49 protein-coding genes, 1 other RNA gene and 1 pseudogene (2 of these 51 running past the window's edge) are annotated in these 56,637 nt (G+C 65.7%); 38 read left to right on the top strand and 13 right to left on the bottom strand.

Annotated elements, in window-relative coordinates; genetic code table 11:
- The 3 genes from ACNJYA_RS28915 to ACNJYA_RS28905 all read right to left on the bottom strand — a co-directional run.
- Positions 1–493: the 5' portion of a dienelactone hydrolase family protein gene (locus ACNJYA_RS28915; RefSeq protein WP_212254582.1), read on the bottom strand. Its footprint begins 236 nt before the window's first position; the window shows 493 of its 729 coding nt (coding positions 1–493); its start codon is at positions 491–493; the stop codon falls past the left edge of the window.
- Positions 494–556: 63 nt separating this feature from the next.
- Positions 557–991 (bottom strand): c-type cytochrome, encoded by a 435-nt coding sequence (locus tag ACNJYA_RS28910; RefSeq protein WP_212254583.1) that lies wholly within the window; start codon positions 989–991, stop codon positions 557–559.
- Between the two features lie 92 nt (positions 992–1,083).
- On the bottom strand, positions 1,084–1,809 hold the full coding sequence (locus ACNJYA_RS28905; RefSeq protein WP_212254584.1) for a L,D-transpeptidase: 726 nt from the start codon (positions 1,807–1,809) through the stop codon (positions 1,084–1,086).
- 273 nt (positions 1,810–2,082) lie between these two features.
- Between ACNJYA_RS28905 and ACNJYA_RS28900 the strand changes: the two genes are divergently transcribed.
- The 3 genes from ACNJYA_RS28900 to ACNJYA_RS28890 all read left to right on the top strand — a co-directional run bounded on the left by ACNJYA_RS28900 (position 2,083) and on the right by ACNJYA_RS28890 (position 4,638).
- Complete coding sequence (locus ACNJYA_RS28900; RefSeq protein WP_172787211.1) at positions 2,083–3,135, top strand: glycosyltransferase family 4 protein; 1,053 nt, start codon at positions 2,083–2,085, stop codon at positions 3,133–3,135.
- A 33-nt stretch (positions 3,136–3,168) separates the two neighbouring features.
- Positions 3,169–3,858, top strand: coding sequence for a methyltransferase domain-containing protein (locus ACNJYA_RS28895; protein ID WP_439364045.1), 690 nt, complete (start codon positions 3,169–3,171; stop codon positions 3,856–3,858).
- Between the two features lie 120 nt (positions 3,859–3,978).
- The gene (locus tag ACNJYA_RS28890) at positions 3,979–4,638 is read left to right on the top strand and encodes a hypothetical protein (RefSeq protein WP_172787213.1); all 660 of its coding nucleotides are present in this window, start codon (positions 3,979–3,981) and stop codon (positions 4,636–4,638) included.
- 308 nt (positions 4,639–4,946) lie between these two features.
- Here the strand turns inward: ACNJYA_RS28890 and ACNJYA_RS28885 are convergent, their stop codons facing one another.
- A complete protein-coding gene (locus tag ACNJYA_RS28885) occupies positions 4,947–6,611 on the bottom strand; it encodes an aminotransferase class III-fold pyridoxal phosphate-dependent enzyme (protein WP_439364044.1) in 1,665 nt (554 codons plus the stop codon).
- Positions 6,612–6,646: 35 nt separating this feature from the next.
- Here ACNJYA_RS28885 and asd point away from each other — a divergent pair, with 35 nt between their 5' ends.
- On the top strand, positions 6,647–7,510 hold the full coding sequence (gene asd, locus ACNJYA_RS28880) for an archaetidylserine decarboxylase (RefSeq protein ID WP_212254588.1): 864 nt from the start codon (positions 6,647–6,649) through the stop codon (positions 7,508–7,510).
- Positions 7,511–7,574: 64 nt separating this feature from the next.
- Positions 7,575–8,138, top strand: coding sequence for an NUDIX hydrolase (locus ACNJYA_RS28875; RefSeq protein WP_439364043.1), 564 nt, complete (start codon positions 7,575–7,577; stop codon positions 8,136–8,138).
- Between the two features lie 157 nt (positions 8,139–8,295).
- Here ACNJYA_RS28875 and ACNJYA_RS28870 read toward each other — a convergent pair whose 3' ends face one another.
- Positions 8,296–9,741, bottom strand: a complete 1,446-nt coding sequence (locus tag ACNJYA_RS28870) for a FecR domain-containing protein (protein ID WP_439367527.1) — start codon at positions 9,739–9,741, stop codon at positions 8,296–8,298.
- 310 nt (positions 9,742–10,051) lie between these two features.
- Positions 10,052–10,831, bottom strand: a complete 780-nt coding sequence (locus ACNJYA_RS28865; protein WP_439364042.1) for a DUF2147 domain-containing protein — start codon at positions 10,829–10,831, stop codon at positions 10,052–10,054.
- 194 nt (positions 10,832–11,025) lie between these two features.
- On the opposite strand from ACNJYA_RS28865, the gene ACNJYA_RS28860 reads away from it, so the two are divergent.
- Positions 11,026–11,925, top strand: coding sequence for a DUF2147 domain-containing protein (locus ACNJYA_RS28860; protein ID WP_212254591.1), 900 nt, complete (start codon positions 11,026–11,028; stop codon positions 11,923–11,925).
- Positions 11,926–11,981: 56 nt separating this feature from the next.
- On the opposite strand, the gene ACNJYA_RS28855 is transcribed toward ACNJYA_RS28860, so the two are convergent.
- Complete coding sequence (locus ACNJYA_RS28855; RefSeq protein ID WP_257187567.1) at positions 11,982–12,104, bottom strand: hypothetical protein; 123 nt, start codon at positions 12,102–12,104, stop codon at positions 11,982–11,984.
- Positions 12,105–12,236: 132 nt separating this feature from the next.
- Here ACNJYA_RS28855 and ACNJYA_RS28850 point away from each other — a divergent pair, with 132 nt between their 5' ends.
- From ACNJYA_RS28850 to ACNJYA_RS28820, 7 genes are all read left to right on the top strand, one after another.
- On the top strand, positions 12,237–13,439 hold the full coding sequence (locus tag ACNJYA_RS28850; protein WP_172787218.1) for an extensin family protein: 1,203 nt from the start codon (positions 12,237–12,239) through the stop codon (positions 13,437–13,439).
- Positions 13,440–13,604: 165 nt separating this feature from the next.
- Positions 13,605–14,201, top strand: a complete 597-nt coding sequence (locus ACNJYA_RS28845; RefSeq protein WP_439401112.1) for a histidine phosphatase family protein — start codon at positions 13,605–13,607, stop codon at positions 14,199–14,201.
- Between the two features lie 205 nt (positions 14,202–14,406).
- Positions 14,407–15,705 carry a M20 family metallopeptidase gene (locus ACNJYA_RS28840; RefSeq protein WP_439401111.1) on the top strand — a complete coding sequence of 433 codons (1,299 nt, stop codon included), beginning with the start codon at positions 14,407–14,409 and terminating at the stop codon, positions 15,703–15,705.
- Positions 15,702–16,541, top strand: a complete 840-nt coding sequence (locus ACNJYA_RS28835) for an ABC transporter permease (protein WP_172787221.1) — start codon at positions 15,702–15,704, stop codon at positions 16,539–16,541. The genes ACNJYA_RS28840 and ACNJYA_RS28835 overlap by 4 nt, the downstream gene beginning before the upstream one ends.
- 21 nt (positions 16,542–16,562) lie before the next feature.
- Positions 16,563–17,573, top strand: a complete 1,011-nt coding sequence (locus ACNJYA_RS28830) for a taurine ABC transporter substrate-binding protein (RefSeq protein ID WP_439401110.1) — start codon at positions 16,563–16,565, stop codon at positions 17,571–17,573.
- 60 nt (positions 17,574–17,633) lie between these two features.
- Entirely contained in the window at positions 17,634–18,989 is a 1,356-nt protein-coding gene (locus ACNJYA_RS28825) for an amidase family protein (RefSeq protein WP_439401109.1), read from the top strand.
- A gap of 72 nt (positions 18,990–19,061) precedes the next feature.
- Positions 19,062–19,790 (top strand): Crp/Fnr family transcriptional regulator, encoded by a 729-nt coding sequence (locus ACNJYA_RS28820; protein WP_172787224.1) that lies wholly within the window; start codon positions 19,062–19,064, stop codon positions 19,788–19,790.
- Positions 19,791–19,805: 15 nt separating this feature from the next.
- Here ACNJYA_RS28820 and ACNJYA_RS28815 read toward each other — a convergent pair whose 3' ends face one another.
- The gene (locus ACNJYA_RS28815; protein ID WP_212254904.1) at positions 19,806–20,141 is read right to left on the bottom strand and encodes a DUF6665 family protein; all 336 of its coding nucleotides are present in this window, start codon (positions 20,139–20,141) and stop codon (positions 19,806–19,808) included.
- A gap of 43 nt (positions 20,142–20,184) precedes the next feature.
- Positions 20,185–20,820 carry a TetR/AcrR family transcriptional regulator gene (locus ACNJYA_RS28810; RefSeq protein WP_172787226.1) on the bottom strand — a complete coding sequence of 212 codons (636 nt, stop codon included), beginning with the start codon at positions 20,818–20,820 and terminating at the stop codon, positions 20,185–20,187.
- A 194-nt stretch (positions 20,821–21,014) separates the two neighbouring features.
- Here ACNJYA_RS28810 and ACNJYA_RS28805 point away from each other — a divergent pair, with 194 nt between their 5' ends.
- The 5 genes from ACNJYA_RS28805 (at position 21,015) to ACNJYA_RS28785 (ending at position 27,732) form a co-directional block, all read left to right on the top strand.
- Positions 21,015–22,337, top strand: coding sequence for an HlyD family secretion protein (locus ACNJYA_RS28805; protein ID WP_172787227.1), 1,323 nt, complete (start codon positions 21,015–21,017; stop codon positions 22,335–22,337).
- A 206-nt stretch (positions 22,338–22,543) separates the two neighbouring features.
- The gene (locus tag ACNJYA_RS28800) at positions 22,544–24,130 is read left to right on the top strand and encodes a DHA2 family efflux MFS transporter permease subunit (RefSeq protein ID WP_172787228.1); all 1,587 of its coding nucleotides are present in this window, start codon (positions 22,544–22,546) and stop codon (positions 24,128–24,130) included.
- A 97-nt stretch (positions 24,131–24,227) separates the two neighbouring features.
- Positions 24,228–24,407, top strand: coding sequence for a hypothetical protein (locus ACNJYA_RS28795; protein WP_439401108.1), 180 nt, complete (start codon positions 24,228–24,230; stop codon positions 24,405–24,407).
- 72 nt (positions 24,408–24,479) lie between these two features.
- A complete protein-coding gene (locus ACNJYA_RS28790) occupies positions 24,480–26,279 on the top strand; it encodes an ABC transporter ATP-binding protein (RefSeq protein WP_439401106.1) in 1,800 nt (599 codons plus the stop codon).
- Between the two features lie 52 nt (positions 26,280–26,331).
- Positions 26,332–27,732 carry an MATE family efflux transporter gene (locus ACNJYA_RS28785; RefSeq protein ID WP_439401105.1) on the top strand — a complete coding sequence of 467 codons (1,401 nt, stop codon included), beginning with the start codon at positions 26,332–26,334 and terminating at the stop codon, positions 27,730–27,732.
- A gap of 50 nt (positions 27,733–27,782) precedes the next feature.
- On the opposite strand, the gene ACNJYA_RS28780 is transcribed toward ACNJYA_RS28785, so the two are convergent.
- On the bottom strand, positions 27,783–28,526 hold the full coding sequence (locus ACNJYA_RS28780) for a sulfite exporter TauE/SafE family protein (RefSeq protein ID WP_439364029.1): 744 nt from the start codon (positions 28,524–28,526) through the stop codon (positions 27,783–27,785).
- A 135-nt stretch (positions 28,527–28,661) separates the two neighbouring features.
- Complete coding sequence (locus tag ACNJYA_RS28775) at positions 28,662–30,032, bottom strand: PLP-dependent aminotransferase family protein (RefSeq protein ID WP_439401104.1); 1,371 nt, start codon at positions 30,030–30,032, stop codon at positions 28,662–28,664.
- A gap of 79 nt (positions 30,033–30,111) precedes the next feature.
- Between ACNJYA_RS28775 and ACNJYA_RS28770 the strand changes: the two genes are divergently transcribed.
- A complete protein-coding gene (locus ACNJYA_RS28770) occupies positions 30,112–30,549 on the top strand; it encodes a DUF983 domain-containing protein (protein ID WP_373569521.1) in 438 nt (145 codons plus the stop codon).
- Positions 30,550–30,615: 66 nt separating this feature from the next.
- Complete coding sequence (locus ACNJYA_RS28765; protein WP_439401103.1) at positions 30,616–31,329, top strand: alpha/beta fold hydrolase; 714 nt, start codon at positions 30,616–30,618, stop codon at positions 31,327–31,329.
- 225 nt (positions 31,330–31,554) lie between these two features.
- Here ACNJYA_RS28765 and rnpB read toward each other — a convergent pair.
- Positions 31,555–31,972: RNase P RNA component class A (rnpB, locus tag ACNJYA_RS28760), an RNA gene on the bottom strand.
- A 149-nt stretch (positions 31,973–32,121) separates the two neighbouring features.
- Between rnpB and ACNJYA_RS28755 the strand changes: the two genes are divergently transcribed.
- Positions 32,122–32,475, top strand: coding sequence for a YciI family protein (locus ACNJYA_RS28755; RefSeq protein WP_439364025.1), 354 nt, complete (start codon positions 32,122–32,124; stop codon positions 32,473–32,475).
- Between the two features lie 136 nt (positions 32,476–32,611).
- On the top strand, positions 32,612–33,841 hold the full coding sequence (locus ACNJYA_RS28750; protein ID WP_439401102.1) for an RNA polymerase sigma factor: 1,230 nt from the start codon (positions 32,612–32,614) through the stop codon (positions 33,839–33,841).
- A 118-nt stretch (positions 33,842–33,959) separates the two neighbouring features.
- On the opposite strand, the gene ACNJYA_RS28745 is transcribed toward ACNJYA_RS28750, so the two are convergent.
- Positions 33,960–34,823, bottom strand: coding sequence for an N-acetylmuramoyl-L-alanine amidase (locus ACNJYA_RS28745; RefSeq protein ID WP_172787237.1), 864 nt, complete (start codon positions 34,821–34,823; stop codon positions 33,960–33,962).
- A gap of 441 nt (positions 34,824–35,264) precedes the next feature.
- Here ACNJYA_RS28745 and rsmH point away from each other — a divergent pair, with 441 nt between their 5' ends.
- The 16 genes and pseudogenes from rsmH to lpxC all read left to right on the top strand — a co-directional run.
- Positions 35,265–36,254, top strand: a complete 990-nt coding sequence (gene rsmH / locus ACNJYA_RS28740) for a 16S rRNA (cytosine(1402)-N(4))-methyltransferase RsmH (protein ID WP_439364023.1) — start codon at positions 35,265–35,267, stop codon at positions 36,252–36,254.
- Between the two features lie 3 nt (positions 36,255–36,257).
- Entirely contained in the window at positions 36,258–36,650 is a 393-nt protein-coding gene (gene ftsL / locus ACNJYA_RS28735) for a cell division protein FtsL (RefSeq protein WP_439401101.1), read from the top strand.
- A complete protein-coding gene (locus ACNJYA_RS28730; protein ID WP_439401100.1) occupies positions 36,647–38,413 on the top strand; it encodes a peptidoglycan D,D-transpeptidase FtsI family protein in 1,767 nt (588 codons plus the stop codon). The genes ftsL and ACNJYA_RS28730 overlap by 4 nt, the downstream gene beginning before the upstream one ends.
- An 84-nt stretch (positions 38,414–38,497) precedes the next feature.
- Positions 38,498–39,964, top strand: a pseudogene (locus tag ACNJYA_RS28725) (UDP-N-acetylmuramoyl-L-alanyl-D-glutamate--2,6-diaminopimelate ligase); the annotation flags it as partial.
- 1,147 nt (positions 39,965–41,111) lie between these two features.
- Positions 41,112–42,494, top strand: a complete 1,383-nt coding sequence (locus tag ACNJYA_RS28720; RefSeq protein ID WP_439401099.1) for a UDP-N-acetylmuramoyl-tripeptide--D-alanyl-D-alanine ligase — start codon at positions 41,112–41,114, stop codon at positions 42,492–42,494.
- Positions 42,495–42,633: 139 nt separating this feature from the next.
- Positions 42,634–43,737 (top strand): phospho-N-acetylmuramoyl-pentapeptide-transferase, encoded by a 1,104-nt coding sequence (gene mraY / locus ACNJYA_RS28715; RefSeq protein WP_172787242.1) that lies wholly within the window; start codon positions 42,634–42,636, stop codon positions 43,735–43,737.
- 7 nt (positions 43,738–43,744) lie between these two features.
- On the top strand, positions 43,745–45,142 hold the full coding sequence (gene murD, locus ACNJYA_RS28710; RefSeq protein ID WP_439401098.1) for a UDP-N-acetylmuramoyl-L-alanine--D-glutamate ligase: 1,398 nt from the start codon (positions 43,745–43,747) through the stop codon (positions 45,140–45,142).
- A 239-nt stretch (positions 45,143–45,381) separates the two neighbouring features.
- The gene (gene ftsW / locus ACNJYA_RS28705; protein WP_172787244.1) at positions 45,382–46,533 is read left to right on the top strand and encodes a putative lipid II flippase FtsW; all 1,152 of its coding nucleotides are present in this window, start codon (positions 45,382–45,384) and stop codon (positions 46,531–46,533) included.
- A gap of 108 nt (positions 46,534–46,641) precedes the next feature.
- Entirely contained in the window at positions 46,642–47,742 is a 1,101-nt protein-coding gene (gene murG, locus ACNJYA_RS28700) for an undecaprenyldiphospho-muramoylpentapeptide beta-N-acetylglucosaminyltransferase (RefSeq protein WP_439401097.1), read from the top strand.
- A 149-nt stretch (positions 47,743–47,891) separates the two neighbouring features.
- Entirely contained in the window at positions 47,892–49,295 is a 1,404-nt protein-coding gene (gene murC, locus ACNJYA_RS28695) for a UDP-N-acetylmuramate--L-alanine ligase (RefSeq protein WP_439401096.1), read from the top strand.
- Positions 49,296–49,299: 4 nt separating this feature from the next.
- Entirely contained in the window at positions 49,300–50,217 is a 918-nt protein-coding gene (gene murB, locus ACNJYA_RS28690) for a UDP-N-acetylmuramate dehydrogenase (protein ID WP_439401095.1), read from the top strand.
- Positions 50,218–50,301: 84 nt separating this feature from the next.
- Positions 50,302–51,288 (top strand): D-alanine--D-alanine ligase family protein, encoded by a 987-nt coding sequence (locus ACNJYA_RS28685; protein ID WP_439403483.1) that lies wholly within the window; start codon positions 50,302–50,304, stop codon positions 51,286–51,288.
- Between the two features lie 352 nt (positions 51,289–51,640).
- Positions 51,641–52,669, top strand: a complete 1,029-nt coding sequence (locus ACNJYA_RS28680) for a cell division protein FtsQ/DivIB (RefSeq protein ID WP_212254612.1) — start codon at positions 51,641–51,643, stop codon at positions 52,667–52,669.
- Complete coding sequence (ftsA, locus tag ACNJYA_RS28675) at positions 52,666–53,988, top strand: cell division protein FtsA (RefSeq protein ID WP_212254613.1); 1,323 nt, start codon at positions 52,666–52,668, stop codon at positions 53,986–53,988. The genes ACNJYA_RS28680 and ftsA overlap by 4 nt, the downstream gene beginning before the upstream one ends.
- A gap of 87 nt (positions 53,989–54,075) precedes the next feature.
- Positions 54,076–55,863 carry a cell division protein FtsZ gene (gene ftsZ, locus ACNJYA_RS28670; RefSeq protein WP_172787250.1) on the top strand — a complete coding sequence of 596 codons (1,788 nt, stop codon included), beginning with the start codon at positions 54,076–54,078 and terminating at the stop codon, positions 55,861–55,863.
- 364 nt (positions 55,864–56,227) lie between these two features.
- Positions 56,228–56,637, top strand: the 5' portion of a protein-coding gene (lpxC, locus tag ACNJYA_RS28665) for a UDP-3-O-acyl-N-acetylglucosamine deacetylase (RefSeq protein ID WP_439401094.1). It continues 553 nt past the right edge of the window; the window shows 410 of its 963 coding nt (coding positions 1–410); its start codon is at positions 56,228–56,230; the stop codon falls past the right edge of the window.

Here is a 56,637-nt window from a genome sequence, read left to right as displayed (position 1 = left end):
CGTGGCAGACAAGAACCTTGGCCTTGATATGGGCAGCACGATCCGGCTTCAGGCTCGTGAGTCCGCCATGGAAGGAGACGACTGCGGCGAGCGTCGCGCCGGTTTGCGCCAGCTCGAGCGCGGTGGTGCCGCCGAAGCAATAGCCGATGGCGGCAAGCGTCATGACGTCGACCGCCTCGTGCCCTGACAGGGCGAGGTGCGCCGCCTGGGCCCGCCCGCGCCAGCGCTCTTCGTCGGCTCGCAGCTCGTTCATCAGCTTGATCGCTTCGGCGACGTCGGGCGCCGTCCTGCCGCCGCCATAGAGATCGGCCACCAGCACGGCGAAGCCGAGCCCGGCCAGTCGTTCCGCGCAGGCGATCGCATGCGTCCCGATTCCGCGGGCGTCGGGAAACAGCACGACGCCGGGGCGCCGGCCTGATGTTGCGTCGTCCGTGACCAGGATGCCCTGGAGCTCGGCGGTGTTATCGCGATAGGGAAAGGGTGTTTGTGTCATGCGCGTGCCATGGCTGCTGAAGCCAGGCTAGCGAGCAACCGCAAGCCTGCGCAAGTGCTGCCTCTAGCGCTGCCCTGCCGCCGATTGCAGATAGGCGATCACGCGGGTGGCCTCTTCCGCCGAGATACCGCCATAGGGCTGCATCTTGTGGCCGGACACGACCTCGTCCGGCTTGACCATGAAGCGGGTGAGCTTGTCCTGGTCCCAGGCGAAGCCGGCGTCCTTCATCGACGAGGAGTAATTGTAGTCCTGCAGCGAGCCGGCCTTGCGTCCGACGATCTTGTTCAGATTGGGACCGAGGCGATTGTCGCCCTCCTTCATGGAGTGGCAGGTGCGGCAGGAATTGTTGAAGGCCTGCTGGCCCGTGTCGTCAGGCGCGGGTTGCTGCGCGAGCGAGCAGGGCGCGGACACGAGCAGCGCCAGTGCTCCGGCGCCGGCGAGGGCGTGCAGCCATGGGCGTTGCGAGGGGTGCCTTCGTGGTCGCATTTGCGCCTCCATCGGGATCGCGCCGCAGCACGCGGGATGTCGAGGGCAAACGAAAACGGCCCCGGTGGGTTCCGGGGCCGTTCGCGTCATGATGTCCTGTCGTTTTAGCGGTTCGTGGCGCCGAGGTCTGCACGACGCTCGGTCATCGGCAGCACGATCACCTTGGTGCCGACGTTGACGCGGGAATAGAGGTCGGTGACGTCCCCGTTGGTCATGCGGATGCAGCCGGAGGAGACGCGCTTGCCGATGGTTTCGGGGGCGTTGGTGCCGTGGATGCGGTAGATGGTGCCGCCGAGATACATCGCGCGGGCCCCCAACGGGTTGCCGGGGCCGCCGGCCATGTGGCGCGGCAGATAGGGCTGGCGGGCGATCATCTCCGGCGGCGGAGTCCAGGCCGGCCACTCGGCCTTGCGGCTCACCGACTGGACGCCGGACCAGGTGAAGCCGTCGCGGCCGACGCCAATGCCATAGCGCAGCGCCTGGCCATTGCCGAGCACGTAATAGAGATAGGTGTTGGGCGTATCGATGATGATCGTGCCCGGGGCTTCGCGCGTTGCGTAAGAGACGGTCTGGCGGCGGAAGCGGGCCGGCATCTCGACCGCGTCCTGATCCTCGGACGGCTCGGTCTGGTAGGGCGCCTGATAGGGCTGCTGATACGGTTGATAGGGCTGCAGCGGCTGCGGCGCGGTCATCGGCGGCAGCGGCTGGAAGAACGGGAAGATCTGCACCGGCGCCGCCTTGGCTGCGCTCGCGAACGCGATGGCGGAGACCGCGACTGCACTGAGCGCAACGGCACGCGAAAACGTCTTGAACGTGTCCAGATTGAACATGTGATCGCCCCTGTTTGCTCGGTGTTTTGCTCACCGCGGCACCATTGCGGTGCTCCGTTGCCTAAAGTCCTAACGGCAAAACGTTTCGGGACATTTGCGCGCAAAACCGAAAACGGTTTCACGGCGGCAAGAATTGTTTCATGACAGTTTCGTGGCTCCGCGGGCCCGTTAACGAACAAAACAGCACGCCGACACTTCTGTGACGTCACACGCCTGAAATATCCTTCGTTGATGGTCGATGCCTGAGAATCATCAAACTCTCGGGATTTTCCCATGCGGGTATTAATCGCGACCGACGCCTGGCATCCGCAGGTCAATGGGGTGGTGCGCACCCTGACCTCGCTGGCGAATGCGGCCAAGGCCCTCGATGTCGAGATCGACTTCCTCACCCCCGACGGCTTTCCGTCCTGGCCGCTGCCGACCTATCCGGGCCTGCGCTTTGCGCTGCCGAGCGGAAAGGAGATCGCGCGGCGGATCGAGAGGTGCGCGCCGGAGGCGCTGCATATCGCCACCGAAGGCCCGATCGGCTGGGCCGCGCGCGCCTATTGCCGCCGCAACCGGCTCGCCTTCACCACCTCCTACACGACGCGCTTCCCGGAATACGTCTCGGTGCGGACCGGCATCCCGGCGGGGGTCGGCTATGCGGTGCTGCGCCATTTCCACGATGCCGCCGCGATGACGATGGTGGCGACGCCCTCGCTGCGGCAGGAGCTGTCCGAGCGCGGCTTCAAGCGGCTCGGCTTTTGGACGCGCGGCGTCGACACCGAGCTGTTTCATCCCGACGCTCCGGCTGAGCTCGACCTGCCGCGCCCGATCTTCATGACGATGGGGCGCGTGGCGGTGGAGAAGAATCTCGAAGCGTTCCTCTCGCTCGACCTGCCCGGCACCAAGGTCGTCGTCGGCGACGGCCCGCAGAAGGCGGCGCTGGAGAAGAAATATCCGGACACGGTATTCCTCGGCGAGAAGAAGGGTGCGGATCTCACCGCGCACCTCGCCTCCGCCGACGTGTTCGTGTTTCCGAGCCTGACCGATACGTTCGGCGTGGTGCAACTCGAGGCGCTCGCCTGCGGCACGCCGGTTGCGGCGTTTCCGGTCACGGGACCGAAGGACGTCATTGCCGATCACCCGATCGGCGCCATCGACCACGATCTGCGCACCGCGTGCCTGCGCGCGCTCACCATGTCGCGTCAGACCTGCCGCAATTTCGCGCTGGAGCGCTCCTGGGAGAACAGCGCGCGCCAGTTCGTCGGCAACCTCACCTCACTGCAGCCCAGCCGCGTCCTGCGCGCCTCGCCTCGCATGGCGCGGCGGCCGGTACGCGGTTGATCGTCCATTCGAACCACAGCGAGAACCTCATCGATGGCTAAGATCATGAACCTTGACGGCACCCAGCAGCTCGACCTCACGCGCGGCACGGTCGAGCAGGCCTATGACCGCTGGGCGCCGGTCTATGATCTCGTGTTCGGCGGCGTGTTCGCCAAGGGCCGGCAGGCCGCGATTACGGCCACCAACAAGATCGGCGGCCGCGTGCTCGAGGTCGGCGTCGGCACCGGCATCTCGCTGCCGCTCTACGCGCCGAACCTGCGCATCTTCGGCACCGACATCTCGGAAGCGATGCTGGACAAGGCGCGCCGCCGCGTCAGCGAAGGCAATCTGAAGAACGTCGAGGGCCTCGCGGTGATGGACGCCGAGAAGCTCGAATTCCCCGACAACTCGTTCGACGTCGTGATGGCGCAATACGTCGTCACCGCCGTGCCGAACCCGGAGAAGGCGCTCGACGAATTCGCCCGCGTGCTGCGTCCGGGCGGCGAATTGATCATCCTCACCCGCGTCAGCGCCGACACCGGCATGCGCCGCTTCATCGAGCAGAAGCTGCAGCCGGTGGTGCGTCCGCTCGGCTTCCGCACCGCCGAGTTCGCCTGGTCGCGCTACGCCAAATGGCTCGCCGGCGCGCACGGCATCGAACTCGCCGAGCGCCGCTTGATTCCGCCGCTGGGGCACTTCTCGCTGGTGCGCTTCCGCAAGGTCGACGTCGCCAAGGCAGCGTGAGCTCACGCGTCGCGTGCGTCATCGCGCCGCTGCACATCGTCACATGACAAAATGATGATGTCACACGGCCTACATCGAATCTCTGTAAATCCTGAACCCGAAAGCATTTTGGGGGAGAGCATGATCAAGAACTATCTCGAGCAGCTGCGGATCCAGCGCTGGGACGACCATCGCTACTATCACCACAGCCGCATCAATCAGAGCCTGCACTTCGTCAGCGCGCTGAGCTTCCTCTTCGCCTATGTCTGGCTGTTCATCGATCCCGTCGTCTCCGCCCTGGTCGGCTGGCTGGTCTCGATGACCTCGCGCCAGGCCGGCCACTTCTTCTTCGAGCCGCACACTTACGACCACATCAACCAGGCGACGCACGAGTACAAGGAAGAGATCAAGGTCGGCTACAATCTACAGCGCAAGGTGGTGCTGATGGCGATCTGGGCGCTGTCGCCGCTGGTCCTGGTCATCGATCCCACCCTGTTCGGCCTGTTCACGCCGTGGGCCAGCGCGACCGATTTCATGCGGCAGGTGGCGAAGATCTGGCTCGTGGTCGGCGGCGGCGGCCTGTTGTTCCGCACCGTGCATCTGTTCTTCATCCGTGACGTCGAGACCGGCCTCGTCTGGATGACCAAGATCCTGACCGACCCGTTCCACGATCTGATGCTCTATCGCGGCGCTCCGCTCGCCTTGATGCGCGGCGAACTGATGGACCCCGGCCTGCACCTCAACCCCGAGCACACACTGGGCTTCATCGACGAGCCGGTGCTCGAAGAGCAGCACGCCTGAGCGCGCTGGTCCCACCAAGCACTTCGATGTCCAATGGTTGCGTCATGCCCGGGCTTGTCCCGGGCATCCACGTGTGGGGGGCAGTCGCTGCGGCTTCTTCGCCTCGCCCCGCCTGCGGGGAGAGGCCGGAACGCGTCGTAGATGCGATCCGGGTGAGGGGGAGTCTCTGCGGGGGCGCTGCCAGACGGTCGTCCGCCAACTTTCACCGCGCGCGCGGAGAGTCCCCCTCACCCCAACCCTCTCCGCGCAAGCGGGGAGAGGGGGAGGATGGACCTCGCCCCGGAATGACGGTTGTAAGGGGAAGGGCCTCAGCGCCCGAAGCGCTTGGCCAGCATCTCTTTCAGGATCTGGCGCTTGATCTGCTTGTTGGTGAGCGCGCCGTCGTGCCACCAGAAGCCGTCGGCCTTCATCTTCTGTGCGGCGCGAACGAAGCGGTCGGCGACTTCGGTGAAGTCGGCGTCGGTGTAGTTGAGGCTGAAGATCAGCCGGCCGGTGCCGACCCAGCTCAAGGCCAGGCCCTCGGCGCGCAGGTAATATTGCAGCATCCAATTGTAGCGGGACGGCGTGGTGTATTTCACCGTCCAGATCGAGGAGAAGTTGGCGAAGCGCACCGGCAGGTCGGCGTCCGTCATCATCTGGTTGAGCTTCTTTACGCGCCCGTTCCAGGTCTCCTCCAGCCCGTCATAGACCGCGCGGAAATTCGGGCTGGCGAGGCGGCTCAGGAACTCGTCCATCGCCGTCATGACGTAGGGGTGCGAGTTGAAGGTGCCGCGGGCGAAGCAGATGTCGGCGGGGCGGTCGTCGCGGAAGCGGCGCATCAATTCGCGCGTGCCGCAGACCACGCCGACCGGCAGGCCGCCGGCGAGGCTCTTGCCGTAGGTCACCATGTCGGCCTTGACGCCGAAATATTCCTGGGCACCGCCGGCGGCGAGGCGGAAGCCGACGAAGACCTCGTCGAAGATCAGCACGATGCCGCGCTGGTCGCAAACCTCGCGCAGCTTCTTCAGCCACTCGGTGTACGCCGCGCGATCGAAATTGCCGCCGCGGGAGGAATCGACCAGCGAGGAATCGCCGGGTGCGTTGGCGTTGGGATGCAGCCCCTGCAGCGGGTTGACCAGCACGCAGGCGATGTCCTTGCGCGTGCGCAGGACGTGCAGAGTCTTCTCCGACATTTCGGCGAGGGTGTAGGTCTCGTGCGCAGGAATGGGATTGCCGACGCCCGGCTGCACGTCGCCCCACCAGCCGTGATAGGCGCCGGCGAAGCGAACCAGATGCGTGCGCTTGGTGTGGTAGCGCGCCAGCCGCACCGCCTGCATCACGGCTTCGGTGCCGGACATGTGGAACGAGACCTCGTCGAGGCCGGAGATCTGGCAGAGCCGCTGCACATTCTCGAGGATGACGGGATGGTAGGGGCCGAGCACGGGGCCGAGCGCATGCGCGCGCTTCTCGGCGCCCTCGATGCACTCCTTGTAGAAATCGTTGCCGAAGATGTTGACGCCGTAGGAGCCCGTGAGGTCGTAAGCAGTGTTACCGTCGACATCGGTGACGGTGACGCCGCGCGAGGATTCCATGAAGGTCGAGGTGCCCAGATGCTCGCGGACGAGACGCGAGAACTGGAACGGCACGCGGTAGCTTTCGGTGAAGTTCAGGTCGGAGATCGTCTCCGCCGCTTCCTTCGTCATCGCGCGGCCCTTGGGGTAGCGCTCGGCGTAAAGCCTGGCGAGACGGAAGAAGGCGTCCTTGCGCTGCGCTGCGATGTTCGCCGGCGCGCCGTCGCATGCGAAGTACTGATCACCCGCGAACTCGTAGAACGGCAGCAGCCGCGCCACCCTGCGCGACATCTTGGAGTGCCCGGCGAGCGAGCGGTGCTTGGCGCGGGAGAGCTCGACCCGCGCCTTGATCTTCGGGAGGACGGCGGCAGCGGACGCTGCGGCGGCCACGGACATCGAGAGAATCGGGAGTGTCGTTTCCATGACAACAAGCGCTAAACCTGTGAGCTGACAGATTCATGACAGTCAAAGCCCTCATCGCCTCTTTCACCCAGCAGGAAGACCTCAACTTCCTGCTGACCAATCGCATCCCGCGCGCGGCCCTGACGCGCTTCATGGGCTGGTTCTCCAAGATCGAGAATCCCCTGGTGCGGGACTTCTCGATCGCGCTGTGGAAGCTGTTCTCCGACCTCGATCTGTCGGAAGCGCGCAAGACGCATTTCAGGAGTCTGCACGACTGCTTCACCCGGGAGTTGAAGCCGGGGCTGCGGCCGTTCGATCCTGATGCTGCGGTGGTGGCGAGCCCCTCGGACGGCATCGTCGGCGCTCATGGGAAAATCGCGGACACCGAGCTGTTCCAGGTCAAGGGCGCGCCCTATTCGCTGCTCGATCTCGTCGGCGATTCCGCGCTGGTCGAGCAGCACCGCAACGGCTCCTTCGTCACGCTGCGGCTGACCTCGAGCATGTATCACCGCTTCCATGCGCCTTATGATGCGCATATCGAGCGGGTCACGCTGATCCATGGCGACGTCTGGAACGTCAACCCGATCGCGCTCAAGCGCGTCGAGCGGCTGTTCTGCAAGAACGAGCGCGCGGTGATCCGCACGCATCTGTCGACCGGCGAAGCCGTGACGCTGGTGCCCGTTGCGGCCATCCTGGTCGCGAGCATCCGCCTGCACTTCCTCGACATGGTGCTGAACGCGCAGACGCGCGGCCCGGTCAATTTTCCCTGCGACGTCAACGTGACCAAAGGCGAGGAGCTCGGCTGGTTCGAGCATGGCTCGACCATCATCATCCTCGCGCCCGGCGATTTCACCTTCTGCGACGGCATTGCCGAGGGCACGCGCATTCGCGCCGGTCAAGCGCTGCTCAGAAGAAAGTAGCCTTCAATCCGCCGTCCCTGCCGCCTATATCGTCTGGCGGGGGCGATTCGATACGGATGTGGTGATGGCGCGGGCGCCGGTCATGGCGGCGGGTGGTATTGTGCTGCGGCGCGGGCCGGTGCCGCTGGTTGCAGTCGTGCGCCAGCGCAAGCGCAACGAATGGGTCCTGCCCAAGGGCAAGCTCGATGACGGCGAGACGCCGAAGGAAGCCGCGCATCGCGAGGTGCTGGAAGAGACCGGCCACGACGTCGCCATCCACGAATTCTTGGGCACGCTCGTCTACCAGTCCGGCGGCCGCTCCAAGGTCGTGCATTTCTGGCGGATGGAGGCCGACGGGGGCCCCGTTCGCAAGCTGACGAACGACATCAAGGCGGTCGACTGGCTGACGCTGGACGAGGCGATCGCGCGTCTGTCGCGCGAATATGAGCGCGCGTTCCTGACCCAGATTGGCCCGATTGCGCTCGCGGCGGCGGGGCTGCCGCCATCGCCGCGGCAAGAGCCGACGCCGTCGAACGACGACGTGGATGCAGCTTTGCAGACACTGACACCCGCCGAAGCAGCTTCCGTCGACGAGCTGCGGCAAGGCCTGTTGCAGAAGGTGAAAGCCTGGCTGCGCGGCGAGGCGTGAAGTCTCGACCCGAGCGCTCGCAGCTGAGACGGAGAGGTTAGCGTCAACTTTCTCCACACCGTCATTGCGAGCGCAGCGAAGCAATCCAGAATCTTTCCACGGAAGGATTCTGGATTGCTTCGTCGCAAGGGCTCCTCGCAATGACGGAGAGAGCGGGTCACCGCCGCTCTTTCTCCTTCGGGGCGGGCGCGGGTCTGCGCGGCGCTGCGGGACGTTGCGCGGCGGGGAGGCGTGGCTGGAAGGTGCTGGGGCGCTGCATGCCCGGCTGCTGAGCCGCAGGCTGGGCCGGCTGCAGGCCGGTGCGCGGCAATGGCTGCTGCGGGCCGGCTGGCTGCGTCCCGCCCGGTTGCGGCGGCACGATTCCTCCGGGCTGAATCTGTCCACCACGCTGCGGCTGAATTTGCGGCGTGTTGCTGGGCGCCGTGCCCTGTCCGGCGCGCGGCGGGCCCGTCGGGCGACCAGCGCCCTGTTGCCGTTGCCCTTGCCCCTGCCCGGCACGCGGCGTGCCCGGCTGCACCGCGCCGCCGTGTTGTCCTTGTCCCTGCCGCTGCGGCGGCTGCGCGCCTTGCTGTGTTCCCTGCCGGCCCGGCGTGCCCGGCTGCTGCTGACCCGGACGGTTGTCCTGACGCGGCTGGCCGTTCGGCCGTTGCGGCAATTGGCCTGGGGCCGTCGTCGGCCGCAATTGTTGCTGCTGCGGCGGTTGTGCCGGCCGCGGAATGCGGCTGAGCGCCGTCGGGTTGGCGCGACGGAAGTCGCGCTGCTCGATGACGATCTGCCGGCCCGCGGTCTGCGCCAGATGCACCTGGCTGACAAAGCCGCGGTCGCGCGCGATCTGCGGCGCGGGGATCGTGATCGGCACGGCCGCAAAACGCATGACGCCGGCGGTGGCCGCGCCCGGGCGGATCGCAAAGCCGCTCGCGGCTTGCGTCAGCGCGCCGAGCCGCGCGCCGCTCGAGCGGTCGTCGACATCGATGTGGCCGACGCGGCCGTCGGCGTCGGGATAGAGCTTGATGTTGACGTTGCTCGCCCTGTTCGCCGCCGCGCCTTCGGGCACGTCGACGACCCCGGTGGTGCCGCGGATGCCGAGCGTTGCCGTTGGCGTCGTGATCTTCATGTCGCCCGTCTTCGCCACCGCGGCCGCCACGAAGGCAACCGTGCCCTTGCCGACGTCGAAGATCGCCGAATTCTGCTTGCCGCCGTCTTCATAGACGTAATTGTCGATGGTGATCTTCGCGCTCGCCGAGAGATTGAACGTGGTGGCGTCGTTGAAGGTGATGCCGAGCGCGGAGTTCGACGAGGTCTGCACGACGTCGTTGAGATAGATGTCGTCGCGCACGCGCAGCGGATAGGAATTCTTGTCGCGGATCACGGTCGCGATCCCCGTCACGGTTGCGACGTTGCCGATCGGCTCGACGGCAGCGGGCTGTGCGTCTGCGGACGGTGTCGGGGCGGCCGATGGCGTCGGCGAGGGTGCGGGCGTTGGCTGGGCTTGCGGCTGCGCCTGTGCGAATTCGATCGTCTCGGATGCACGAGCCGCGCTGCTGCCCGCCAGCGGCAATGCCGGCAGCACGAGCGCGAACACGAAGCGGCGCCAAGCCAGCATTGATGTCACGAGGAAGTCCCGATGAGAGCGTGAGGCGAGATCGGTTATATCAGCCGGACAGAGCTGAATGACGGATGAATGTGTGTGGCACAGGAGAGGCGAACGTTCAAAGGAGCGCGTTGCTCGCGAATGGGATTCAGTCTTCTCCGCAGCGTCATGGCCGGGCTTGTCCCGCCTGCGCGGCCGAAGCCGCTACGGCGCGGCGAAGGCCCGACCATCCACGCTTTGCGGCACTGAGAACGTGGATGCCCGGGACAGGCCCGGGCATGACGAAGAGTGTGCGTGTGTGGGAGCTGACCCGCTCCGCGCGTCAGCTCACGCGCTTCCAGGTCTGGCCGCCGCAGAACATGCCGCCGAAGGCGCAGCCCTGCACGCGCATCGCGTTCGGACCCTTCATCGAGATCGTCGAGTCGTAATTGCGGCCGGAGTTGGGATCGCGAATGCGGCCGCTCCACTTCGATCCCTCGGGCTTCATGTTGATCAGGATGCGTTCGTTGGTCTTCTCGGCATAGCCGCAGAGATTGGCGCCACACTGCTCGACGCGGACATTGCCCTTGTTCTCTTCGGTCGCCCAGACGCCGATCGGCGAGTTCGCTGCAGCCACGGGCGCGGCAGCCATCGGAGCCGGCGCAGGAGCCGCGGCGACGGGAGCGGGTGCGGCAACAGGCGCGGGCGCCGCGACCGGAGCCGGCTGCGAGTTGTCGAAGCCGATAGAAGGAGCGGCAGCAACAGTCGCGGTTGGGGCGGCGGGCGCGGCCGGCGCGGTCGCCTGCACCGGCGCCTGCGGCACGGGCTGCTGCTGCACCGGAGCCGGCGCGGGTTGCGCCGTCGTGGGCGCCGGAGCCGGCGTGGCGTCGACGTCATCGTCCTTGGAGCCACCGAGGCCCTTGAGGTTGATGTTGTTCAGCTTGATCGGCTTGTCCGACAGACCCGGCGCGACGATGGTCACGCAATCGAGCGAAGCGCAGTTGCGCGGCGTCTCGATGCGGATGTGCTGGCCCTCGATCTGGAACGAAATCGAATTGCCGGCATGCGCGGCGGCGGTCGAAGCGAGGAAGAGGGCGGTGGCGGCGATGGAGAGCTTGCTCATGACAACCTCCGAAAATGGCGTGGTCCCGAGATGGACCGAAGTCGCTGGTGGATGAAGCGTGGTTCGACCCTACGCTGGGGCGGCTTGGTGTTCTGTGATGGGCGTCACAACGACCTGATGCCGCCTGGGTGATGCAGCGCACATTCGGCCGTGCCTGCGCCGCGTAACGTCGTCGCGACACCGAGGAGACGCAGATGCCGCGACTTGCGACCTGGCTTGCCACCTGTCTTGGTACATCGATCGCCCTGCTGGCGATGGCGCCGACCGCGCAGGCCGGCTCCTACACGTTCTCGATCGGCGGCCACCGGTTTCATGTCGAGGCGCCGCGCAATTGCCGATCCTCGTCCTGTGTCACCGTGTCCTCCAATCGCGGCCTTCGGCCATCGGACGAGGTCTCCACAGCACCGGCCTTGCAGCCGGCGCCCGCGCCGGTAGTCCAGGCACCGCAGCCAGCTTGTCCGGCGGCAGCGGTCAAGCCGCCACAAGCGGCTGTGGTCGTGCCGCCACCGGCGCCTCCCGTCCTTGCCGCGGCGACGTCGCAGCCCGTTGCGCCACCGCCGGCGCCAAGCTTTGAGATTTCGAGAATGGAGACGCTGAGCCCCGGTCCGCCGCGGGTTGATCTGGAGCGGATCGATCGGCCGAAGACCGCCGCGCTAGAACCGCCGCGCATCGTGCCGCCGGTCATCGTCCCAAGCGCCGAGATCGATCAGACCACAATTGTGGCGCAGGTCAGCGGCGACGACAGCCATGCGCCGCTCGGCGAATGGGAGAGCGCCGGCGCCAAGGGCACCGTCCGCATCGAGCGTTGTGGATCCGCATTGTGCGGCTACGCGCTCAGTGAAGCCTCGGGCCGGGGCGAGAGCGTGCTCGTCAACATGAAGCCGAAGAAGCACGATGTCTGGACCGGGAGCATCTACAGCCGTTCCAGCGGCAACACCTATTACGCGACGATGAGGTTGAAGAGCCCCTCGAAGCTGCACGTCGAAGCCTGCGCGCTCGGCCGCTTCTGGTGCTCCGGCAACGACTGGACGCGGGTCGAGGTGCCGCGGGAGGAGATCACCGCCTCGTCGCAGCCCTCGCGCACGCGGTCGTAGTGTTTTTCCTGCCCTCCAGGGCGGTTGAGCGAACTGTCGTGTGTTGATCAGCGCTTCTAAATCATCCCGAGCACGATGGCGCCGACGAAGGCCATGGCGAGGTAGGCGGTGATCACGCTCAGTCTGCCGGCGAACGTCATGAGGTCGCTCCGCTGGTCGCGCTTTGCCGCGGCCGTCATGGTTAACAGAGAGTCTCTCACCGAAAAAGTCAGTCTTGCTGTCGCTCATCGGCGGTAGCGGCCGCAATGGTTAAGAAATGCTGAAATCGACGTGTTGAAGAGTCTTTAAGTAAATTCACCGAACGTGCGTGCATGACGCGCGGAGTTCGTTTGTATCTCGTCGGCTCCATCGTCCTTGTTTCGCTAGCGGGTTGCGGTCGCGGCTTCTTCCAGGCCGAACGTGAACCGTGGCGGGCCGAGGCGGAAGCCGCATGCCTGAAATCGGGCGCGGTCAAGGAAAGTGCGGACATCGTCCGCATCGACCCGATCTCCGGGCCTGGCAGCTGCGGCGCCGAGTTTCCGCTCAAGGTCGCCGCCATCGGCGAAGGCTCCAGCACCTATGGCTTTGCCGACGAGTCGCTGCGCCCGCCCGGCAGCATCGGCAACCAGCCGCGTTGGCCGGTGCAGCCGCAGTCGAACTATCCGCAGAGCCAAGGCTATCCCGCATCGTCCTATCCGCAGCGCTCGAACTATCCCGAGAGCGCGGTGCGCCAGCCGGCCGGCTATGGTGCATCGTCGGGGCCGATGTCGCTGAACGCACCCGGCGTGGCCGCGCAGGAGGACGAGATCGATCTGCCGCCCGAGGGTACCGACGCCGCGGGTGCGGCGCGCTACATGAACGCACCGAGCTATCCGGCTCGTCCGGCGCCTTACTCGCAGGCGCCGGCACAGCAGCCGCTGCCGCGTCTTGGTCCTGCGCAGGGCAATCCCGTCGCGAGCGTTGGTCCCGTTGCGATCAAGCCGACCGCGACGCTCGCCTGTCCGATCGTGTCCGAGCTCGACCGCTGGCTCGCCGACACGGTGCAGCCTTCGGCGATGCGCTGGTTCGGCGTGCGCGTCGCCGAGATCAAGCAGATCTCCGCCTATTCCTGCCGCGGCATGAACGGCAATCCGCACGCCCACATTTCAGAGCACGCCTACGGCAATGCGCTCGACATTTCGGCCTTCGTGCTCGCTGACGGACGCCGCGTCACCATCAAGGACGGCTGGCGCGGCATGCCGGAAGAGCAGGGATTCCTGCGCGATGTGCAGTCGGGTGCGTGCGCGCATTTCAGCACCGTGCTGGCGCCGGGCTCGAACGTCTACCACTACGATCACATCCACGTCGATCTGATGCGCCGCGCCAGCCGCCGCCTGATCTGCCAGCCCGCCGCCGTGTCGGGCGAGGAGGTCGCCTCGCGCGCCCAGTCGCGCAGACCCTATGCAAGTGCGCGCGAGCCGTCGGTGACCGGTTCACTCGGTGCGCGCAAGAGCACGATGCACAAGCGGGAAGAGGACGAGTACGCCGACGATTAGGCATTACCTTGCGAAAATCGACCTCCACCGTCATTGCGAGCGGAGCGAAGCAATCCAGACTGTCACCGTGGCGGCAGTCCGGATTGCTTCGTCGCATCAGCGCAAAATTGCTTCGCAATTTTGTCGCGAGTTCCTCGCAATGACGAGGAGAGACTGAGATTCATTATGACCGCCGACATCGTCCGCTATCTCACCCACCCGCAGGTGCAAATCGATCCCGATGTGCCGGTGCCGCAATGGGGCCTGAGCCCGCTCGGCCGCGCGCGCACCGAGGCCTTGGCGAATGCAGGCTGGCTCGCAAGCACCAAGCAGATCGTCTCCAGCGGCGAGCGGAAGGCGATCGAGACCGCCGAGATCATTGCCGCTCGGCTCGGACTCATGATCGAGATCCGCGAGGCCATGCACGAAAACGACCGTTCGGCGACCGGTTTCCTGAAGCCGGCCGAGTTCGAAGCTGTCGCCGACCAGTTCTTCGCCGCGCCTCATCTCAGCGTGCGCGGCTGGGAGCGCGCTGCGGATGCACAGGCGCGGATCGTGCGCGAGGCTGAGGCAGTGCTGACGCGAAACCGACCCGGCGACGTCCTGTTCGTCGGCCACGGCGCAGTCGGCACGCTGCTGTTCTGTCACTATTCCGGCCATTCCATCGATCGCGTCCACGATCAGCCGGCAGGCGGCGGCAACTACTTTGCGTTCGCGCCGGAAGGGCGTCGCATCCTGCATGAATGGCGCAGGATGGAAGACCTGGGGTCAGCGGCCGGCTGAGGCCCGGCTGTTCAGTGGACGCTGCGTCTTCGGCAAAGCCCAGTTGAGGCGCAAAAATTTGCGCCGTCCCGATTCGCCTCCAACTCATTGAATCAAAATCGCTAATCGGGCCAGGACGGGCTTTTCCCGCGATTGGCACGGTCGCTGCAATGATGGTGCTGAAACGAAGCAGCGCAGCCGGCGCTGTGAGCCAGCGGAACCCATCATGCAGATGCCCGTCGCCCCGCCCTACTCCGATCTCGAGCAGCGCGTGCTGTCGCGCATCACGGAGCAGCGATGGCTCGACCTTGCCTCCGAGCTGATCCGAACCGGTCAGCCGCGCTCCGGCAATCCGCTCGATCCCGATCTGCCGCCGGCCGAGGAGGAGGCGATCTCGATGCTGGTCGCGGGCAAGCTCGAGGCCCTCGGCATGGTGGTCACCAAGCACAGTGCGCAGCCGCACCGGCCGAACGTGCTCGGCGTGCTGAAAGGGCGGGAGGGCGCCCCGTCGCTGATCCTGAACGATCATCTCGACACCTATCCGGTGGTCGAGCCCGAGAAATGGCACATGACGGATTTCGATCCGTTCAAGGCGACGCGCCATGGCGATCTGCTCTACGCGCGCGGCACGTCGGACACGCGCGGCAACCTTGCCGCATCGCTGCTCGCGGTGCAGGCCTTGATCGAGGAGGGCGTGACGTTCGATGGCACCTTGATGTGCTGCTACACCGTCGACGAGGAGCGTAACGGCACCGAAGGCTCGATCTACATGCTCGAGAAGGTCGGTCTCACTGCCGACTACGAGATCACGGCCGAGCCGACTGCCTGGGGAGATGTCAGCAAAGACTGGGGCATCAACCTCTCGGTGGCCAATTCCGGCCACTGCCTGATCGAGGTCACGGTCGAGGGAATCAAGTCGCACATTTGGCGGCCCGATATCAGCGTCAACGCCATCATGGAGGCGGGCAAGCTGCTGCCCAAGCTGAAGGAGATGGCGTTCACCCACGTGCCGAGCAAGTTCATGGGGCATACGTCGCCCTGCTGCTCGGTGGTGCGCATCCGTGGCGGCCTGCCCGGCGAGATGCAGTTCTCGCCGGATGCCTGCACCATCACGCTCGCGGTGGTCGGCATCGTGCCGGGCATGACGCTCGCCAGCGTGATCTCCGACATCGAGCGGCTCGGGCTGGAAACATTTGCCGGAATCAACGACGTCAAGGTCGGAGTGCGCCAGGTGCCCGGCTCGCTGTTCGTCAACGCGACCGAGCCGGTGCCGGTCGAGGAGGAGCCCTGCCGTTCGCTTCGTGCGGTGTATCGGCGGCTGATGGGCCGTGAGCCCGGCGTCAATCGCAAGAATGCCTTCAACGACACCATCCGCTTCCGCGAAGCAGGCATCAATGCGGTCACCTTCGGTCCGGGCGAGGACGGCTGGGCCGTCGACAACGAGAACATCTCGATCACCAAGTCGGTGATGGCAACGCGGATCTATGCACTGACCATCATGCAGATCTTGGGAGTGCGCACATGAGCGTCGAGGCAAGTCCCATGGCCATTCCGATCTCGGCCGACCGTACACGGCGGGGCAGCTTGCGGCTGCCAACAGTGTCGCGGTCGGTGCTGCTCTCGACCCTCACCGTCGCCCTGCTGCTGGCCGCGTGGGTCATCGTTACGGAGATGGGCTGGGCCAACGAACTGTTCCTGCCGAAGCCGCAGGCGGTGTGGGCGGCATTCGTCAAGACCATGACGAAGGGCTACCAGGGCGCCACGCTGCTTCAGCATCTCGGCGCCAGCCTCTACCGCATCCTCGTGGCCTTCGCGTTGGCCTGTCTCGTCGGCATTCCGCTCGGCGTGCTCATGGGCGTCTCGAAAAATGCCCGTGCGCTGCTCAATCCGTTGATCGAGTTCTATCGTCCGCTACCGCCACTTGGGCTCTATACGTTGCTGGTGATGTGGCTCGGCATCGGCGAGAGCTCCAAACTGTCGTTGTTGTTCCTTGCAGGCCTGCCCGGCATCGTGATTTCGACGATCCAGGCCGTCACCAGCGTCGATCCCGTCTACGTGCGTGCCGCGCAATCCCTTGGCGCAACCCGGCGCCACCTGCTCTTTCACGTCTACCTGCCCGCAGCGGGACCACTGATCCTCGCCGGGATGCGCATCTCGCTCGGCTTCACCTACACCGTCCTCGTCGCCGCCGAGATCGTCGCGGCCTCCGCCGGCATCGGCTGGATGATCTGGGATGCCGCGAAATTCCTGCTGTCCGACGTCGTGATCATGGGCCTGATCGTGCTTGGCCTGACCGGCGTCGTGCTCGACCTGATGATGCGCGGAATTGCGAAATTACTGATGCCGTGGGCCCGAACCTGATCCTGATCGAGGAGAGATGAGATGATGAAGAGACTGGTTGCGACGCTTGCATTCGCTGCGCTGACGCTCTCGGCCCCCGCTCGTGCCGAGGACAAGCCGGCCAAGGTGACCGTCGGCTATCTGAATTTGGTGAACGCGCAGCTCGTCACCAAGCATCTCGGCCTGCTGGCCAAGGAGATGCCTGGTGTCGACATCAAATACGTCAAGATCGGTGGCGGCGGCGACATGCTGCGCGCGATCGCCGGAAACGACGTCGATTTCGGCGGCCTCGGCAATCCTCCGACCGCGATCGGCGCGACCCGGGCCCTGCCGATCAAGGGCATCCTGGTGATCAATCTGCTCGACTATGTCGAGTCGATGGTGGTGCGCACCGACAAGAACATCAATTCGCTTAAAGATCTTAAAGGCAAGACGGTCGCCGCGCCGTTCGGATCCACCACACATTACCTGCTGTTGCAGGCATTGAAGGACGACGGCGTCGATCCTGCCTCGCTGAAGATTATCGATCTCGCACCCTCGGACATCGCCTCCGCCTGGCTTCGCGGCGATATCGATGCCGCCTGGTTCTGGGAGCCGAACCTCGACAAGGCCGTCAAGAACGGCGGCAAGATCCTGATCACCTCGGGTGAGATGACCAAGCGCGGCTATCCGACCTGGGACATCGGCGTCGTGATGAATGCTTTTGCGGAAAAATATCCGTCCTACGTCGAGAAGTTCATCAAGGCCGAATGCGAGGGGATCGATTTCTGGCTGAAGAACCCGGAGAAGACGGCCGAGATCATCGCCGAGGAGCTTTCGCTGCCGCTGCCCGATGCGATGCGAATGATGAAGGGCACGGGCATGGTCCCTTGCAACCAGCAGCTCACCGAGGACTATCTCGGCACAACGATAAAGAAGGGCAAGTTCGTCGACACGCTGGTCTCCACGGCCGACTTCCTGGTCAAGCAGGAGCGTCTCCCGAAGCTGCTGCCGCGCGCCGGCTTCGAAGCCTTCATCCAGCCGGCCTATATCGAGAAGGTGATCGGCCGTTGACGCCTGCTGCCGGCGGGCTTGTCTCGCCGGCGCGCCCTGTTCCCATAAGCATGTGACGCCATGGATATCTCGCCTCGCCATCTTCGCGCTGCCTATCGCAACGGCACGCTGAAGCCGTCAGACGTCGCCGCGCACGTGCTGTCGCGCCTGACTGATGCCGACCAGAGCGGTGTCTGGATATCGACGGGAAGGCCCGAGAGCGTCATGGCCGCGGCGCGCGCGATCGATGCCCGCGTCGGCGAGATCGATGAGCTACCGCTCTATGGGCTCGTATTCTCGGTCAAGGACTGCATCGACGTCGCAGGTGAGCAGACGACGTCGGCCTGTCCGGAATTCGCCTATGTGGCGGAGGATACGAGCCCCGTGGTGGCTGACGCGATTGCAGCCGGTGCGATTTATGTCGGCAAGACCAATATGGACCAGTTCGCGACCGGGCTCGTCGGCGTCCGCTCGCCCTACGGCATCGCCCGGAATCCATACAACGCAGACTACATTCCCGGCGGCTCCAGCTCGGGCGCGGCGGTGTCGGTCGCCACCGGCACGTCGTCGTTCGCGTTCGGCACCGACACCGGCGGGTCGGGCAGGGTGCCTGCGTCCTATTGCGGCGTGACCGGCTTCAAGCCGGCGCCGGGCGCGTTCAGCCAGCGCGGGATGGTGTATGCGTGCCGGAGCTTCGACACGATCTCGCTCTACACCCGCGATCCCGCCGACGGCTATGATGTCTATCGCGTGCTGGCGCGGCGCGATCCCGCGGACGGCTTTTCGCCGCTGGAGTTCGCCGGCTGGACAGAGCAGGCGTCCCCGGCGCGGCCGCTGAAGATCGCAACGCCGCGCCTCTATCAGCTCAAGTTCTTCGGCAATCCAGAGACGGAGAGGCTGTTCGGCGACGCGCTGCACCGGCTGCGCCGACTCGACCTGCCGGTCGTGCCGGTGGATTTCTCGCCATTCACCTCGATCAACGATCTGATGTTCTTCGGGCCGTTTCTAGCGGAGCGTGATGTTTCTGTCGGCGCCTTTCTCGACGCCCATCCCGGTGCAGGGGTCAAGATCGTGCGCGATCTCGTTCTCGGCAGCCGGAAGTTCTCGGCCGCCGATGCCTACCGCGCGTTCTACGAAGTCAAGGACGTCCAGCGTCAGCTTCGCGGCTTCTGGGAAGCTCACGATGCGCTGGTGGTGCCGACGGTCGGCACCGTCCTCAGCATTGATGAAGTTGCGCGCGATCCGCTGACGGCCAATTTCAACAACGGTTATTACACCAACTACGCCAATCCGCTCGGGCTCGCCGCGATTGCGGTGCCGAATGCGATGACCGGGGCCGGCGTGCCCTATGGAGTCACGTTCCTGGCGCCGGCGGGGCGGGAGCGCCTGCTCGCTGACCTCGCTTGTGCGTTCACGGCTGCGGCGGCCGTGCGTTGAGCGGTCGCAACGCGTTGCAATCGGATGCGATACCTCCTAGCCTTCGAGCCGTCACTCGAAGGGAGACTGGTCGTGGGGCGGGGCCATGCACATGAAGTCGCCGATCCGGGTGAGCCCTGTGCGGAAGTGCAAGGCGCCGGAACGGGTCGCTATGTGCTGAAGGCGCTGGACAAGTCTGATCTGGACCTGGTGATGCGGACCGGCAGGTTGGCGACTTACCAGAACCGCGAACATCTGCTGCGCGAAGGCGAGCCGGCGAACGGCATCCACGTCATTTTGAGCGGGATCGTCGAAAGCACCCATGCCGGCACGCAAGGTCGCGAGCTGATGCTGGCGACATGGGAAGCCGGCGACTTCGTCGGCGCCCCCTACATTCTCGGCAATCACCGCCATAGCTGGTCGGCGCGCGCGCTCGGCCGGGTCGAAGCTTTGCATCTCGACCAGGATGCCATCCGCCGCCTGATCGCACAGTCGCCCTCGTTCGCAGTCGCGCTGATCGAATGTCTCGGCTTCAAGGGCGAGACCTATTCGATGCTGGCGCAGACGCTGGCTGGGCAGAAGGCTGCGGAACGATTGGTGCTGCTGCTGGTGAAGCTGTGCGAGAACGCGGCGCAGGACGAGAACGGTCCGATCTCGCTCGGCCGCCTCACGCAGGCCAATCTCGCGCGCATGATCGGCGCGACGCGGCAGTCGATCAGCCTCATTCTCAACCGTCTCCAGGACGAGGGCATCATCACGACCGGCCCGACCAAGATGGTCGTGAATGATCTCTCGGCGCTGAGGAAGCAGGTCACGGACTAAAGCGCGATGATGTCGTCATCGCGCTTTAGGCTTCGATGGTGCCAATCCCATGCAGCGCTGCACTTCACCCGGTACATTGTAGGTGCGCATGATGTGGCGGCTGTCGCGCAGGCCGGACGCTTCGCGCTGCACCACGAACATCCAAAGCGCCTGGCCGGCTTCCAGCACCAGCTTGCGCCTCGCCGGTTGCATCGCGTCCGGCACTTCGGTCGCGGCGTGAGCGACGTCGAACTCGCGCAAACGCGAAAGGCTCTGTTCGAGGGCGCGGCCCATCCGCCCAAGCGCCGAGGCCTGTTCCTGGACGATCTCGTAGTGGAGGATGTCGACTGGCGGGCGAAGATCACGAGACATGGCCGCAATATAGTGTCGCCCGGCCCGCAGGCGCAACGCGCGGCTACCTCGCCTTGTACGCCGCCAGGAACATCCGCGTTGCACTCTCGACCACCGCGCTCATGCGCTGTTCCGACGGCGCGGGCTCCGCCTGAAACACGAAGGGCAGGAACAGCGAGGCCTTGCACAGTTCCATGAACTGCGAGGCGGCAAGATCGCAATCATCGATCGAAAGATCGCCCGATGCGACACGTGCCTTGAGATAAGCGGAGAGGCGGTTGATGCTCTTGTCCAGCACGCGCGCATAGTAACGCCGGCCGACATCCGGCATGCGCTCGGCGATCGCCATCACGGTGCGGATCGCCGATCCGCCGCCGGGCCGGCAGACCAGGTGAAGATAGGCGAGGCCGAACTCCTTCAGCGTGCTCTCGGCCTCGCGGTCGGGATCGAAACTGAACACGACCTGGCCGTGCTGGAGCGCCTCCTGTTCGACGATGGCTTCGAACAGCGCGCATTTGTCGGCGAAGTAGACGTAGAGTGTGCCCTTGGAGACCTGCGCGGCGCGCGCGATCTCGCCCATGCTGGCCCCGTCGAAGCCCAGATCCATGAACACCTTGCGGGCGCCGTCCAGGATCTGGCGGCGCTTGGAATTGTCCTCGTCCTGGACGATACGCAATTGTTCGCTGGCAGCTACAACCATTGGTTTAGGGTCTCGGAAGGTTTTTGGGTCGGGATTAAGCCATGAAACGCCCATAAAGGATTCGCGGCTGTAAGCTCTGTCGGGAATAATGTGTATATTGACCGAACCGTTCGGTCAATGCTATTTGAGATCCACGCGAGGAAACCGCCGCAACCGCGGCCGCCCTCGGGTTGCGCTTTTTTGGGGAGGCCGTGATGGCCATATCGAGAGATCAGACGGCTCGCGTCCTTCGCCAGGAAACGGCGGAGGACCAGACGGGCGCTGATGCTGCCTCCGAGACACCCGCACCCCCTGCCGAGCAGCTGCGCGCTCACGTGGCCGAGGAAACCAAGCGTCCGACCCGCGAGGCGCCGGAGCAGCCCGTGATCGACAAGCCGGCCGCACCTGCGCCGGACGCGCCCGCCGCCGCTGCGTCCGGTGCGCCAAAGTCCGGCAAGCGCAAATTCGTCCTGATGGGCGTCGGCCTCGTCCTCGCGCTGGCTGTTGCGGGGTATGCCGGCTATTACACTTTGGTCGGTCGCTTCTACATCTCGACCGACGACGCCTATGTGCGCGCCAACAACACCATGCTCGGCGCGCGCGTTGCCGGCCACATCTCCTCGATCCTTGCCGGCGACAACACACAGGTCCAAGCCGGCGACATCGTCCTCCGCATCGACGACGGCGACTACAGGATCGCGGTCGAGGCCGCCGCGACCAAGATCGCGACCCAGCAAGCAACCATCGATCGCATCGGCCGCCAGGTCGCAGCTCTCGACAGCCAGGTCGCCCAGGCCAAGGCGCAGCTCGTCTCCGCCGAAGCGGGCCTCAAGCGCGCCGACCTCGATTATGAGCGCCAGCAGGCGCTGAGCAGCAAGGGCTTTGCCTCGCGCGCCACCTTCGAAAGCTCGGAAGCCGGACGCGACCAGGGCGCCGCCGCGGTCAAGGCCGCGCGAGCCGCCTACGAGGTTGCCGTCAGCAATGTCGACGTCGCCAAGGCGCAGCAGGCCGAAGCGCAGGCCCAGCTCGCCGAGCTCAAGACCACGCTCGCCAAAGCCGAGCGCGACCTCGGCTTCACGGCGGTGCGCGCGCCGGTGAACGGCACGTTCTCGAACCGCCTTGTCAACACCGGCGACTTCGTCGCGGTCGGACAGCGCCTCGGCAACATCGTGCCGCTGGACGACGTCTATATCGACGCGAACTTCAAGGAGACACAGCTCAAGCGCATCCGCCCGGGACAGCCGGTGACGATCAAGGTCGATGCCTACGGCATGCGCAAGTTCTCCGGCGTCGTCGACAGCATCGCGGCGGGCGCGGGGTCGGTGTTCACGCTGCTGCCGCCCGACAACGCCACCGGCAACTTCACCAAGATCGTGCAGCGCGTGCCGGTCCGCATCCGCGTTCCCAAATCGGTGGCGAAGCAGAACCTGCTCCGCGCCGGCATGTCGGTCTACGCCACCGTCGACACCAACAAGGGCGCCGCCGACGCCGACAGCGCGGTCGACCTCGACGATCCCACCGCGGTCCATCCGCAGTAGGGATGCTATGATGTTCGAGACGAGCGCCGCTTCGCCTTTCACCTCTCCCGGAGGGAGAGGTCGGATCGCATCGGAAGATGCGATCCGGGTGAGGGGTTACGCTCTCTCGTGGAAGCTGCGGCCCCTCACCCGATTTGCTGCGCAAATCGACCTCTCCCCGATGGGGAGAGGTGGAGCGTGCCCTCTCGCGCGAGCTGAGTGAGAAAATGGCCAACGCCACCACCGCTTCACCTGCCATGATGGCGGATCCCGCTTCGGAGCGCATTGCGCCGAAGCGGCTGTTTGCGTTCATCATCATGGTGTTCGGGATGTTCATGTCGATCCTGGACATCCAGATCGTCTCGGCCTCATTGAGCGAAATCCAGGCCGGGCTGTCGGCGAGCTCCAGCGAGGTCTCCTGGGTTCAGACCGCCTATCTGATCGCCGAGGTGATCGCGATCCCGCTGTCGGGATTCCTGTCGCGCGCCTTCGGCACGCGGCTGTTGTTCGCGATCTCGGCGGCCGGCTTCACCTTCGCGAGCCTGCTCTGCGGCTTCGCCACGACGATCGAGGAGATGATCCTCTGGCGCGCGCTGCAGGGCTTTCTCGGCGCCGGCATGATCCCGACCGTGTTCGCTTCGGCCTACACCGTCTTCCCGCGCACGAAATTCCACATCGTCGGTCCCATCATCGGCCTCGTCGCAACCTTGGCTCCGACCATCGGACCGACGGTCGGCGGCTACATCACCGACGCGATGTCGTGGAACTGGCTGTTCTTCATCAACGTCGTGCCCGGCATCGGCATCACAGTGGGCGTGCTGGCGCTGGTCGATTTCGACGAGCCGCATTTCGAGCTGCTCGATCGCTTCGACTGGTGGGGCTTGTTGTTCATGGCCAGCTTCCTCGGCACGCTGGAATATGTGCTGGAAGAGGGCCCGCAATATCAATGGATGCAGGACACGTCGGTCGCGATCTGCGCCTGGATCTGCGCGATCTCGGCCATCGCCTTCTTCTGGCGCGTGTTCACGGCGGCCGAGCCGATCGTCAATCTGCGCACCTTCTCCGACCGCAATTTCGCCGTCGGATGCACGCTGCAATTCTGCATCGGCATCGGTCTCTACGGCCTGACCTACATTTATCCGCGCTATCTCGCCGAAGTGCGCGGCTACAGCGCGCTGATGATCGGCGACACCATGTTCGTCTCCGGCATCACCATGTTCCTGGTCGCACCGCTGGTCGGCCGGCTCATGGCCAAGCTCGACATGCGCTACATGATCGCGTTCGGCCTCGTCGTGTTCGCGATCGGCTCCTACCAGATGACCTGGATCACCCGCGAATACGATTTCTACGAGCTGCTGGTGCCGCAGATCCTGCGCGGCATCGGCATGATGTTCGCGATGGTCCCGACCAACAACGTCGCGCTCGGCACGCTGCCACCTGACAAGGTGAAGAACGCGAGCGGCCTGTTCAACCTGATGCGCAATCTCGGCGGCGCGCTCGGCCTCGCCGTCATCAACACCGTGCTCAACGACCGCACCGACCTGCATATCACCCGTCTGCAGGAGCGCGTGACCTGGGGCAACACGACCGCGACCGAAACCCTGAGCATGTTCATGCAGAAATTTCAGGGACTTGGCGATTCCACGCTGATGGCCATGAAGCAGCTTTCCCAGCTGGTTCATCGCCAGGCCGTGGTGATGAGCTTTGGCGATGCCTTCTTCATCCTGTCGCTGTTCTATCTCGCCCTCAGTTTCCTGGTGGTGCTGCTGAAGAGACCGCCGTCGCCGTTCGGCGCCGGCGGCGACGGGCACTAATTTGCAACACTCGTGCGTGATCTCGCGCGAGCCCCGTTGCAATCGGCTGGCGACACATCTATAAAGCGCGCCTCATTCATTCGAACCGGGGAGAGATTTGCATGATTTCGTCGCAATCGCAGATCGTACGCCCGCGCTCGATGATCACCTCGATGACGTTCTGGTTCGGTATGTACGCGGCCTGTTAGAGGCCTCTTCCGCCAGCTTCGATTGGGCCAAGGTTTTGGCCGAGCGTCCCGATCGCTTCGTTTCCCAAGTCAAAATCAATCTTACGTGACGCCGTTGCGGCCTTCGGGCCGACTTGCGTCCATCGATGGAGCCGGCCCGCGCGAAGCGGCCGGATGATGCCATGACCGCTCTGTCCAAGAAGCCTGCGGCGATTCGCGTCGTGCTTCCCTTCGTGTTCAAACATTGGCTGAAGCAGCCGGGGCGCGGCCTCGTCGTGGCCGGCGGCCTGCTCGGCGCAACCGCCGCCGATTTGTTCATGCCGGTCTTCTCCGGACACCTGATCGATGCGCTGACCCGCGGTCCGTCCGACCCCGATGCGCGGCACGCGGCGCTGGTCGCGTTCGGCGCCATCGTGGCGCTGGGCGCGGCCTCGATGGTGCTGCGGCTCGCGGGATTGCAGGCGATCGTGCCGTTCACGCTGCAGATCATGTCCGAGGTCGCGCAGGAGGCGTTCACGCGCGTGCAGCGCTTCTCGACCGACTGGCACGCGAACTCCTTCGCCGGCTCCACGGTTCGGAAGATCACCCGCGGCATGTGGGCGCTCGACCTGCTCAACGACACGCTGCTGCTCGCGCTATTGCCCTCGTTCGTCGTTCTGATCGGCTCGATGATCCTGCTCGGCCTGCACTGGGCCTCGCTCGGCGCGGTGATCGCGCTCGGCGCGCTGGTCTATGTCACGATGACGGTGCTGTTCTCGACCCGCTACGTCGCGCCGGCCGCGCGCGTCTCCAATGCCTGGGACACCAAGGTGGGCGGCACGCTGGCGGATGCGCTGACCTGCAACGCCGTGGTGAAATCCTTCGGCGCGGAACTGCGCGAGGACGCGCGGCTCGCCCGCGTCGTCAACCGCTGGGGCGTGCGCGTGCGGCGGACCTGGTTTCGCTACAACTACACCGCCATGGCGCAGCTCACGCTGCTGCTGGGCTTGCGCGCCTCGGTGATCGGCGGCTCCGTTTTGCTGTGGGTCTCCGGCTACGCCTCGCCCGGCGATGTCACCTATGTGCTGACGAGCTACTACGTGATCCACGCCTATTTGCGCGACGTCGGCATGCACATCAACAACCTCCAGCGCTCGGTCAACGACATGGAGGAGCTGGTGGCGATCCACGACGAGCCGATCGGCATCGCCGATGCGGCCAATGCGCAGCCGATCGCGATCGAAGGCGGCGAGATCGTGTTCGATGACGTCACGTTCCATTATGGCGGCCATCGTGCGCCGCTCTATGACGGGCTGTCGCTGACGATCCGCGCCGGCGAGCGGGTCGGCCTCGTCGGCCGCTCCGGCTCCGGCAAGACCACCTTCGTCAAGCTGGTGCAGCGGCTCTATGACGTCACCGGCGGCCGCGTGCTGATCGACGGGCAGGACATCGCGCTGGCCACGCAGCAATCGCTGCGCAGCCAGATCGCGATCGTGCAGCAGGAGCCGATCCTGTTTCACCGTACGCTCGCCGAGAACATCGCCTATGGCCGGCCCGGCGCCAGCTTGGAGGCGATCGAGCAGGCGGCGCGGCTTGCCAATGCGCACGACTTCATCCTGCGCCTGCCGAAGGGTTACGGCACCCTGGTCGGTGAGCGGGGCGTGAAATTGTCGGGCGGCGAGCGGCAGCGCGTGGCGCTGGCGCGCGCCTTCCTGGCGGATGCTCCGGTGCTGATCCTGGACGAGGCGACCTCGAGTCTCGATTCGGAATCGGAGGCGCTGATCCAGGAGGCGATGGAGCGGCTGATGAAGGGACGCACCTCCATCGTGATCGCGCACCGGCTGTCGACGGTGAAGAGCCTCGATCGCATCCTGGTGTTCGACCGCGGCGAGATCGTCGAGCAGGGCACGCACGCTCTGCTCGCGGCCAAGCCCGGCGGCATCTATCGCAGCCTGTTCGAGCGCCAGGTGGTGGAGCTCGGAGAGATCGCAGCAGCGGAATGACGCGCGTGGCCGGTGGACGAATGCCGGCCACGTCGCGTGGGGATGGAACGACATGAAAGACCTGACACACGGCTCTATCGTGAGACACATCCTGGCCATGGCGCCGCCGATCATGGTCGGCATGATCTCGATCATGATCTGCCAGCTGGTCGATCTGTATTTCGTATCTAGCCTCGGCGATGCGGCGGTTGCCGGCGTCGCCGCGGCCGGCAATGCCGGCTTTCTCGTCAATGCCTTGATGCAGGTGCTCGGCGTCGGCGCGGTGGCGCTGATCGCGCATGCCGTGGGACGCAAGGACCGGGCGGATGCGAACCTGATCTTCAACCAGGCGGTCGTGCTGTCGGTGCTGGCCGGCCTCTTGACTCTCGTGATCGGCGCAGCACTGTCGCGCCCTTACATGCGTTCGGTCGCGGCCGACCAGGCCACGGTCGAGGCGGGGACCACCTACCTGTTGTGGTTCATGCCGGCGCTCGCGCTGGAATTCGCCATGCAGGTGCTGGCTTCGGCGCTGCGCGCGACCGGGATCGTGCGTCCCGCGATGGTCGTGCGCGCGCTCGCGGTCGCGATCAATATCGCATTGGCGCCGGTGCTGATCTCGGGCTGGGGCACGGGCTGCGCACTCGGTGTCGCCGGCGCGGGGCTGGCGAGCTCGATCGCAGTCGCCGTCGGCGTGCTGATGCTGCTGGCCTATTTCCGCAAGGTCGAGCGCTACGTCGCCTTCAACGCGGCGCAGTGGCGTCCGCAGCCGCGGCACCTGATGCGCATCCTGAATGTCGGCCTGCCGGCCGGCGGCGAGTTCGCGATGATGTTCATCTTCATGGCGGTGGTCTATTACGTGCTGCGCGACTTCGGCGCGGCGGCGCAGGCGGGCTTCGGCATCGGGCAGCGCGTGCTCGGCCTAATTCAGATGCCGGCGCTCGCGATTGCGCTGGCGGCCGCGCCCATCGCCGGCCAGAACGTCGGTGCCGGCAACGGCGCGCGGGTGCGGGAAACCTTTGTCAAGACGGCGCTGATCACCACCGTCGTGGCGGTCGGCTTCATGATCCTCGCGCAGCTGAAGCCGGAGCTGCTGCTGGCCGGGTTTTCCAACGACCGGGAGACGATGGCGATCGCCTTCCTGTTCCTGCGGATCATCTCGCTCAACATGGTGGCGCAGGGCCTCATCTTCACCTGCTCCAGCATGTTCCAGGGCCTCGGCAACACCAGGCCTGTGCTGGTGAGCTCGGTGACGCGCGTGTTCACCTATTCGCTGCCGGTGCTCTGGCTGTCGACGCGGCCGGGTTTCCGCATCGAGCATGTCTGGTATCTCTCGATCGCGGCGACGACGCTGCAGGCCGCAATGAGCCTGTGGCTCATGCGCCGCGAGTTCGGCAAGCGCTTCGCGTCGCAGGACGAGGCCGCGAAGGCAGTGGAAGCCGAGCCGGTCGCGCCTCTGGCCCGTGCTCCCGCGTAGCGAAAGTGACATCCCTCCCACGGCTCCCGCCAGCTTGCGGCGCCGTGGGGCTAATGCGCGCCAAGGCTGTTCCAGACGAGCGTGAGGCCCGACAGAAACAAGAGGCCGAGCACGACATCGCCGAAATGCTTGTCGTTCAGCGCGTGATAGACGCGCGCGCCCGCCCATGCGCCGATCAAGGTGCCCGGAAAGGCGACCAGCGCGAGCCAGACCACTTTGAGCTCGACGAGACCCGATGCGGTCTGCAGCAGCAGTGCGGTGGCGAGCACCGTGAAGTTAAAGAGCTGGAAGATGCCGCGCCGCTCGTGCTTGTTCCAGCCGCGGATATTGGCCCACAGGATCGGCAGCGGTCCCGAGAGCCCAGCGAGGCCACCAAGAATGCCGCCGGCAAAGCCGACCGCGCCGTCGGCAATCCGGCCGCCGGATTTGATCGCGAGCGACCTCTTGTTCAGATAGAGCGCCGTAGAGAAAATCAGGATCAGCACACCGACGCTCAGCTTGAACACTTTTGGATCGGCCGAGGCCACCATCATGGTGCCGAGCGGGACGCCGAGCAGGCCGCCGATCAGGAACGGCCAGACCAGCGAGAGGTTGAAGCTCTTCCACATCGAGGGCAGCGTCGAGGTCTGCGCGATCACCGAGCAGATCAGCACCAAGGGGACCGCGAGCGAGGGCGGCAGCACATAGAGCCAGATGCCGAGCGCCATCAGCGCCGTGCCGAAACCGGCCAGTCCCGAGACGAAGCCGCCGGCGAGCGCGCCGAGCAGCAGCAGGACGTAGGTGAGCGTTTCCAACAGACTGTCCTTGTCGCCAGGGGCGATCCCGAGCTGATCGCCACGGCTCGCATAACATGCCTGCCGGCATGCAGGTCAATCCGTGCCGCATGCAAGCGTGATCTGCGGCGCTCCATCGCCGTCATCGTCGATGATCTAGACGATCTGCCTGGTGTCGGCAGGCTTCTGCAGCGCGCCGACCAGGATGCGCAGCGCCTCCGTCAATTCCGATCTGTTTCGGGCCGCGCCCAGCGAGACGCGCGCCGCATGCGGCGGTGCCCCGTCGACGGTGAAGGCATCGCCGGCGACGACCGCAAGCCCGTTCCGCAGAAGATGTGCGGCGAGATCGGGTCGCTCTTCCGGCAGTCGCAGCCAGAGATGATGCGCCGCGGGCCTGGCCAGGAACTGAAAACCTTTCAGCGCGCGTTGCGCGAGCTGCTGGCGCCCGACTGCCTCGCTTCGGATGGCGCTGATGATGCGATCGGCAATGCCGCCTTCGATCCAATGCGTCACCAGCGCGACCATCAGGGGCGCCGGCATCTGCACGGTCGCCTGCAGGGAGGTGCGCATGTCCCGCTGCGCGCCACTGTCGGGCGTCACCAGATAGGCAACGCGCAGCGCCGGCGCGATGCTTTTTGACAGCGTGGTCGCAAGATATGTCCGCTCCGGAATGAGGTTCGCGATCGGCGAGGCCGCGCGGTCGAGCAGCCCGTAGGCGTCGTCCTCGATCAGGATGGTGCCGGCATCGTGGATGATCTTCGCGATCGCGCCGCGCCGCTCGGCGGAAAGCGTCGCCGTGGTCGGATTGTGCAGCGTCGGAATGAGATAGACGGCTTTCGGCTTGTGCACGCGGCACGCCTTTGCCAGCGCATCCGGCAGGATGCCGTCCTCATCCATGGGGACACCGACGAGCTTGACGCCGAGCCGGGCCGCGGCGGCCTTGATGCCGGGGAAGGTGAGGGCTTCGGTCAGCACGGTGTCGCCGGGCCGCGCAACATGGGCGAGCAGGTTGAAGAGGATCGTCTGTGCGCCGGGAAAGATCACCAGCCTATCGGCCTGCGCATGCGCGACGCGGGCGCGCATCCAGCGCGCCGCGACCTCGCGCTCATGCGCGCTGCCGCCGGGCGGCTGGTAGTTGAGATACGCCGTCAGGCCCGATTGCGCGCGGAGGGCTTCCAGCCCGGCGATGATGCGCTCGTCGAGCTGCGCCTCCAGCGGGTGCGGCGGCACATTCATCGACAGGTCGATCGCGACCGGGTGCGGCAGGTCGACCGCGCGCCGCGCGCTGGTCTCCGACACGAACGAGCCCTGTCCGACGCGAGCTTCCATGATGCCGCGGCGCCGCGCCTCGGTGTAGGCGCGCGTCACCGTGGTGAGGTCGATGCCGAGTGCTTTTGCCAGCGCACGCTGCGTCGGCAGCTGTTGACCGCGCACCAGCCTGCCGGCGGCAATGTCGGCCTCCATGGCCTCGACGATCCGCTGATAGCGCGGGCCCGAAAGCTCCGAGATTGTAGGGATCCATTCCATGCAATTTGGGCCCATAACCTTTGAATGTATGGATGCAAGATATTATTGTATGGATCGTCGAAAAGGAAGAGGTGTGGGCATGTCTGTCTCTCTGGCGACGGTCTCTCTGGCCAAGGCGATGTGGCGCGGTTTCAGCGGCAAATGTCCGCATTGCGGGGAAGGGCACATGTTCGGCCGCTTCCTGAAGGTGGCGGAGGCTTGCGACCATTGCGGCGAGGAGCTGTTCCACCAGCGCGCCGACGACTTTCCCGCCTATCTCGTGATGGTCGTGGTCGGTCATCTCGTGGTGCCGGCGATCCTCGCGGTCGAGACCGCCTACGCGCCGCCGGAATGGCTGCAGCTCGCGGTGTGGCTGCCGGTGACGCTGTTCGCATCGCTCGCGCTGCTGCAACCGACCAAGGGCGCCATCGTCGGCCTGCAATGGCAGCTCGGCATGCACGGTTTCGAGGCGGGCAAGCTGCGGCGCGAAGCCGGCGAGCTTGCGCCGGTGCTGGTGAAGGACACGCGCGCCGCGTAAGCGGCGTTTACATCGCGCGGCCGGCCGCTACACTCCATCGTAGAAACAAGAACGATGGAAACGCCGATGGCCGCACGCGAGAAGACCTTCCTGCTCTGTCATGGCGCATGGTCCGGCGGATGGGCCTGGAAGAAGATGCACCCGCTGATGGCGCAGGCCGGCCACCGCCTGGTGGCGCCGACCTACACCGGGCTCGGCGAGCGCGCGCATCTGGCGAATCCTTCGGTCGATCTCGACTCGCATCTCCAGGATATCCTCAACGTCATCGCTTTCGAGGATCTCAACGACATCGTGCTGCTCGGCCACAGCTACGGCGGCATGGTCGCGACCGGCGTCGCCGACCGCGCGCGCGAGCGCGTGACGCAGCTGATCTATCTCGATGCCTTCGTGCCGCGTGACGGCCAGTCGCTGTTCGACCTCAACGAGGGCGGACGCGAGCCGATGCGCAAGGCAGTCAGCTCGGGCGACGGCTATCGCATCCCGCCGAACCCGCCGCCGCCGGATACCGCGCAGGCCGATCTCGACTGGCTCAATGCGCGGCGCGTCCCGATGCCGATCAAGTGCTTCGAGACGCGCTTGAGGCTCGAGCACGGCGAGCCGGCGATGCCGCGCAGCTACATCTATTGCACGCGCCTTCCGCCCGGCGACGTGTTCGGGCAGTTCGCCCAGCGCACGAAGAGCGAGGAGGGCTGGCGCTATGTCGAGCTCGACGCCAGTCACGCGCCGAATGTGACGGCGCCGGAGGCGTTGATGAAGGTGTTGAACGAGATCGTCGCGTAGCTCACAGCCGTCATTCCGGCTCGCGAAGCGAGAGCCCGGAATCCATCAGGCAGCGGAGTCGGTGGATGAATGGATTCCGGGTTCGTGCTGCGCACGCCCCAGAATGACAGCAGCCCAAATTGGTGAGGGGTCCGATGCGCTAGCATCGAACCCCTCGTTGCTTCCTTAGCAAGACGCGTTTTCTTCACGCGAACCGGAAACCCACTTCGCTCGAAAACGCTTTAGAGCATCAGCCGGCCTGTAAGCCGGGTTCTGTAGGGCACCGTCCACTTGCGCGAACGATACGTGACGGCCATTCCTCTGGGACCATGTTTGCACACGGCCTCGAGCAACCTACCCGGACGGCGGGCCTGACATCGCCCCGCGGTGTTATCGCTTTCGCGAACAGCCCGCTTAAGCCGTCCCTATTCGGTTTTGCTCCCGGTGGGGTTTGCCCTGCCGGCTCCGTTGCCGGAACCGCGGTGCGCTCTTACCGCACCTTTTCACCCTTACTTCCTCCGAGGAGGGAGCGGTTCGTTCTCTGTGGCACTTTCCCTGGGGTCACCCCCGCCGGACGTTATCCGGCACCGCATGTCAAGGGAGCCCGGACTTTCCTCCCCGGCGGCCTTTCGGCACCTGCCGGAGCGGCCGTCCGGCCGACTGACGGCTTAGGCATGGGCATTTGTGACGGTTTCGTCAAGCCGATATCGCGAGGCACGCTCGGCCAGAAATAATTTATCGTGAAGATGTCGTTTGGCGCGCAACCCGTTCGACTGGATGCCGGCAACACAGCCGAACAACAGGAGTGAAGCGATGCAATACCTGCTGATGATCTACCAGAACGAGGTCGAGTACGCGAAGAACGACGCGGCGACCAGCCAGAAGATGCTGGCCGAATACCAGACCTTCACGCAAGCCATCATCCAGAGCGGCAATTTCAAGGCCGGCGACCGCCTGCAGCCGACCATGACCGCAACGACCGTGCGTGTGCGCGAGGGCAAGACGCTGACGACCGATGGTCCGTTCGCGGAAACCCGCGAGCAGCTCGGTGGCTATTACCTGATCGAAGCCAAGGATCTCAACGCCGCCATCGAGATCGCGGCGCGGATTCCCAGCGCACGCATCGGCTCGATCGAGGTGCGGCCGATCTGGGTGTACGAGAAGTGACGGCTCTCACCTTCGTCATTCCGGGATGCGCCGCAAGGCGCAGGCCCGGAATCCATATCCCCGAATCGTGGTTATGGATTCCGGGCTCGCGGCTTTGCCGCGCCCCGGAATGACGAGAGGGGAGTGATCGCGTGACATGACCCCTGGCGAGATCGACAAAATCTTCCGCGACGAGGCGGGGCGGACGCTGGCCACGCTGATCCGTCTCGTCGGGGATTTCGATCTCGCCGAGGACGCGCTTCAGGATGCGTTTGCGGTCGCGCTGGAACGCTGGGCGTGTGAGGTCCCTGACAATCGGCGCGCCTGGCTCGTCAACGTCGCCAAGCACAAGGCGATCGATCGCATCCGCCGTCAGGCTGTGTTCCGCGGCAAGCAGCAGGCGCTGGTGCATGAGCTCGAGCTCAACGCGCTCGGCCCCGATGAGCCGACCGCAACGCTCGACGACGACATGCTGCGGCTGATCTTCACCTGCTGCCATCCTGCGTTCGCGGCCGAGGTGCAGGTCGCGCTGACGCTGCGCACCGTATGCGGGCTGTCGACGGCGCAGGTGGCGCGCGCTTTTCTCGTCGGCGAGGAGGCGATGGCGCAGCGGCTCGTCCGCGCCAAGCAGAAGATCAGGCTTGCCGGCATCCCCTATGAGGTGCCGGAGCGCGAGATGCTTGCGCCGCGGCTCGATGGCGTGCTCGCCGTGATCTATCTCGTCTTCACCGAAGGCTATGTCGCGACCGAGGGCGCGGACCTGATGCGGCCTGATCTGGCGACCGAGGCCATCCGGCTTGGCCGCCTGCTGAACCGGCTGATGCCCGATCGCGCCGGCATCAAGGGCCTGCTGGCCCTGATGCTGCTGCACGACGCGCGCCGCGCCGGGCGACAGACGCCCGCCGGCGACATCGTCCTGCTCGAAGAGCAGGACCGCTCGCTGTGGGACCGCGCGCAGATCGAGGAGGGCCTACGTCTGGTGGAGGATGCGTTGCGCGTGCCGGGCCGCCCGCAGCCCTATGCGGTGCAAGCGGCGATCGCAGCGCTGCATGCGCGTGCGCCGAGCTTCGAAGCCACCGACTGGCCGCAGATCGCAGGTTTGTACGAGGTGCTGCTGCGCATCAATCCGTCACCGGTGATCGAACTCAACCACGCCGCGGCGCTGTCGATGGTCGATGGGCCGGCGCGTGCGCTCGATCTCGTCGTTGCGATCGCCGCGCGCGGCGGGCTTCGCGGCTATGAGCTGCTGCCCGCCGTGCGCGCGGATTTGTTGCGGCGGCTCGGCAGGACGAAGGAGGCACGCGAGGCCTATCGTGCGGCGACCGAAGCGACGCAGCTCGAGCCGTTGCGGAGGCTCTATGCGCGACGGATGAGGGAGATGGAATAGGGGCCTCACATGCCGTCATTGCGAGCGCAGCGAAGCAATCCAGGCTATCACCGCGGAGACAGTCTGGGTTGCTTCGTCGCAAGAGCTCCTCGCAATGACGGCGTGTGCGGCTACGCCGTCACTTCGATGCGACCGGCGTTGCTTCCGCCGGCAGGCTCGCCAGCAGCGCCTGCAAGGTCGACAGCGTCGAGTGATCGGCGACGCCGTCCAGCCGTGCTGGGCGGAAATGGCGTTGGAAGGCGGTGACGACTTCCATCGTGGCAGCGTCGTACTTGCCGTTCAGGGGCACGCCATAGCCGTACCTTGCGAGCGCCTGCTGCATGCTCAGCACCGCGTCGCTGATGGTGCCGAGCATCAGGCTGTCGCCGCGGACGATCGGGGCGGGCGTCACCCAATGGCCGACGCCGGAATTGGCCAGCGAATGCCACGGAAATTTCTCGCCGGGATCCTTCTTGCGGGCGGGCGCGACGTCGGAATGGCCGAGCACCCGGTGCGCCGGCACCTTGCGGCGGAGCATGATGCCGCGGCACAGCGCGATCACGGCGGCGATCTGGCGCAGCGGAAACTCCGGATAGCCCCAGTCATGGCCGCGATTGATGATCTCGATGCCGATCGAGCAGGAGTTGATGTCGTCCTCGCCGGCCCAGGAGGAGACGCCGGCGTGCCAGGCCCGCTTGGCCTCGGGCACGCATTGCACGATGCGGCCGTCCTCCAACACGACATAATGCGCCGACACTTCGGTGCCGGCCGTGCAGAGGCGTGCCAGCGCGCCCTCGACATCGGGCATGCCGGTGTAGTGCAGCAGGATCATGTCCGGCTGCCGTCCCTTGTTGCGCTCGCCATGGTTCGGCGAGGGGATGATGTCCGAGACGATCGAGGAATCGGGCTCGAACGTCCGCAGGCCCGCCACGGTCTTGGGAACCGGGAGAACGCGGTGACGCTTCGAATCAGATCCAGACGGCGTGGACGAACCGGAGGGCATGAGCAGCTCGGACGGACGGAGAGTGGGGCAAGCCCTTCTCTTTACTATTCCTTTACCCTCCATCGCGCGCAATCGCGCGGCGCGGTTAACGGATTCATTTTGGCGATGTGTGTGGATGAAGCATCACTGCCCTCGTTACCTTTTCCACTTGTCATGAACCGAGCAACGCTTTCTTAACGCTAAGGGCCGTTACTGAGGGATGAAGAGCCGACCCGCGTCCGGAGGCGGCCAAAGCGTATTTTGGCTCGAAATCCCATGGCTGCCCGACAAATTCCACTGGGAACACCGGGTTTGTGGCCCGGGACGGCCGGGCTCGGTAACCATGCTGGACAGGGGCTTTGTCGTGGAACCGCCGCGACGCGTAATGATTCGAGGCGTTATGGGCTTGTTCGGCCCCGATCTCGCTTGGGTATCGGGCCGGGCGGTCGGCAGGCGTTGCGCATGAGCTCGGCTCCGCACATCCCCGTTCTTGGCCGTGAGGCCATCGCCCATCTCGCCCCGCGCGAGGGCGGCGTCTATGTCGACGCCACTTTTGGTGCCGGCGGCTATAGCCGCGCGATCCTGGAAGTGCCGGGAACCCGACTCATTGCCATCGATCGCGACCGCACCGCGATTGCCGGGGGTGCCGAACTGGTCGAACGCTCCGCGGGCCGGCTGACGCTGGTCGAGGACCGCTTCTCCAACCTCGCCGAGGTCTGCGCCGCGCAAGGCGTCGACGGCGTTGACGGCGTCGTGATGGATGTCGGCGTGTCCTCGATGCAGCTCGACCAGGCCGGCCGCGGCTTCTCCTTCCGCCTCGACGGTCCGCTCGACATGCGGATGGGGCAGACAGGCCCGACCGCGGCCGACGTCGTCGCCCGCGCCTCCGAAGGCGATCTCGCCGACATCATCTATCTCTTCGGCGAGGAGCGGCATTCGCGCCGCATCGCCCGCGCCATCGTCGCCGACCGGCAGGACACTCCGTTCACGACCACGCGCGCGCTCGCCGATCTCGTCGGCAGGGTGGTGCGATCGAAGCCCGGCGACATTCATCCGGCGACGCGGACGTTCCAGGCGCTGCGCATCTTCGTCAACGAAGAACTCGAGGAACTCCAGACGGCGCTCGCTGCCGCCGAGCGCGTGCTGAGGCCCGGCGGCCGCCTCGTCGTCGTCTCGTTCCATTCGCTGGAAGACCGCATCGTCAAGAATTTCCTCTCCGGGCGTTCCAAGACCGGCGGCGGTTCGCGGCATCTGCCGGAAGTCGCGCAGATTGCGCCGAGCTTCCAGCTGCTGACGCGGCGGCCGGTCGTCGCCGGCGAGGACGAAGTTGCGCACAATCCGCGCGCGCGCTCGGCAAAGCTGCGCGCCGCCGAGCGCACCTCTGCGCCGGCGCATGAGATCGATGAGGCATCGTCCTGGCCCAAGCTCGCCGACGTGATGAGGGGCGGCTAGCGCATGCGCATCATCCACCTCCTCGTCATCGGTGCGCTGATCTTCGCAGCCGCCCATGTCTACTGCATCAAGATGGACTCCACGGCGCGCACCGAGAAGGTGCTGCGGCTGCGTGCGGAGATCCGCGAGCAGCGCGATGCGATCGCGGGGCTGCGGGCCGAGTGGGCCAAGCTCGATGCGCCTCACCGCCTGCAAGGGCTGTCCGACCGGCATCTGCACCTCAAGCCGGTCAACGGCACGCAATATGATTCGCTGAAGAACCTGCCGGAACGTCCGCCGCGGATGTTCAGGCCGGGCGAGCCCGATCCGATCGGGGCCATGCTCAAGACCATCGAAGCCGCGAGCGATCCCGACACGGTGACGGGCTCCGTGCCTCAGCGCGAGGACAAGCAATGAGCCCGGCAACGCCTGCAAGACCAACCAAAAAAACGGCCGAGCGGTCAGTTGAACCTTGGCGGCGACGGCTGATCCGAAGCCTGCTCTACGGGCGCAACGTCGATCGGGCCGCGAAGGCGCGCGCGCGCGTGGGGCTTGCGATGCTCGCCTTCGCTTCGGTCTATGCTCTGATCGGCGGGCGGCTCGTGATGTTCGCGATCGGCGCCGACGCCCACAGCGCGCGCCGCGCCGCGGCGCAGGAGGTGGTTGCGACCGCGCGGCCCGACATCGTCGATCGCAACGGCGCCATCCTTGCGACCGACGTCAAGGCGGCGAGCCTGTTCGGCGAGCCGCGCCGCATCATCGACAAGGACGAGGCGATCGAGCTCTTGACCGCGACCATTCCCGACCTCGACGAGGCCGAGGTGCGCGAGCGCCTGAAGACGCGCAAGGGCTTCGTCTGGCTCAAGCGCGAGGTCACGGCGGCGCAGCAGCAGGCCGTCCACAAGCTCGGCATTCCCGGCATCGGCTTCCTGCGCGAGAACAAGCGGGTCTATCCGACCGGCAACGAGGTCGCCCACCTCATCGGTCTCGTCAATATCGACAACCAGGGTATCGCCGGCCTCGAGAAGTGGCTCGACAATCAGGGCCTCGCCGATCTCCACCGCGCCGGCTTTGCCACCGACCGGTTGCAGAAGCCGATCGAGCTCGCGGTCGATCTGCGCGTCGAGCATGCGCTGCGCGACGAGCTCGTGAAGGCCAAGGACAAGTTCCACGCCAAGGCCGCCTCCGGCATCGTCTCCAACGTCAAGACCGGCGAGATCGTGGCGATGGTCTCGCTGCCGGACTTCGACCCCAACAATCCGAAGGAAGCGCACGACCCCGATCGGATCAACCGCCTGACCACCGGCGTCTACGAGATGGGCTCGACCTTCAAGGCGTTCACGCTGGCGATGGCGCTCGATTCCGGCAAGATCAATCTGAACTCGATGTGGGACGCGCGCGGAAACCTGCACTACGGCAAGTTCACGATCCACGACAGTCATCCGCTCGGGCGTTTCATCAACACCAAGGAAGTGTTCACCTACTCCTCCAACATCGGCGCGGCGCGGATCGCGCTCGGCCAGGGCGTGGAGGCGCACAAGGCCTTCCTCGCCAAGATGGGCCAGATGACGCGGCTGCGCACCGAATTGCCGGAGAGCGCGGCGCCGCTCCTGCCGCGGCGCTGGAGCGAGCTGAACACGGTCACCGCTGCGTTCGGCCAGGGCCTGTCCGTAGCGCCGCTGCAAGCGGTGATGGGAATCAACGCGCTCGTGAACGGCGGCTATCTGGTTCCGCCGACATTCATGAAACGCAGCGAGTCCGAAGCCATGGCGATGGCCAAGCGCGTCATCAAGCCGGAGACCAGCGACAAAATGCGGTTCCTGATGCGGCTCAATGCTGAGATCGGCACCGCCAAGACCGCCGACGTCAAAGGCTATTACGTCGGCGGCAAGACCGGCACGTCCGAGAAGGTCATCAATGGCCGCTACGCCAAGAAGCGCGTCCTCAACTCCTTCACGGCCATCCTGCCCTGCGACGATCCCAAATATCACGTCCTGATCATGCTGGACGAGCCTCAGGCGATACCTGAAACGAAGGGCTTCATCACGTCGGGCTGGAACGCGGTGCCCACTGGGGGCAAGGTGATCGAGCGGATCGCGCCGCTCCTGGGTGTCGAGCCGCGGTTCGACCTGCCGCCCGCGGAGCGCCTTATTCTTGCAGCATCCAGGACAACCCAGTAATCAACCGGGTGGGCCATCGCCGGTGCTGAGTCGGGATTGTCCTTTGGAATCGGCTTTCCGGCTGGGCATATCGACTGGAAGACCATGAAGCTGCGCGACCTCTTGGGTCAGGATGTTCCGGGCAATGATGCCGCGATCGAGCCCGCTGCCGCGGCGCTCGAGGTGAGCGGCGTTGCGCTCGACAGCCGCGCGGTGAAGCCGGGCGATCTCTTCTTCGCGCTGGCAGGCAGCAAGACCGACGGCGCCCGCTTCGTCGATGCTGCGGTCGCCGCCGGCGCGGTGGCCGTCGTCGGCGACCACGCACCGGCCGCCTGCAAGGTGCCGTTCATCTCGGTCGCCAATCCGCGCCGCGCGCTGGCACTGGCCGCGGCAAGATTTTTCCCGGCGCAGCCTGCGACGATTGCCGCGGTGACTGGAACCAGCGGCAAGACATCGGTCGCCGCGTTCACGCGCCAGATCTGGGAGCGGCTCGGGCACGCCTCCGCCAGCATCGGCACCATCGGTCTCGTCTCGCAAAAGCGCACCGTCTACGGTTCGCTGACCACGCCGGATCCGATCGCGCTGCACCGGCAGTTAGATCAGATCGCGCGCGAGGGCGTCACGCATCTCGCGTTCGAGGCGTCCTCGCACGGGCTCGATCAATATCGACTCGATGGCGTGCGCATCTCGGCCGGCGGCTTCACCAATCTCTCGCGCGACCACATGGATTACCATCCGACCGTTGCGCATTACCTCGCGGCCAAGCTCCGCTTGTTCCGCGAGCTGGTGCCGCCTGATGGCGCCGCGGTGATCTCGGCCGATCATGATTGCTCGGCGGAAGCGATCGAGGCGGCGACATCGCGCGGCCTGCGCGTCATGGCGGTCGGCCGCAACGGCGATGGCGCAGGCGAGGGCATCCGCCTCACGGAGGCCGTCGTCGACGGTTTCTCGCAAAAGCTCACGGTCGAGCATCGCGGCAGGGCTTACGCGATCCGGCTGCCGCTGGTCGGCGAATTCCAGATCGAGAATGCGCTGGTGTCGGCCGGGCTTGCCATCGGCACCGGCAGCGATGCTGAAAACGTGTTTGCGAGCCTCGAACATCTCGAAGGCGCCAAGGGCCGGCTCGAGCGCGTCGGCGCGCGCAACGGCGCGCCGATCTTCGTCGACTATGCACACAAGCCCGACGCGCTGGCGAAGGCGCTGCAGGCGCTGCGGCCGTATGCCAAGCGCAGGCTGGTCGTCGTGTTCGGCGCCGGCGGCGACCGCGATGCCGGCAAGCGTCCGATCATGGGCGAGATCGCGGCGGAGAATGCCGATGCCGTCATCATCACCGATGACAATCCGCGCAGCGAGAAGCCGGAAGCCATCCGCGCCGCCATCCTCGCCACCGCGGAGGGCGCCCGCGAGATCGGCGACCGGGCCGAGGCGATCCGCGTCGCGATCGAGGAGCTGGAAGAGGGCGATGCGCTGCTCATCGCCGGCAAGGGCCACGAGACCGGGCAGATCGTCGGCGGCGAGGTGCTGCCGTTCAGTGATCACGAGGCGGTCGCCGCCGCGTTAGCGTCGATGGTGCTAAGCTCGTCTGATGTGCCCCCCGAGGTGCCCCCTCAGGGGCCTGGTGTTCATTTCAGTCTGGCCGAAAATGGAATTATCGATTTTGCTCCTCCCGAGGACATAGATCGACAAGGGAATAATGTAGCTAGACTGCGTCAGTTGCACCCTCAACTCAGAATGCTCGTGAAGACGCTAGTTGAGGTTCTGCATGTTGGAAACGTCGCTCATTCGCACCTGCTTGAACGCGCGGTCGCATTTCGACGGCTGGCAGATCAGGACCTGGAAGCGATCCAGATCCCTCTGTTGTATGTAGAGCACCTGCGTTTGCAAAATGCTGCCGAGGCGGCCACTAGCCGGACTCTTGACGATCTTCCTCCGCTCTCGGAGAAGGCGAGGGAGGTGCTGGACAGTTCTTTGGTCGTAGGTGGCATATTTTTGCTCGCCACGGCCGAGGGGGCATCGCTAATCGACGCTGAGGAGCGATTCAATCTTAGTCCTATTGAGAAAGCTCGGGCGTTTGAGAACAGGTTAGCAGTCGCAGAGCTTCTTCAGCGTCGCCCTGATATTATGACGCCGCGGGCTGCGGAGCTTCTTCTTCAGTCTACGAAGGAAGCAGGCACAGGGCACAATCCCACGCGCAGTGAGGTTGTCGTATCGAGCCTCATGAGAAACAGTCTAACTGTCTTGGTTGCCGGTGCTTCTCTGGGATCATTGCCGATTCTTGGCAGTATAATTGCGGGTCTCGGAGGTACTATAGGCGGCGGCTTTGCAGCGTGGATAGGATTGGAAAGTCTCAAGAGAACGAAGGCTTTTGCCGCAACTACCCAATTACTTGGCAAGAATATCGACCAAATTACGGACGCTGATGTTCAAGCGATATTTGATCGCTCTCGCAATCTCCGGCATTTGACGCGCTTCGTGCTCGACAACGATACGTTGCTCCTGCGCATCGCAAGATCGTACCCTAATTTAGAATGGGTGGCTTCGTCCTTGGACTGGATCAGGGGAAAGCTGGAGAGAGAAGAGGGAGATGCGAAGTGATGCAGGCAGCCTCTTCAGGATTGCTCGCGCGACTTTCTTCGTGGACCGGGCAGATCGTCGGCGGCCAGACGCTGCCCTTCAGTGATCACGAGGCGGTCGCCGCCGCACTAGCGTCGAGGGTTGCATGAGCGGGCCAATATGGACGGTTGCCGAGGTCGCGCGTGCGCTGGGCGTGGCCGGATCGTTCCCGGAGACGGGAATCGATTTCGTCACCCAGGACAGCCGCCTGGTGAAGCCGGGCAGCCTGTTCGTCGCGCTGAGCGGCACGCCGAGTGGCGGCTTCGTCTCGGCTTTCGCCAGCGCGCGCGACGGCTGGGAATTCGCCGACAAGGCGGAAGCTTCAGGCGCGGTCGCGATCATCGTGCCGCACGAGATCGCGGGCATCCGCATTCCCCAGATCGTCGTCAAGGACACGCTGATCGACGGCCTCTGGGGCCTCGCCCGCGCCGCACGCGCGCGCTTCAATGGCCCGGTGATCGGGCTCACCGGCAGCGCCGGCAAGACCAGCACCAAGGAATTTCTCGCCGCCTATCCGAACGCCTATGCCAGCCCGTCGAGCTTCAACAATTTCTGGGGCGTGCCGCTGACGCTGTGCAATGCCAGGCGGGACGCCAGCCTCTGGGTCGTCGAGATGGGCATGAACCAGCAAGGCGAGATCGCCCGGCTCAGCGAGCTCACGCAGCCGACCGTCGCGCTCATCGTCAACGTCCAGCCGGTGCATCTGGAAAAGCTCGGCTCGCTCGAGGCCATCAGGCGCGAGAAGGTGTCGATCGCGCTCGGCCTGCCCGAGGACGGCGTGCTGGTGCTGCCCGCCGGACTCAAGGCTTCCGAGTGGAAGGGCAAGGTCGTGCGCTTCGGCGGCGAGCATGCCGAGGTGCACGAGGTCGCGCATGCGCCGCACGGCGAGAGCTGGCAGGTCGTGGCCGCGATCGGCAAGAAGGAGATCGCCTTCAGCCTCACCCCTGGCGCGCCGCACCGGGTGCACAATGCGCTGGCTGCGCTCGCCTCGGTTCATGCCGCGCATCTCGATGTCGCGACGCTCGCGGTCAAGCTCGATCGCGTCGGCATCATGACCGGCCGCGGCGTCGAGCAGGCAATCGGCGATATCACGGTGATCGACGACAGCTTCAACGGCAATCCGGCCAGCGTGGCGGCGGCGCTGCAAAGCCTGCAGGCGCGCAACATGAGCGGTGGCCGCCGCATCGCGATTCTCGGCGACATGCTCGAGCTCGGCGCGGACGCACCGAGCTATCACACCGGCCTCGCCAGGCATCTCGACGGCATCGACGGCGTCTTTTGCGTCGGGCCGCTGATGCGCCACCTGTTCGACGCATTGCCAGCGGGCAAGGGCCTCGGCTGGCATGACGATCCCGCCACGCTGAAACCGGCCGAGGTCGCAAATCTGCTGAAGGCAGGCGACGTCGTGGTTGTCAAGGGCAGCAAGAAGATGTTCTGGGTCAACAAGTTTGTGCCGGGGCTGGTGGCCGCCTTGCAGGCAAAGGCGTAAACTGCTTGGAAGGCGCCGTTCCCGAATCCCACCCTTTGCGGCGGAAGCCGTCCGTTTCCCGAAACGCGCGGCCCATGACGAAGACCAGCGAATGCGCATGAGGCACCTGGATATGCAAAGGCGCCATAGGACCGTCTGAATGTTTTACTGGCTGATCGAGCTTTCCAACACATTTCCGGGCTTCGGTGCCTTTCGCACCGTCCTGAACGTCTTCCGCTACATCACCTTCCGCACCGGCGGCGCCATCGTGACCGGCGCGCTGTTCGTGTTCCTGTTCGGGCCCTGGATCATCGATCATTTGCGCATCCGTCAGGGCAAGGGCCAGCCGATCCGCACCGACGGTCCGCAATCGCATCTCGCCAAGAAGGGCACGCCCACCATGGGCGGACTGATGATCCTGTCCGGGCTCACGGTCGGCACCGTGCTGTGGGCCAATCCGCTCAACCCCTATGTCTGGATCGTGCTGGCGGTGACGCTCGGCTTCGGCTTCGTCGGCTTCTATGACGATTACCTCAAGGTGACCAAGCAGACCACGACCGGGTTCGGCAGCAAGCTGCGCCTCTTGATCGAAGCCGTGATCGCACTAGTCGCCTGCTACGCGCTGGTGCGGCTGAACCGCGACCCCGCCTCGACCGCGCTGACGATTCCCTTCCTGAAGGATACCGTGCTGCATTTCGGCTGGTTCTTCGTCGTCTTCGGCGCCTTCGTCATCGTCGGCTCCGGCAATGCGGTGAACCTCACCGACGGTCTCGACGGCCTCGCCATCGTGCCCGTGATGATTGCCACGGCGAGCTTCGCGATGATCGCCTATCTCACCGGCAACTTGGTGTTCGCCGACTACCTCCAGATCAAATATGTCGCCGGCACCGGCGAGCTCGCGGTGCTCTGCGGCGCGTTGCTCGGCGCCGGTCTCGGCTTCCTCTGGTTCAACGCGCCGCCGGCCTCGATCTTCATGGGCGACACCGGCTCGCTTGCGCTCGGCGGCATGCTCGGCGCGATCGCGGTCGCGGTGAAGCACGAGATCGTGCTCGCCGTGATCGGCGGATTGTTCGTGCTCGAGGCGGTTTCGGTCATCGTGCAGGTGGTGTCCTTCAAGCTCACGGGCAAGCGCGTGTTCCGGATGGCGCCGATCCACCATCACTTCGAGCAGAAGGGCTGGACCGAGCCGCAGATCGTGATCCGCTTCTGGATCATCTCGGTGATGCTGGCGCTCGCCGGCCTTTCGACGCTGAAGCTGCGGTGACCGATCGATGATCCCCGTCACGTCCTTCGCCGGCAAGACGGTCGCGGTGTTCGGCCTCGGCGGCTCGGGGCTCGCGTCCTGCCATGCGTTGAAAGCCGGCAGTGCCGAGGTGGTCGCCGCCGACGACAACGCCGAGAACGTCGCCAAGGCCGCGCAGGCCGGCTTCATCACCGCGGACTTGCGCAACGTCTCCTGGGCCAAGTTCGCAAGCCTCGTGCTGGCGCCCGGCGTGCCGCTCACCCATCCGGTGCCGCACTGGAGCGTCTTGAAGGCGCGCGAGGCCGGCGTCGAGGTGATCGGCGACATCGAGCTGTTCTGCCGCGAGCGACGCCGCCACGCACCCGATGCGCCGTTCGTCGCCATCACCGGCACCAACGGCAAGTCGACCACGACGGCGCTGATTGCGCATCTGACCAAGGTCGCCGGCTACGACACCCAGATGGGCGGCAATATCGGCACCGCCATCCTGTCGCTGGAGCCGCCGCGCATGGGCCGCGTCCACGTCATCGAGATGTCGTCCTACCAGATCGACCTCACGCCCTCGCTCGATCCCTCCGTCGGCATCCTGCTTAATGTCAGCGAGGACCATATCGACCGGCACGGCACGATCGAGCATTACGCCGCGGTGAAGGAACGCCTCGTTGCCGGCGTGCAAGGCGGCGGCACCTCGATCGTCGGCGTCGATGACGGCTATTGCCGCGATATCGCCGACCGGCTCGATCGCGCGGGCAAGAACGTGGTGCGCATCTCCGTCAAGAACCCGCTCGCGTCAGGCATTTACGTGGAGCACGGCACCATCGTGCGCGCCTCGGGCGGCGCCCGCAGCGAAGTCGCCGCGCTCGGCGGCATCGGCTCGCTGCGCGGCCAGCACAACGCGCAGAACGCGGCCTGCGCGGCCGCCGCCGCGCTCGCCATGGGCATCGGCCAGGACGTGCTGCAGAACGGCCTGCGCAGCTTTCCGGGCCTCGCGCATCGCATGGAGCAGGTCGGCCGCCGCGGCAACGTGCTGTTCGTCAACGATTCCAAGGGCACCAATGCGGATGCCACGGCGCATGCGCTGTCGTCGTTTGCCGACATCTTCTGGATCGCCGGCGGCAAGCCAAAGGCGGGCGGCATTACTAGCCTGACCGGTTTCTTCCCGCGGATTCGAAAAGCCTATCTGATCGGCGAAGCCGCGCAGGAATTTTCCGGAACGCTCGGCTCGGTCGCGCACGAGATCAGCCAGACCCTCGATGTCGCCGTCGAGCACGCCGCGCGCGATGCGGAAGGCTCGGGCCTCGCCGATGCCGTCGTGCTGCTGTCACCGGCCTGCGCCTCGTTCGACCAGTACCGCAACTTCGAGATCCGCGGCACCAAGTTCCGCGAGCTGGTGCAGGCGCTGCCGGGTGTGAAGCCGGTGGTGTAGGGCGCGCACTCGTCCGGCCAACTGCGCTGTCGTCGCCCGGCTTGACCGGGCGACCCAGTATTCCAGAGACGGTTGCGATTGAACCGAGGAGCCGCGGCGTACTGGATGCCCCGGTCAAGCCGGGGCATGACAGTGCGTCTTGTGGCCAGAGATCATCGTCAAACATCCGCACTTCCTTAACCCCCCGGTAACCAACGTCGGCGACCAATGGACGGACCTCTGTCCGAAAGCGGCCGCCCATGCTCTCCCGTGAAGAACGCACCCCCTTTTCCGAGTGGTGGTGGACCGTCGACAAGCCGCTGATGGGCGCCATCCTGGGGCTGATGCTGACCGGGGTCATCCTGTCGCTGGCGGCGAGCCCGCCGGTTGCGACCCGCATCGGGCTCGATGCCTTCCACTTCTTCAGCCGCCATGTGCTGTTCCTCGTGCCCTCCTGCATCGTGCTGCTCGGGGTGTCGTTCCTGTCGCCGCGCGCGATCCGCCGCTCGGCCCTGATCATCTTCGCGGCGAGCATCATCCTGATCGTGCTCACGCTCGCCATCGGCCCCGAGGTGAAGGGTTCGCGCCGCTGGATCACGCTGCTCGGCGTCAACATCCAGGCCTCCGAGATCGCAAAACCATCTTTCGTCGTGATCGCGGCCTGGCTGTTCGCGGAATCGACCAGACGGCCGGAGATGCCGGCGACCTCGATGGCGCTGGTGCTGCTGTTGATGCTGGTCGCGCTATTGGTGATGGAGCCGGATTTCGGCCAGACCATGCTGATCCTGATGGTGTGGGGCTCGCTGTTCTTCATCGCGGGCATGCGCATGATCTGGGTGTTCGGGCTCGCAGGTCTCGGCGCGGCCGGCCTGTTCAGCGCCTATCTTTTCGTTCCGCACGTCGCGGGCCGCATCAAGCGCTTCATGAACCCGGCCTCCGGCGACACTTTCCAGGTCGATACCGCCATGGAGGCCTTCTATAACGGCGGCTGGTTCGGGCTCGGACCCGGCGAGGGCATCGCCAAACGCAGCCTGCCGGACAGCCACACCGACTTCGTCTTCGCGGTCGCGGCCGAAGAGTTCGGCATCATCCTGTGCCTTGCGATGCTGGCGCTGTTCGCCTTCGTCGTCATCCGCACGCTGTCGCGCGCCTATGCCAATGAGGACATGTTCTCGCGCTTTGCCGCTTCGGGCCTTGCGATCCTGTTCGGCGTGCAGGCGGCGATCAACATGTCTGTGAACCTGCAGCTCATCCCCGCCAAGGGCATGACGCTGCCGTTCATCTCCTATGGCGGCTCCTCGATCATCTCGCTCGCCTATGGCGTCGGCATGATGCTGGCGCTGACGCGGCTGCGCCCGCGCACCGAGGTCGAGGCGAGCGGCCACGCCGAGGCGATGCGCAGTTACGCGTAAGTCGTCATTGCGAGCGCAGCGAAGCAATCCAGACTGTCCCCGCGGAGGGATTCTGGATGGCTTCGCTTCGCTCGCAATGACGGGACAGACCTTGTAAAAAGGCCTACCATGGACATGTCCCCCCTGATTCTTCTCGCCGCGGGCGGCACCGGCGGCCATCTGTTCCCGGCCGAGGCGCTCGGCGTCGAATTGATCCGGCGCGGCTATCGCGTCCGCCTCGTCACCGACGAGCGCGCGCTGCGCTACAGCGGGCTGTTCAGCAAGGACATGATCGACGTCGTCAGAAGCGAGACCGCGCGCGGCCGCAATCCGCTTCAGCTCGCCTATGCCGGCCTCACGCTCGCCGCCGGCACGCTGTCGGCCTACGCCCTGATCAAGCGGTTGAAGCCCGTCGCCGTCGTCGGCTTCGGCGGCTATCCGACCTTGCCGCCGCTGGTCGCGGCGAAGTTCGCGGGCGTACCCGGCATCATCCACGACGCCAACGCCGTGCTCGGCCGCGCCAACCGGTTCCTGTCGAGCCGCGTGCGCGCCATCGCGACGTCCTTGCCCGGCGTGCTCGATCGCGATCCGGCGCTGGCAGGCAAGACGACGACCGTCGGCACGCCGATGCGTCCGGCGATCCTCGCGGCCGCCGCGGTGAAATATGCCGCGCCCGAGCCGAACGGGCCGCTGCGCCTGCTCGTCGTCGGCGGCAGCCAGGGCGCGCGCATCATGGCCGACATCGTGCCTGATACGATCGAGCGACTCGAGCCTGCGCTGTGGAGCCGTCTCATTCTCACCCAGCAGGTGCGCGAAGAGGACATGAGCCGCGTGCGCGCCGTCTACGACAAGCTCAAGATCAAGGCCGAGCTCGCGCCGTTCTTCACGGATCTGCCGGCGCGCCTCGCCTCCAATCATCTCGTGGTATCGCGCTCCGGTGCGGGCACCGTGGCCGAGCTCGCCGCGATCGGCCGGCCCTCGATCCTGGTGCCGCTGCCCGGCTCGATCGACCAGGACCAGTTCGCCAATGCCGGCGTCCTGGTCAAGGTCGAGGGCGCAATCCGGATCCCGCAGACCGAGTTCACCTCCGATCGGCTGGCGTCCGAAATTTCTGGCTTCGCCGCCGAGCCCGTGCGCCTTGCCGCGATGGCGGAAGCCGCCCGCGGCGCTGGCCGGCTCGACGCGGCCGAGCGGCTGGCGGATCTCGTGGTCAAGGTCGCGGGAATCTGACGTCTGTTCCGGCCTGGATGGCCAAAAAAGCCACTTGTCATGCCCCGCGAAAGCGGGGCATCCAGTATCCGACGCAGTTGATTTGAATCTCTGGCGTCGCGGAGTACTGGATCGTCCGCCTTCGCGGACGATGACCCCAAGGAAACCACATGAGACTGCCGCGCGAGATCGGACCCATCCACTTCGTCGGGATCGGCGGGATCGGCATGAGCGGCATCGCCGAGGTATTGGTCAATCTCGGCTATGCCGTGCAAGGCTCGGATGCCGCCGACAATTACAATCTCGACCGTCTGCGCAAGAAGGGCGCGAAGGTCTCGGTCGGCCACAAGGCCGAGAATATCGACGGCGCCGAGGTCGTGGTCGTGTCCTCCGCGATCAAGCGCGACAATCCGGAACTGATGGCGGCGCGCGAGAAACGCATTCCCGTGGTGCGCCGCGCCGAGATGCTGGCCGAGCTGATGCGGCTGAAGAGCTGCGTCGCCATCGCCGGCACCCACGGCAAGACCACGACGACGACGATGGTCGCAACGCTGCTCGATGCCGGCGGGCTCGACCCGACCGTGATCAACGGCGGCATCATCAACGCCTACGGCTCCAACGCACGGTTAGGTGCCGGCGACTGGATGGTGGTGGAGGCCGACGAGAGCGACGGCACGTTCCTGAAGCTGCCGACCGATGTCGCGATCGTCACCAATGTCGACCCCGAGCATCTCGATCACTTCAAGACCTTCGAGGCCGTGCAGGACGCGTTCCGTCATTTCATCGAGAACCTTCCGTTCTACGGCTTTGCCGTGATGTGCATCGATCATCCCGTGGTGCAGAGCCTCGTCGGCAAGATCGAGGACCGCCGCATCATCACTTACGGTGAGAACCCGCAGGCCGATGCGCGCCTGGTCGATCTCACCGCAGGCGGCGGCGGCTCGAAGTTCAAGGTCGTGATCCGCGACCGCAAGACCGGCACCACGCATGAGATCGCCGACCTCGCGCTGCCGATGCCGGGCCGGCACAATGCCTCGAATGCGACGGCTGCAATTGCGGTCGCGCATGAGCTCGGCGTGTCGGATGAGGCGATCCGCAAGGCGCTGGCTGGCTTCGGCGGCGTCAAGCGGCGCTTCACCAAGACTGGCGAGTGGAACGGCGTCACCGTGATCGACGATTACGGCCATCACCCCGTGGAGATCGCGGCCGTGCTGAAGGCAGCGCGCGATTCCTACACCGGTAAGGTGATCGCCGTGGTGCAGCCGCATCGCTACACCCGTCTGCAATCGCTGTTCGAGGAATTCTGCACCTGCTTCAACGACGCCGATGCGGTCGTCGTCGCCGACGTCTATGCCGCGGGCGAAGCGCCGATCGACGGCATCGACCGCGACCATTTCGTCGCGGGCCTGCGCGCGCATGGTCACCGCGAGGTGGTCCCGCTGCCGGCCGCGACGGAGCTCGCCGGCATCGTCAAGGGATTGGCGAAACCAGGCGATCTCGTCGTGTGTCTTGGGGCAGGCAACATCACGCAATGGGCGTATGCATTGCCCGGCGAATTGAAGGCGCTGGGGTAACGCGGTGGGATTTCCCGACATCACCCCTTCACTCAAAGCCGCGATGCCCGAGCTGCGCGGCCGGCTGCTGGCGAACCAGTCACTGGCCGAGCTCACCTGGTTTCGCGTCGGCGGTCCCGCGCAGGTGTTGTTCACGCCGGCGGACGAGGACGATCTCGCTTACTTCCTCGCGCATCTGGCCCCTGACATTCCCGTCTATGTCATCGGCGTCGGCTCCAACCTCATCGTGCGCGACGGCGGCATTGCCGGCGTCGTCATTCGTCTCGCGCCGCGCGCCTTCGGCGAGGCGAGTGCGAGTGGCGACATCGTCACCGCGGGTACTGCCGCGCTCGACAAGCGCGTGGCGGAGGTTGCGGCGTCCGCCAATATCGGCGGGCTCGAATTCTTTTTCGGCATTCCGGGTACGATCGGCGGCGCGCTGCGCATGAATGCCGGCGCCAATGGCGGCGAGACCAAGGACGTGCTGATCGAGGCGAGGGGCGTCGGGCGCGACGGCACCAAGCACGTCTTCTCCAATGCGGACATGAAGTTCGTCTATCGCAACAGCGGCGTCGATCCCTCCATCGTCTTCACCTCCGCGCGCTTTCGCGGCGAGATCAGGGACGCGGAGGCGATCCGCGCGCGCATGGCGGAGGTGCAGAGCCATCGCGAGACCGCGCAGCCGATCCGCGAGAAGACCGGCGGCTCGACCTTCAAGAATCCGCCCGGCCATTCCGCCTGGAAGCTGGTGGATGCCGCCGGCTGCCGCGGCCTGCGCGTCGGCGGCGCCCAGGTCTCGGAGATGCATTGCAACTTCCTGATCAACACGGGCGATGCCACCGCGCACGACATCGAGACGCTCGGCGAGACCGTACGCGAACGCGTGAAGGCGAATTCCGGAATTGAGCTACACTGGGAAATCAAGCGGATCGGGCTTTCATGATTTCCGTCATTCCGGGGCGCGACGAAGTCGCGCCTGCGCCTTTCGGCGCATCCCGGAATGACGATACACATGGGTGACAGGAACATGCGCATCACCATCCTCTTCGGCGGCTCCAACCGCGAACGTCTGGTCTCGGTCGCCACCGCCCAGGCGCTGCATCAGGCGCTGCCCGAGGCTGACCTCTGGTGGTGGGACGTCGAGGACAAGGTGCACGTCGTGCAGTCGAAGCAGCTGCTCGAGCATGCCCGCCCGTTCGAGGACGAGTTCAAGCCGGGCACGTCAGGCGTTCCGCTCGCGCAGGCGCTCGACCGGGCCAAGGCGGAAGATCGCGTGCTGGTGCTCGGCCTGCATGGCGGGCGTGCCGAGAACGGCGAATTGCAGGTGATGTGCGAGGCGCGCGGCGTGCCGTTCACCGGCTCGGGCTCGGCGTCCTCGCATCTCGCCTTCGACAAGATCGCAGCCAAGCGCTTCGCCGCGCTCGGCGGCGTGACGCCGCCGGAGAATCTTGCGCTCGATGATATCGACGAGGCCTTCGCCGAATACGGCCGGTTGATCGCAAAGCCCGCGCGCGACGGGTCGAGCTACGGCCTGATCTTCGTGAACGCCAAGCAGGATCTCGTCGCCGTCCGCAACGCGGCCAAGCATGAAGAGTATGTCATCGAGCCCTATATCGCCGGCGTGGAGGCGACCTGCGGCGTGCTGGAGCGCACCGACGGCTCGATCATCTCGCTGCCGCCGATCGAGATCATTCCGGGTGAGGGCAATTTCGACTACGCGGCGAAATATCTTCTGAAGTCGACCCAGGAGATCTGCCCCGGCCGCTTCGCACCCGAGATCACCGCCGCGCTCAAGGAGCAGGCGATGCTGGCCCATCGCGCAATGTCCTGCACCGGCTATTCCCGCTCGGACTTCATCGTCTCGGACAAGGGCCTCGTCTATCTCGAGACCAACACGCTGCCCGGGCTGACCAAGTCCTCGCTCTACCCCAAGGCGCTGAAAGCCGAAGGCATCGAGTTCGTCGACTTCCTGCGCGGCCTGGTCGAGCTCGCCTGCCAGCGTGTGCGGAAATAGTCAGGACTGGTTAACGGCCGAATCGGCGAAACCGGCCGGTTTGGCGACCAAAACCGGTAAAATGCCGGACATCGCGGCGCAAATGCCTCACATCGCGAGGCAAAATGCGCAAGTCGTTAACGAATTTTACCTTTTGTTTACCAGGACGTCCGAAGGTTAACGCTGGCGGCGCATATGGCGCTTTGGCTGCCGGCGCGAGAGCTGTCGCGGGGTGATGTCACCCTCCAGCGAACGCTTTGAAGGGGAGAGGTTTTCTTCTGCTGAAGACCAGCACCCGGCCCGGCAGGTCCGAGACGTCATGTTCGCCAGGATCCGCGCGATGTCGCGGGCAAACTGTTGACGAGCTCGTGCAATGGATGGAGCAGGAAGCCTCACCCGGTCGCTTTTCAGATCGCTGAGGCCCCAAGCTGACCTGAAGGCGGCCGCTATCGGAGCGGGCGTGCTTCTGCGCGAGTGGATGCAGGACAAGCACGAAGAGGCGCGCGCTGCCGCCAACGACAAGGCCAAAGCCAAGGCCAAGGTCAGGGCCGTCGTCGAGCGCGAGCCGCCGCCGCGCGTGGTCGCGCTGGTCGAGCGCTATCTGCCGCGCCGGGTCGGCCTCAGCATGACCGTGCTGCTCCTGATCGGCAGCTGCGGCTTCGGCATCGTCAAGGGCGGCCACCTCCAGGATTTCGTCACCGCGGTCAGCGATGCCCGCAATGCGCTGGCCAATTCCGCCGGTTTCCGCATCACCTCCGTCGTGATCAACGGCCGCAAGCAGCTGACGCAGGACGAGATCCTCGCGATCGGCGGCGTCAGCGGCCGTTCCTCGCTGCTGTTCCTCGATGCGGACGCGGTGCGCGACAAGCTCAAGGCCAATCCCTGGATTGCGGATGCGACCGTGCTGAAGCTTTATCCGGGCCAGCTCATGATCGAGCTCACCGAGCGCAAGGCGTTCGCGCTGTGGCAGGAGGCCGGCCGGCTCTCCGTCATCGCCGACGATGGCGCCGTGCTCGAGCCCTATGTTTCGCGCCGCTTCCTGTCGCTGCCGCTCGTGGTCGGCAAGGGCGCCGACGCCCAGGCGCGCGATTTCCTGGCGCTGCTGGCGCGCTATCCGCAGGTCAATTCGGTGACCAAGGCCGCGATCTACGTAGGCGAGCGGCGCTGGAACCTGCGGCTCAAGGACGGTCTCGACATCCGCCTGCCCGAGCAGGACGTCGGCAACGCGCTTGCGACGCTGTCCAAGCTCGACAAGGAAGACCGGCTGTTCTCTCGCGACATCGTCGCCGTCGACATGCGCCTGCCGGACCGGCTGGTGGTGCAGCTCTCCGAGGACGCCGCCAAGGCGCGCGAGGAGCTGTTCAAGGACAAGAAGAAAAAGAAGGCCGGGGATTCCGCATGACCGGTCTCGATCGCACCCAGACGCCGAAGACGCGCCCGATGCCGCACAAGCGCGGCGGCATCGTCGCCTGCCTCGACATCGGAACCAGCAAGATCGCCTGCATGATCGCGCGGCTGAAGCCGTCGCCGCCGAGCGATGCGCTGCGCGGCCGCACCCATGCGGTGGAATTGATCGGCTACAGCCAGATCCAGTCGCGCGGCATGAAGGCCGGAGCGGTGATCGATCTCGGCGAATGCGAGCAGGCGGTGCGCCAAGCCGTCGGGCTTGCCGAAAAGATGGCCAAGGTGCGGGTCGAGTCGGTGCTGCTGTCGGTCTCCGGCGGCCGGCTCGCCGGCCAGCTGGTCGAAGCCGCCGCCGACATTCGTGGCGGCGCCGTGACGCCGGCCGATGTCAGCCGCGTCACCTCCACCGGCATGCGCCACGCCACCGGCGAAGGCCGCACCGTGCTGCACGCGCTGCCGGTCGGCTACACGCTCGACGGCGTCAAGGGCATCCGCGATCCCCGCGGCATGGTTGCGCACCAGTTCGGCGTCGACATGAACGTCGTCACCTGTGACGCCACCGTGGCGCGCAACCTGATGCTGGCGGTGGAGCGCTGCCACATCAATGTCGAAGCGATGGCAGCGAGCTCCTATGTGGCCGGCCTGTCGGTGCTGACCGACGACGAGGCCGATCTCGGCGCCGCCGTCGTCGAGATGGGCGCCGGCACCACCACGATTGCCGTTTATTCGGGCGGCCGCTTTGTGCATGCGGCGGGTTTTGCGGTCGGCGGGCAACACATCACGATGGATCTTGCGCGCGGACTCTCGGCGACCATTGCCGATGCCGAGCGAATCAAGACCTTATACGGCACCGTCATCACCGGCGGATCGGACTCGCGTGAGCTGATGTCTGTGCCGACAGCCGGTGACGAGCAGGATCTGCCGCAGATCGTCTCCCGCGCCACCATCGCGAACATCGTCAAGCACCGTGCCGAGGAAGTCTTCGAAATGGTTCGGGACAAGCTGAAGGATTCGCCCTTCGCCGCAGAGCCCAACGGCCGCGTCGTGCTCTCGGGCGGCGCCTCGCAGCTGACCGGTCTCGTCGATCTCGGTACCCGGATTCTCGGCCGCCCCGTGCGGGTCGGCCGTCCGCTCGGTTTTGGCCGGCTGCCCAACGAGGCGAAGAACGCCGCGTTCGCGGTGCCGACCGGACTTCTCGTCTACCCGCAATATGTTCACCTCGAACATGTCGAACCGCGGCATACGCGGCAGCAGGTCAAGACAGGGACCGGCGGATATTTCGGAAAGGTCGGACGATGGCTACGCGAGGGCTTCTGATGACCGCATTCTGCAATCTTCGATTTTCACCAACTCCCGCGGCCACCGGCCGGGGCGAACCCACGCGCGCGTGATCGAGAGGCAACCATGACCATCAGCATCAATGTTCCTGATATTCACGAACTGAAGCCCCGGATCACCGTATTCGGCGTCGGCGGCGCCGGCGGCAACGCCGTCAACAACATGATCACGGCGGGCCTGCAGGGCGTCGACTTCGTGGTCGCCAACACCGACGCGCAGGCGCTGACGATGTCGAAGGCGCAGCGCATCGTGCAGATGGGCACGGCCGTCACGCAAGGCCTCGGCGCCGGCTCGCAGCCGAACGTCGGCGCCGCGGCGGCGGAAGAGGTGATCGACGAGCTGCGCGACCATCTCTCGGGCGCCAACATGGTGTTCGTCACCGCCGGCATGGGCGGCGGCACCGGCACGGGCGCTGCTCCCGTGATCGCCAAGACCGCGCGCGACATGGGCATCCTCACCGTCGGCGTCGTGACCAAGCCGTTCCACTTCGAAGGCGGCCGCCGCATGCGCACCGCTGAAGCCGGCATCAACGAGCTGCACAAGGTCGTGGATACGCTCCTGATCATCCCGAACCAGAACCTGTTCCGGGTCGCCAACGAGAAGACCACCTTCGCCGACGCCTTCGCGATGGCCGACCAGGTGCTCTATTCGGGCGTTGCCTGCATCACCGACCTGATGGTCAAGGAAGGCCTGATCAACCTCGACTTCGCCGACGTGAGAGCGGTGATGAGGGAAATGGGCAAGGCGATGATGGGCACCGGCGAAGCCTCCGGCGACAAGCGCGCGCTGACCGCCGCGGAAGCCGCGATCGCCAATCCGCTGATCGACGACAGCTCGATGAAGGGCGCCAAGGGCCTCCTCATCTCCATCACCGGCGGCAAGGACCTCACCCTGTTCGAGGTCGACGAGGCCGCGACCCGCATCCGCGAGGAAGTCGACCAGGATGCCAACATCATCGTCGGCGCCACCTTCGACGAAGCGCTCGACGGCCTGATCCGCGTCTCGGTCGTCGCCACCGGCATCGAGCAGGCCGCGATCGCCCGCAACAGCCAGGCCACCTCCGCGCCCGTCGCGAACCCGGCGCCGCAGGTGCAGCAGGCTGCCGCCCCGGCCGCCGCTGCCGAGAGTCGTCTCGCCGACCTGACCGCCCGGCTCCGGGCCGACAACCAGCGTCTGGCCGAGCGTGCCCAGAAGCTCGAAGCCCAGACCCCGGTCGCCGCGCCGGCTCCCGCTGTCGCCGCGCCCCGTCAGAACGTCGAGCGCGCTGCGCTCGCCGCCATCGCCGCTGCCGTGGCCGAGGTGCCGCAGGCGCCCGCGCCGCAGACCTATGGCGACGTCACCGTGCGCCCGATCGCGCAGAAGCCGACCCTGTTCCCGGAGCCCGACATGGCCCCGGTCGCGGTGCAGGAGCCGATGACGCCGGATACCTTCATCCCGCCGCAGGCCGAGCGTCCGGCCCGCGCGCCACGCATGCCGCGAATCGAGGAGCTGCCGATGCCGGCCCAGGCCGAGATTCGGCAGGCCCGCGGCGAGGCTGAGGAAGAAACCCCGCAGAAAACCCGCCTGTCGCTGTTGCAGCGCCTCGCCAATGTCGGCCTTGGCCGTCGCGACGAGGAAAGCGAGCCGCCGGTCGCGGCCCGCACCGCCGGTCCCGCCATGCCGCCGCTGCCCGAGCGCCGGCCGCAGAAGACCGTGGCGCAGCAGATCGCATCCAGCGAGCCGGTATCTGAGTATGCCCGCCGTCCTGCGCCGCAGGGCCTGGACGTCCATGGGCGCCCCGCACCTGTTGCGCCGGCGCCACAGGGTGACGACCATCTCGATATCCCGGCCTTCCTGCGGCGGCAGGCGACCTGAGGATTGTTACAATAAGGCAGACGAAAAAAGGTCCCGGCGAGAACCTTGCCGGGACCTTTCCTTTTGCCCCGGGCATGTCCGGATTGCGCAGCCAAGCAACTGATTTTAAATCATTAATTACGCATTCGGTGGTTCAGTAAAACTGCCGGCAGGGACCCCGAACACCGGCGCAATTTGGTTAAGCCTTGGCGCGAATACGGCAGGTTTGGGGTAACAATCGGTAAAAAAGCGTGAGTTGGCGCTGTTTGAGGCAGCAACTATGGTTTGCCGTGACTTGGGGATACGGGGATTCGGTAGTGTCGGCTCTGGCCGGCCAAGCGGGTCTCGTATAAGTCGCAGTGGGTCGTAGTGGGGCGGGTTCCTGATGAAATTTAGCCGGCAAACAACGCTTCGTGCGCAAGCCTCCGTGGCAGGCGTGGGCGTTCATTCCGGTCTTCCCGTTACTGTCGCGCTTGGGCCTGCGCCTGTCGACGCAGGTTTTATTTTTGTCCGGACCGGACTTGAGGGAAGTGACCGCGAAGTCCAGGCGACCGCCGACCAGGTGATCGCGACCGACTTTGCCACCGTCCTCGGCGACCGCACCGGTCCGCTGGTGTCCACGGCCGAGCATGTGCTTGCTGCGCTGCGGGGAATGGGTGTGGACAACGCCACCATCGAGATCGACGGTCCCGAAGTCCCGATCATGGACGGCAGCGCCGCGGCCTTCATCGCGGCGATCGACCAGGCCGGCATCGTCACCCAGCCGGCACAGCGCCGCTTCATTCAGGTTTTGAA

This window comes from Bradyrhizobium sp. BLXBL-01 (assembly GCF_051853025.1).
GTDB lineage: Bacteria > Pseudomonadota > Alphaproteobacteria > Rhizobiales > Xanthobacteraceae > Bradyrhizobium.
This window is presented reverse-complemented; position numbering and strand designations above follow the sequence as displayed.

Bases quoted from the DNA above. Each gene is read 5' to 3' on its own strand.
- ACNJYA_RS28910 (WP_212254583.1), bottom strand. From the start codon at position 991: ATGGAGGCGCAAATGCGACCACGAAGGCACCCCTCGCAACGCCCATGG.
- ACNJYA_RS28905 (WP_212254584.1), bottom strand. From the start codon at position 1,809: ATGTTCAATCTGGACACGTTCAAGACGTTTTCGCGTGCCGTTGCGCTC.
- ACNJYA_RS28900 (WP_172787211.1), top strand. From the start codon at position 2,083: ATGCGGGTATTAATCGCGACCGACGCCTGGCATCCGCAGGTCAATGGG.
- ACNJYA_RS28895 (WP_439364045.1), top strand. From the start codon at position 3,169: ATGGCTAAGATCATGAACCTTGACGGCACCCAGCAGCTCGACCTCACG.
- ACNJYA_RS28890 (WP_172787213.1), top strand. From the start codon at position 3,979: ATGATCAAGAACTATCTCGAGCAGCTGCGGATCCAGCGCTGGGACGAC.
- ACNJYA_RS28885 (WP_439364044.1), bottom strand. From the start codon at position 6,611: ATGGAAACGACACTCCCGATTCTCTCGATGTCCGTGGCCGCCGCAGCG.
- asd (WP_212254588.1), top strand. From the start codon at position 6,647: ATGACAGTCAAAGCCCTCATCGCCTCTTTCACCCAGCAGGAAGACCTC.
- ACNJYA_RS28875 (WP_439364043.1), top strand. From the start codon at position 7,575: ATGGCGCGGGCGCCGGTCATGGCGGCGGGTGGTATTGTGCTGCGGCGC.
- ACNJYA_RS28870 (WP_439367527.1), bottom strand. From the start codon at position 9,741: ATGCTGGCTTGGCGCCGCTTCGTGTTCGCGCTCGTGCTGCCGGCATTG.
- ACNJYA_RS28865 (WP_439364042.1), bottom strand. From the start codon at position 10,831: ATGAGCAAGCTCTCCATCGCCGCCACCGCCCTCTTCCTCGCTTCGACC.
- ACNJYA_RS28860 (WP_212254591.1), top strand. From the start codon at position 11,026: ATGCCGCGACTTGCGACCTGGCTTGCCACCTGTCTTGGTACATCGATC.
- ACNJYA_RS28855 (WP_257187567.1), bottom strand. From the start codon at position 12,104: ATGACGGCCGCGGCAAAGCGCGACCAGCGGAGCGACCTCATGACGTTC.
- ACNJYA_RS28850 (WP_172787218.1), top strand. From the start codon at position 12,237: ATGACGCGCGGAGTTCGTTTGTATCTCGTCGGCTCCATCGTCCTTGTT.
- ACNJYA_RS28845 (WP_439401112.1), top strand. From the start codon at position 13,605: ATGACCGCCGACATCGTCCGCTATCTCACCCACCCGCAGGTGCAAATC.
- ACNJYA_RS28840 (WP_439401111.1), top strand. From the start codon at position 14,407: ATGCAGATGCCCGTCGCCCCGCCCTACTCCGATCTCGAGCAGCGCGTG.
- ACNJYA_RS28835 (WP_172787221.1), top strand. From the start codon at position 15,702: ATGAGCGTCGAGGCAAGTCCCATGGCCATTCCGATCTCGGCCGACCGT.
- ACNJYA_RS28830 (WP_439401110.1), top strand. From the start codon at position 16,563: ATGATGAAGAGACTGGTTGCGACGCTTGCATTCGCTGCGCTGACGCTC.
- ACNJYA_RS28825 (WP_439401109.1), top strand. From the start codon at position 17,634: ATGGATATCTCGCCTCGCCATCTTCGCGCTGCCTATCGCAACGGCACG.
- ACNJYA_RS28815 (WP_212254904.1), bottom strand. From the start codon at position 20,141: ATGTCTCGTGATCTTCGCCCGCCAGTCGACATCCTCCACTACGAGATC.
- ACNJYA_RS28810 (WP_172787226.1), bottom strand. From the start codon at position 20,820: ATGGTTGTAGCTGCCAGCGAACAATTGCGTATCGTCCAGGACGAGGAC.
- ACNJYA_RS28805 (WP_172787227.1), top strand. From the start codon at position 21,015: ATGGCCATATCGAGAGATCAGACGGCTCGCGTCCTTCGCCAGGAAACG.
- ACNJYA_RS28800 (WP_172787228.1), top strand. From the start codon at position 22,544: ATGGCCAACGCCACCACCGCTTCACCTGCCATGATGGCGGATCCCGCT.
- ACNJYA_RS28790 (WP_439401106.1), top strand. From the start codon at position 24,480: ATGACCGCTCTGTCCAAGAAGCCTGCGGCGATTCGCGTCGTGCTTCCC.
- ACNJYA_RS28785 (WP_439401105.1), top strand. From the start codon at position 26,332: ATGAAAGACCTGACACACGGCTCTATCGTGAGACACATCCTGGCCATG.
- ACNJYA_RS28775 (WP_439401104.1), bottom strand. From the start codon at position 30,032: ATGGAATGGATCCCTACAATCTCGGAGCTTTCGGGCCCGCGCTATCAG.
- ACNJYA_RS28770 (WP_373569521.1), top strand. From the start codon at position 30,112: ATGTCTGTCTCTCTGGCGACGGTCTCTCTGGCCAAGGCGATGTGGCGC.
- ACNJYA_RS28765 (WP_439401103.1), top strand. From the start codon at position 30,616: ATGGCCGCACGCGAGAAGACCTTCCTGCTCTGTCATGGCGCATGGTCC.
- ACNJYA_RS28755 (WP_439364025.1), top strand. From the start codon at position 32,122: ATGCAATACCTGCTGATGATCTACCAGAACGAGGTCGAGTACGCGAAG.
- ACNJYA_RS28750 (WP_439401102.1), top strand. From the start codon at position 32,612: ATGACCCCTGGCGAGATCGACAAAATCTTCCGCGACGAGGCGGGGCGG.
- ACNJYA_RS28745 (WP_172787237.1), bottom strand. From the start codon at position 34,823: ATGCCCTCCGGTTCGTCCACGCCGTCTGGATCTGATTCGAAGCGTCAC.
- rsmH (WP_439364023.1), top strand. From the start codon at position 35,265: ATGAGCTCGGCTCCGCACATCCCCGTTCTTGGCCGTGAGGCCATCGCC.
- ftsL (WP_439401101.1), top strand. From the start codon at position 36,258: ATGCGCATCATCCACCTCCTCGTCATCGGTGCGCTGATCTTCGCAGCC.
- ACNJYA_RS28730 (WP_439401100.1), top strand. From the start codon at position 36,647: ATGAGCCCGGCAACGCCTGCAAGACCAACCAAAAAAACGGCCGAGCGG.
- ACNJYA_RS28720 (WP_439401099.1), top strand. From the start codon at position 41,112: ATGAGCGGGCCAATATGGACGGTTGCCGAGGTCGCGCGTGCGCTGGGC.
- mraY (WP_172787242.1), top strand. From the start codon at position 42,634: ATGTTTTACTGGCTGATCGAGCTTTCCAACACATTTCCGGGCTTCGGT.
- murD (WP_439401098.1), top strand. From the start codon at position 43,745: ATGATCCCCGTCACGTCCTTCGCCGGCAAGACGGTCGCGGTGTTCGGC.
- ftsW (WP_172787244.1), top strand. From the start codon at position 45,382: ATGCTCTCCCGTGAAGAACGCACCCCCTTTTCCGAGTGGTGGTGGACC.
- murG (WP_439401097.1), top strand. From the start codon at position 46,642: ATGGACATGTCCCCCCTGATTCTTCTCGCCGCGGGCGGCACCGGCGGC.
- murC (WP_439401096.1), top strand. From the start codon at position 47,892: ATGAGACTGCCGCGCGAGATCGGACCCATCCACTTCGTCGGGATCGGC.
- ACNJYA_RS28685 (WP_439403483.1), top strand. From the start codon at position 50,302: ATGCGCATCACCATCCTCTTCGGCGGCTCCAACCGCGAACGTCTGGTC.
- ACNJYA_RS28680 (WP_212254612.1), top strand. From the start codon at position 51,641: ATGGATGGAGCAGGAAGCCTCACCCGGTCGCTTTTCAGATCGCTGAGG.
- ftsA (WP_212254613.1), top strand. From the start codon at position 52,666: ATGACCGGTCTCGATCGCACCCAGACGCCGAAGACGCGCCCGATGCCG.
- ftsZ (WP_172787250.1), top strand. From the start codon at position 54,076: ATGACCATCAGCATCAATGTTCCTGATATTCACGAACTGAAGCCCCGG.